Raw genomic sequence first — 57,671 nt, forward strand, 5'->3', positions numbered from 1 at the left:
ACCACCAGCGTGGACACGGTCAGCGCACTGGCGGCGACCGGTTCGATCTTCGTGACCGAAGCCAACGGCGTGACGGTGGATTCTGTGGCAGTAACGGTGCGTGACTTCAACGCTAATGCCAGCACCACGGAAGTGGCCGACGCCCTGCAATCCGATCTGACTACCGGTGACGATGGTGACATCGTGCTGGTGGCCACCCTGGGCGACATCGTGCTCAATGACGGTACCGCGACGAACGCGGGGCAAGCGGTAAGTGCGGACGGCAGCGGCTCTGTCCGTCTTGAGGCTACGGCGGGCAGTCTGACGGCTAATGCCGGTGCGGACATACTCAGCGGCTCTGGTGATATCACGCTGCGCGCAGGTGAGGGGATAAGTCTGGGTGCCAACGTAGATGTAGTCACAGCCAGCTTAGGTACTATTAGCATCAATGCGGTTGGGGGCGCTTTGACGATGGCTGGCAACAGCAACGTGACCGCCAGCGGCAGCAGCGCGCGTTTGGCGGCAGATGGCAATCTGACGGTGGGCAATGTGCAGGCCACCAACGTCAGTCTGGTGTCTGGGAACGGTGCGATCATCAACGCTGCAGGCAGCGAGATGAACGTGACCGCCACGAACCTGCGCCTGCAGGCCGAGGGCGCGATCGGCGCCAGCGACAGTCACCTCACCACCAGCGTGGACACGGTCAGCGCACTGGCGGCGACCGGTTCGATCTTCGTGACCGAAGCCAACGGCGTGACGGTGGATTCTGTGGCAGTAACGGTGCGTGACTTCAACGCTAATGCCAGCACCACGGAAGTGGCCGACGCCCTGCAATCCGATCTGACTACCGGTGACGATGGTGACATCGTGCTGGTGGCCACCCTGGGCGACATCGTGCTCAATGACGGTACCGCGACGAACGCGGGGCAAGCGGTAAGTGCGGACGGCAGCGGCTCTGTCCGTCTTGAGGCTACGGCGGGCAGTCTGACGGCTAATGCCGGTGCGGACATACTCAGCGGCTCTGGTGATATCACGCTGCGCGCAGGTGAGGGGATAAGTCTGGGTGCCAACGTAGATGTAGTCACAGCCAGCTTAGGTACTATTAGCATCAATGCGGTTGGGGGCGCTTTGACGATGGCTGGCAACAGCAACGTGACCGCCAGCGGCAGCAGCGCGCGTTTGGCGGCAGATGGCGATCTCACGGTGGGTAATGTCACGGCTTCTAACGTCAGCTTGGTTTCTGGCGGAGCCATTATTAATGCCGCTGACAGCATCAAGAACGTCACCGCCACGAACCTTCGGCTGCAGGCACAAGATTCCATCGGTGTTGCAGGCCGTCATCTGACCACCAATGCGGACACGATCAGCGCTCTGGCTTCTACCGGTTCGATCTTTGTGACCGAAACCAACGGCGTGACGGTGGATTCTGTGGCAGTAACGGTGCGTGACTTCGACGCTAATGCCAGCACCACGGAAGTGGCCGACGCCCTGCAATCCGATCTGACTACCGGTGACGATGGTGACATCGTGCTGGTGGCCACCCTGGGAGATATTACCCTGAAGGATGGGCACGACGATGACGGTATTGCTGTCAGTGCCAACGGTACCGGCAACGTGCTCATCCGTGCCATGGACGGTTCCATCGAGTCCAACGCGGATATCCTGTCAGACACAGGTCACCTCACGCTAAGGGCCGAAAACAACATTAACCTTAATGAAGAAGTTGATGTGGTGACGGGTGCACCCGGCACGATAAGCTTCAATGCAGTTACGGGCGCTTTGACGATGGCTGGCAACAGCAGCGTGACCGCCAGCGGCAGCAGCGCGCGTTTGGCGGCAGATGGCGATCTCACGGTGGGCAATGTTACCGCTGACGATGTGAGCCTGGTATCTGGTGCGTCGATCATCAACGCTGCGGGCAGCACGATGAACGTGACCGCCACGAACCTGCGCCTGCAGGCCGAGGGCGCGATCGGCGCCAGCGACCGTCACCTCACCACCAGCGTGGACACGATCAGCGCACTGGCGGCGACCAGTTCGCTCTTCATTACAGAGACCAATGGGCTGATCGTAGGAGATGTGGCGGTAACCGTCTCCGAGATGGGAGATTCGGGGCAAGTTTCAACGGTCGATGATTCAGTATTAAGTGGCCTTAAGGCTGAAACTGCCGAAAAGATGATATTCGTGACCTTGGATGGAGGGGATTTAACACAGGCGAATGGTTCGCCAATCTTAGTTGGCCGGTTGCGTTTAGATGTTGATGGCGGCATCGAGCTCAATGATGCTGATAACTCCATTGAAGAAATGGCGGCAACAACGACAAATTCAGGCATCAGCTTTCGAAATCAAGGTGCACTTAAAATAACAACCTTAGACGGCATTTCGGGATTTGATTCGAACTCAAATGATATTCGGGTTTGGGCAGGCGGTGATTTGCGACTTGCCGAAGATATCAATGCCGGTACAGCAAATGTTTATATCGTGTCTGACGGAGGAGGTGTTGAATCTCTTCACAGCGGGCCCTCGGGTGACGGTCCTTTCGCCAAGATTCAGGCTAATCGGCTGGGAGCGAAAGCTCGAGACGCAATTTTATTACTGGGTGACAATGAGATTGATGTGTTTGCCGGCTCAGTGACTGTGTCTGGCGATGGCCTTGAATTTGTCAGCAGCGGATCGTTGACTGTTGGTGACTTAGGCACACTAACCGTGGCTGGCATCGATATTGGTCCCTTGGCGGGTATTACCACCAATGGTGGTGATATTGATCTGGTACTGGAGGCCGCTGGTTCTGATCCCGGCATGCTTTCCTTGATGAATGCGATCAGTACTGGATCGCGCAGCACGGGTAATGTATTGCTCTTTGCTGATGGCGATATCTTGATGAGCGCCAATGGGGCGGGGGTGACTGCTAAGAGACTCACTATCGATGAGGCCTCTGGTGGTGATGTGCGCCTAGCTCATCCGCAGAACCCCGTGAGCTTAAATGCCGCTCGTTTGTTTAGTGAAGGCGCCAATGATGTCGCTGAGTTTGTGGCTCTTGATGTAGGTGGTGTGGTTCAGTTTGCCAACCGCGGGGACTTGTCACTGCCTGTCGGCGTCGTTGGCAACAATATTTGGATTCGCGCTGAGGGTGACCTGACTGTGGGCGGCGGCGTAGTGGCCGGTCCAGGTAACTCACCGCAGAATGTGGTTTTGGCGGCGGGTGGGGCGTTCCGCAATACTTTAGGGGCAAGTGCTATCTCGGCCTCTTCGGGTTGGGTGATTTACGACAACAATCCACTGAATGATCTGTCGCGATTGGGCGGGTTGATTCCTCAGTATCGCTTCTTCTCAACCACCTATGATGATTTGCCCATTCCTCTGATGCCCATTGGTGGCAATGTTTATGTCTCGACCATGCCGCTGCAAATCCCGGAGACCTTCTTCCGCGGCCTGCATGGCTCGGATGCGGCCTTGGGTACCGGGGCTGTGGCGCGCAACTCGGCACCTGAGGGGGCGAGTACGGCATTGATGAGCCAAGGCGCCGATCGCGGCGCTATCATTCCGGGAGGCAATTACTCTATGCCTCTACAGCCTTGGACCGGGGTGTTTGGTGGTCGCCTCGGCAGTATGCCGCGTCCGATAGGCGGTGCCTGGGTGGTGGGATCTGCTGCGGATAATACCGATGGTTTGGCGGCGCCTTTGTCGCTGCAGCTGCGGCCTAATGTGCCATTCCAGGCCTCGTTGGAGAATATTTTGGGTGGGGCCGAGCTGTGGTCCGCCAACCTCTCTGATGGTCAGGCTTTGCCTAGCTGGCTACAGATTGCCGATGTTGATGGCATGCGAATCTTAACGGGTCGGCCGCCAGCAGATTTTAGTGGGTCATTATCTCTGGGACTGTTGGTGCGCGACGTAGGTGATGGCTTCCTAAAACTCATCAATATTGAGATTGATGCCAATCTGGGAATAGCTCAGAATTAACCTGAAATATTGCAGTTAAATAACTGATCTGAGGATGTGAAACCGAATGACTGAAAAAAGCAGTGTGAAAGTAAAACCCGAAGTGGCGACCGCTGAGACGCTGGGCAATCAGCCCAAGATCCATTGGGATGAGAGTGATATGCAGTCGGTGTATGCCAATGTCTGTAATGTCATGGGAACCCGCGAGGAAATCTCCTTGGTGTTTGGCTCCAATCAAACGCTACAGCCCAAGCCCGGTGGTGAGGTGACCATTAAGGTCTCGAATCGGGTGATGCTGACCCCGCATGCCGCCAAACGCTTTGCTTTGTTGCTGAAGATGGGTTTGGATCAATACGAACAGAAGTTTGGTGAAATCAAGTTATAAACCTTTGATGCCATCTCCATGAGCAGCACCGTTCAGCCCCTGAAGGCCTCGCGCCAGCAGGCCTGGTTGCGGCTGCTGCAGGAGGAGTCTGAGGCAGTCTTTTATGCTGCCTGGCTGAGCCTGCTCGCCGACAATATGGACGGCGTGGCGGAGATGGCTTTGGTGCTGGGGCCGGCCAATCAAGGCCCTTTTGCGCCAGTGGCCAGTTGGCCCCACAAAAGCCCCTGTAGCGAGGCCCTGCAGCAAAGCTGTGAACAGGTCTTGGAAATGCGTCGGCCGATTACCCGGTCGGTGGAGGGACGAGCGTTTATGGCCATTCCCGTGCAGCGCGGCTATGACATGCTGGGCGTTTTAGGGATTGGCTTTGAGCAGTCCCAGATCGCCGAATCCGCGCGCACCTGGGCGTATTTGGGTTTAGGTTGGTTATTGGCGCACCCCTCGACACAGCCGCGCCAAGAAGGCGGTGGTGAGCTTAATGAGCGGCTGTTACTCCTATTAGACCTGATGCTCTCGGGGCATGCCGAGGAAAAACCCCGTGAGGCGTTTCAGGCGGTGTTGTCTGAGGCGGCCATTAAGCTGGGGTGTGACCGCATCTCTTTGGGCACGCTTAAAGGCAAAAGAGTGCGCCTGCAGGCCATGTCCTCAGCCGCAGACTTTGCCAAGAAAATCGATTTAACCCTGGCGCTAGAGGCGGCCATGAACGAGGCCACCGATCAAGGCAGCCGTCTCATGGTGCCCGCAGATGCAGAGACTTTGGCCACGGTGCGGGCGCATGAAGCGCTGCTGCGCGATCATGGCAATGAAGCGGCGTTGACTGTGCCGTTTTTTATTGAATCGGGCCATTGTGGGGCACTGTGTTTTGAGTGGGTTGAGGCCCCCAGTACCGATACGGTGGGCTTGGCCGAGGGCTTGGCGGCGGTGGTCGGGCGGGTATTGTTAGAGCGCGAGCTGGCTGATTTATCGACTTGGGGGATGCTGCGGCGGTCGGGTTCGCGGGCTTTACATCGCTTGTTTGGGCCGCGTTACTTGGGGCGCAAGCTCTTGCTCTCGGGTTTTTTGTTGTTGGCGTTGTTTTTTACCTTTGCGCATGGTCAGTTTCGTGTCTCTGCCGAGGCGGGCCTTGAAGGCACCGTGCATCGCACGATCTCTGCGCCGTTTGATGGCTTTGTGGCCGAGTCATTTTATCGCGCCGGGCAGGTGGTTGATGAGGGCACAGTGCTAGCGAGCTTGGATGATCGGGATTTGCGCTTGGAGTATCTGCGCTGGTCGAGTCAACGGGCGCAGTTTGAACGCGAGATGCGCTCCGCTCAGGGAAGGCGCGATTCTGCGGGTGCACAGGTGGCCGAGGCACAGATGCGCCAAGCGGAGGCGCAGATGGACATGGCACGTATCCTGCTCGAGCGCACCGCCATCGTCGCGCCATTTGCGGCGGTGATTACCGCGGGAGATTTATCGCAAGATCTGGGCCGGCCGGTGCAGCGCGGTGCCTCTTTGTTTGAGTTGGCGCCCGTGGCCGATTATCGCGTCGTGGTCGAGGTTGATGAGGGCGATATCGCTGAAGTGCTCGAGGGTCAGCGAGGGAGTCTGGTCCTCAAGGCGTTTCCCGAACAGAAGTTCACCTTTGATGTGAGCTTGGTGACCCCGGTCTCAGAGCCGGGTGATGGCAAGAACCGTTTTCGTGTCGAGGGCCGGCTGTATGAACACAGTGAGGCCATGCGACCGGGGATGCGCGGCGTGGCTAAGATCGATGTGCGCCGTGAGCGATTGATCTGGATTTGGACCCGGGATATGCGTCACTGGCTGCGCCTGCAGCGTTGGCGCTGGTTGGGTTTTTAAGCATGTCGGATCTATTCTCCACTTCCTGGTATCGAGTGGCCGATGCGGTGCCGCGTCTGCGTACCCAGGCGCGCGTCTTTCGCCACGTGTATCGCGGTGAGGTCTGGCACTTAGTCCAGGATCTCGGCAGCGGTAAGTTCCTGAGGCTAAACCCAGCCGCCTACCATGTGGTGGCTCTAATTGATGGGGTACGACCCCTTGAGGAGATTTGGCAGCATGCATGCGAGGCTTTGGGCGAGGAGGCGCCCAGCCAAGATGATGTAATCCACCTGTTAGGGCAGCTGCATCAGGCCAATGTGCTGGTCTCGAATCGCTTGCCGGATATCGAAGAGCTAGAGGAGCGGCGCGAGCGCAACTGGAAGCAGCGCCTCAAGCAATACATCGCTAACCCCATGGCCTTGCGCTTCCCGCTGATCGATCCAGATCGGTTTTTGACGCGGCTGATGCCCTTATTCCCGCGCTGGGCCTTGCCCTGGATGCTCTTGGTTTGGCTGGCCTTGGTGGGCATGGGGCTGTTCCTGACGCTGCGTCATTGGGGGGATATTACCGCCGACATCACGCGCCTTATCTTCACGCCCGAATATGTGTTGATGCTGCTGATTGTTTTTCCGCTGCTCAAAGCCATCCACGAGATCGGTCATGGCATCGCCATCAAGCTTTTTGGAGGGCAATGTCATGAGATGGGCATGATGCTGTTGGTGCTCATGCCGATTCCCTATGTCGATGCCAGTCATGCCACGGCATTTTTGAATAAGTATCAGCGCATCTTGGTGGGCGGAGCCGGGATGATGATTGAGTTGGCGATTGCCTCGGTGGCGCTGTGGCTGTGGACCATGGCGGAGCCGGGATTGATGCGCGTCTTTTTGCATGAGGTGGTTTTGGTGGCGGGGGTGAGTACGCTGTTGTTCAACATCAACCCGCTTTTGCGCCTCGATGGGTATTACATGCTCTCGGATTGGTTGGAGATTCCGAATCTGGGGCAAAAATCCAACCGCTATTTTGGGCATGTGCTGAAAAAGTATGTCCTTAGGGCGAAAAAGCACCTGAATCCCCCGGAAACCGAACATGGCGAGGCGCCATGGCTGTTTTCTTATTCGGTGCTGTCTTTTTTATATCGGATGTTTATTGTCACGGTGATCGTCTTGTTCGTGGCGCAGCAGCTTTTTTTCATTGGCATGTTGCTGGCCGCTTGGGCGATCTACATGATGCTGGTGTTGCCGCTGGGTAAAAGCCTTAAAGCCGCTTGGTTTGATCCGGCTTTGGCTGAAAAGCGGGGCCGCTTGGTCTCGGCCAGCACCGGCTTTGTGTTGGTCATGGCTTATTTGATATTGCTTGTGCCGCTGCCAGCAGCCACCGCTGTGGAGGGGGTGACTTGGATGTCGGAGCGCTCACAACTGCGCGCCCCAGCCAGTTGTTTTGGGTTACAAGTGCTGGCCAATCCGGGACCTGTGATGCGCGGTCAGCCTTTGGTGGTCTGTGAAGATGAATTATTGGATATGGCTTTAGCCGAGCTACAGGCCAAGCGCGATGAGCATTTGGCGGATCTGGCGCGGGCGGATCGCCAAGATCGCGTGCTGGCGATGAACATCCGTGAAGAGCTGGCATACACCGAGGCATCGATTGCTGATTTGCAGCGCCGTTTGGCCAATCTCGAGGTGCTTAGCCCGCATGCCGGTCGCTTTGTTTTGGCTTCGCGTCGGGACTTTGTGGGCCGGTTTTGGCAACGCGGCGACATCATGGGGTATGTAGTGGATCCTGAGCGCTTTACCTTGATGGTGGTGGTCCCGCAGCGCGATGCCAACCGCGTGCGCGAAGATCTGCGCAAGGTGTCCTTACAAGCGGCCGATACACCGGGTCGTCTGCACTCAGCTCGGCTGGTGCGTGAAGTGCCAGCCGCTACCGATGAGCTGCCTAGTATGGCTTTGTCTCTGCAAGGCGGCGGGCGCATTGGTGTCAATCCCCAGCCCGACAGTGAAGGCATGCCGCGGGCACTCCAGCAACTGTTTGTGCTGGAATTAACCCTGGATGACCCCGAACCCATATCGGCGTTTTTGGGTCAGCGCGTGCATGTTCGTTTTGCGCATAGCCCCGAGCCCTTGGGGCGGCAGATCTATCGGGTGGTGCGCGATGTGTTTGCCGAGCGGTTCTTGATCTGATGTTTGCTTTACTGGCTCGCGGCACGCGTTATCCCCAACGTATGGAGTGGGAGGAGCGGCGCTTTTTGGATCGCGTTTGGGACCGCAGCGCCAGTTTCTTGCGCCGCTGGTCAGTAGGCGCTTCATGGCGACAGCGACGTTTTGCGGCAGCGGTGCTCGATGCTGAACAAGAACTCAAGGGTCTAGAGGCCAATGCCCTAGCCGAAGACCTGCAGTCTTTGCGTTACGCCTTGCGCCGTGATGGACCTTTAGATAGCTTGCTGGCGCGGGCGTTTGCGCATGTGCGTCTTAAGTCGGTCGAGATTTTGGGGCTAGCGCATTATCCAGTGCAGCTGCGTGGCGGCTATCTCTTGACGCAAGGCTTATTGGTGGAGATGGACACGGGTGAGGGCAAAACCTTGACCGCGACCCTACCGGCGGCGGTGATGGCGTTATCGGGTTACCAAGTGCAAGTCGTGACCGTGAATAATTACTTGGCTGAGCGCGATTGTGAGCAGATGAGCCCCTTATTTGCGGGGCTGGGTCTGAGCTGTTCGGTGGTGCGCGAGGACAGCGAGCCGCCCGAGCGCCAAGCCGCTTATGCCTGTGACATCACCTACTGCACCGGCAAGACCCTCACCTTTGATTACCTCAAGGACCGCATCGCCATGCAAGCTAGGGTACGACCCCTGCACATGTTTATGGATAGTTTCACGGGACGTTGGCAGCGCAATGTGTTGTTGCCGGGGCTGCAATATGTGGTGGTGGATGAGGCGGATAGCGTGTTGATTGATGAGGCACGCACGCCTTTGATTATCTCCGCGGTGGGCGATAGTGAGAGCGAGGAGGCGTTTTATCGGCAGGCCATGGAGTTGGCGCGCCAGCTCGAGCCCGAGGCGCATTTTTTGCGCGACCCGGACGTGCGCAGCTTTGATTTGACACGCGGTGGGCGGGCTTATCTTGAGGCAGCAGCCACGGACATGAGCGGTTTGTGGCGCAACACCTATCGGCGCGAGGAAGCGGTGCTGCAAGCCTTGTCGGCCTTGTATTTATTCAACCGCGATCAGCATTACATTGTCGCGGATGAAAAAATTGTCATCGTCGATGAACACACGGGACGTAGCATGCCGGATCGTTCTTGGGAGCGCGGCATGCACCAACTCATCGAGATTAAAGAGGACGTGCCGCTGTCACCGCCGCGTCTGACTTTGGCGAAGATCAGTTTCCAGTTATTTTTCCAACGCTATCTGCGCCTGGCGGGGATGTCAGGCACGGTGCGTGAGGTGGGGCGTGAGATGCGCGGTGTCTACAAAGTCTCGGTGGTGCGCGTACCGCCGCATCGCCCCAGTCAGCGTCGATGCCTAGGCCGTTTTGTCTGTGCGGATGCGGAACAGAAGTGGGAGAGGGTGGTGCAACGCATCCAAACGCTATTGACCCAGCAGCGCCCGGTGTTGGTCGGCACTCAGTCGATTGCTAATGCCGACCGCTTATCGGCGTATTTACATGAGGCAGGCGTAGTACATCAGGTATTGCATGCCCGCCAAGATGAGGCTGAAGCCGAGGCCAATATTGTGGCGCGCGCCGGGCAGGAGGGGCAGGTGACCATCGCCACCAATATGGCGGGCCGGGGTACGGACATTAAATTATCCGCCGAGGTCGCCACTGCCGGGGGGCTGCATGTCATACTGACCGAGCGGCATGAGAATCGGCGTATCGACCGACAGCTAATCGGCCGTTGTGGGCGTCAAGGCGAGCCGGGTTCTTGGGAGGAGATCAGTTCGCTGGATGATGAGCTGGTAAAACATTTTTGGGCGCCGGTGCGCGATGTCTTGCGCACGGGTTTGCGTCAGTGGCCTGAACGGGCGGTCGTGCAATGGTCAGCCCGGGTGTATTACCGTTTGGCGCAAATCCGCGTGGAGCGCCAACATCGACGCATCCGAGCACGGCTGTTGCGCGCTGAGTTTAAGCTGCGTCGGTCTTTGTCATTTTCCGGACGAATGGAGTAAGCAAATGCGTTGGTGGTTTTCTGCCTTGGGTATGGTGCTGTGGTTGCCTATCGGTGCCCAGGCCGCGGCTTTGAGCTGTCTATTGGAGCCTTCGGTGGATGTGCATGTGGGTGTGGCCTCGGAGGGATTCTTAACCGATGTACGCGTAGATCGCTCGGATGTCGTGACCCGAGGCCAGGTTCTGGCGCGGCTTAATGATGGTGTCGAGCGCGCTTCGGTGGACTATCAGCGTACCCGTGAGAGTTTTGCCCAGCGCCGGGTGAGCCGCACCGAGGATTTTCGCGAGCGGCGCTTGATGTCCGAGCAGGAATTGGATGAGATTGCCACCGAGCTACAATTGGCTAGAGCTGAACTGCGCGAGCGTCGGGAACGTCTGGCTTTGCGCGAGATCCGCAGTCCCATCGACGGCGTAGTCGTTGAACGCTTAAAAAACACCGGCGATTTGATCAATAACGATCAAGTATTTCGCCTTATGCGCCTGGATCCTTTGTTTATCGAGGTGGTGATGCCACTGGAGAGTTATGGGCAGTTTGCTCTCGGACAAAAACACTCCATCACCGTGCATCACCTCGAAGAAATCCATGAAGTCGAACTCATCAATGTGGACCGGGTGATCGATCCTGGTAGTAACACGTTCCGCTTGCGTTTGAAATTAGACAACCCCGAACAGCGCATTCCATCGGGGCTGCGTTGTGAGTTTCATTTAAATGCATTTTAAGCGATATAGCTAAGGAGTTATTTATGTCGATGTTATTGTTTTATGAGCGCCCCGTTGCCCTCAATCGTGAAACCCACAAGGGTCATAAAGTCAAAGGGCCTAGCGACTACAAGTTCGCCGCCAAAACCAATTCGGTAGTGCTAGCCGGGATGGAATTTTTTGAAGCCTTAAAGAATTACCCTATCGTCTTTACCAGCAGCGAGGATGCGGTGGTGCCGGTGGCTGTGTTAGGTATCCGCGACCAGGAAAACCTGTTCGTTGATAGCGAGGGTAAGTGGGCCGATGCCTATTTGCCGGCATTCGTGCGCCGCTACCCCTTTGTTTTGGCCAACCGCCCGGAAGATGCCGATCAACTGATGATTTGTGTGGAGGAATCGGCTTTGAACAAAAAGCAGGGTGAGGCGCTGTTTACTAAGGAAGGCGAGGAGAGTGATTACTTAAAGCGTGCCACTGAGTTCATGCAGCAGTATCACATCCACTTTCAGAAAACCCGCGAGTTTGGTCAGCGCTTAAAAGATCTGGGACTGCTGCAGCCCATGAGCGCGCGCATCACGCTAGCCGGTAGCAGCGATGAGATGGTCCTGGGTCAGTTCGAGGTGGTGGATGAACAAGCTCTGCGCAAGCTCTCGCCAGAGGATATCCACAGCTTGTTTGATTCGGGTTTTCTCGGCTGGATTTATGCGCACCTAATTTCTTTGAGCAACTTCCAGCAGTTGACCCAGCGGGTGCAAGCCGCGGCCTAAGGGCCGAGGTCTGGCTTGAGGGTGATAGGAAGCCTGTGGAAGGGGGATCGACGGTTTTCGGCCGACCCCCCCCTTCTGTGGCTTAGCGCAATCCGTTACTGGCGGCGGTGAAACCGCGCAGCGATTTCTCGATCACTAAAACCTCGGACTGGCCAAAGCCGCGAAAGCCAATGCGCAGTTCGTTACCGGCGCGCATGCGGTTAAACCAAGTGTCATCCAAAGGGAATAACACCAAACATCCATCGGGCAGACAGGTTTGGTAGGGCAGCTGGATTTCCTCGCCCTCGTCTATGGTTATGGCAATACCGGAGCGCAGGTCAATCCCTAAAGGCATAACGATTTGCAGCAGGCGTTGGCCGTTGGGCGTGATACCGATGTTGGTTTGTACCAAGCGCTGTTCTCGACCGTTGTCCCGTTGGGAAAGGGTTTGCACCATTTCACAGCGCTGTCCATCGGGCGTTTCGGCGCACAGCAAAATCCAGTCGCCATGCTCGGTGGTGGTGACATTGTTCGGTAGGTCGCCGAGTTGCTGCTGAGCCCAGGCGGGCGCGGTTATGATCAGTAAAGCAGCGGCAGCGACAAGACCGGCAAAGCGCGAGATAACTGACATGCGTATGACTCCGTTGAAAGATGGGTTATTTTATCGCGTATGGCGGCGAGAGTGTGAGTACTGAATGAGCGAGCTTGAGGTGAAAACCATTTATGGCCAGGCGATAGGCGCTTGGCTTTCGTCACTGGCTCAGCTGCGCATCACAGTGTTTCGCGAATTCCCTTACCTGTACGAAGGTAACTTGGCTTACGAAGCCCAGTATTTGCAGATCTATGTGGATAGTCCGCGCAGCATCGCCGTACTGTTATTAGACGGTGACACCTTGGTCGGTGCTTCCACAGGTTTACCTTTGGCCGATGAGACGCCCGAGTTCACCAGCCCCTTCCACGCCGCGGGTCTGGCCGCCAAAGATTATTTTTACTGTGCCGAGACGATTATTTTGCCGGCTTACCGGGGTCATGGCCTTTATCGCGGCTGCTTTGAGGCCCGCGAGGCGCGTGCCAAGGAGTTGGGTCTGAAATACAGTTGTTTGGCTTCGGTGCTGCGTCCCGAAAACCACCCGCGGCGGCCAGCGGATTATCAGGCTTTGGATCCGATTTGGCAGCGCTATGGCTATACTGCGCGCCCGGATCTACAGATGTCACTGGCCTGGCAGGATCTGGATGAAGCGGCCGAGTCTCCCAAAGCCCTGCAGTTTTATATCAAGCCTTTAACCTGAGTGGGCGACGCAGCAAATAGGTATCCATAATCCAGCCATGGCGGGCGCGAGCTTGCTGGCGCGTGGTGATAATCTCATCGGCCACCTGCATCACTGGGCCCTGGATCAAGAGCTGATCGGGCGTGCCCAAATAGGCGCCCCAAAAAATCTCCATCTCTGGCTGCATCACGTGGGTGAAGCTGCATTCTCCATCTAGCATCACCACCACGGCATCCAAATCGGCAGGAAAACCTGCTTTTAAGGCTCGGCCTGTGGTGATGTGGATGGGCTCACCGATGCGATTCAGCGGCTCGGCAAATGCGGCAGCTAGGGCTTGGATGCTGCTGATGCCGGGGATGACTTGGGTTTGGATCGCGCACTGGCCGCGCGCCTCGATCTGGCGCATCAGCCGCATCGCGCTGTCATAAATACTGGGCTCGCCCCAAACCAACAGGGCGCCCACGCCGCTCTCCGATAGCGAGGTCATTAGGGCCTCTTCTAAACGCTCGGCGCGCTGTTCATGCCAATGTTGCACATCTTGGTGGTAATTCGGGCTTTGGGCGCGCGGTGGATCATTTAGGACCATCGCTTGCGCATCAGGGCGGGCATGCCGCTGAAAAAGCGCTTGGCGGGCGGCGATTAAATCGTGAGTTTCTTCGCGTTTGTCGAGAAAAAAGAACACATCGACGGCTTGCATGGCTTCTATGGCCTGCAAGGTGAGATGCTGGGGATCACCGGCACCGATGCCGATTAAAAAGATTTGGCGCATGTGGCTTATTATGCCTGTGGGCGAGTCCATGCCAAAAGCCCAATGATAAACGACATGGTTTGTCGCTTGGCTGTGAATAATGTTGGGAACATCGACAACGGGGTTTTTAGATGGGGTCAGTGGAGATTAAATCGGGGATGTTGCTGGTGCACAGCAACCAATCCGAGCGCCTGCGTGATCTGATGATCGATTTGATACGCGCCCAGCCCTTGGCGCCTTTGGAAACCGAAACCGTGCTCTGTCAAAGCAATGGCATCGCCCAGTGGCTGAAAATTGCTTTGGCGCGACGCGATGACGGCAGCGATCGGGCAGGTCTTGGGATTGCTGCGGGGCTTGAGGTGTTGCTGCCCTCACGGTTTATCTGGCAGGTGTATCGAAGCGTGCTGGGTGGCGAGGCCGTGCCAGAAGAATCGCCCATGGATAAGCCGGTGCTGCTGTGGCGCCTGATGCAGCTGTTATCACAATGGGCAGATCAGCCGGCCTTTGCGCCGCTAGCGGCCTATCTCCAAGAAGATCTTGATCAGCGTAAGCGCTTTCAGCTGGCGCAGCAGCTAGCCGATTTATTCGATCAATATCAGGTGTATCGGGCTGATTGGTTGACCGCTTGGGAGCAGGGTGAGGATGTGCTCTTGGATCAACACGGCGCTCGCCAAGCTCTGGGCCCTGAGGATCAATGGCAGGCGCATGTGTGGCGGGCCTTGCAAGCTGAAAACGATTCATCGACGGGGCGCGCAGCGATTCACGCACGGTTTATGGCGCACATGGCCAAGGCTGCTGACAGTGAGCGCCCGCCCAATCTGCCGCGGCGTATCTTGGTATTTGGCTTATCCAGTCTGCCGCTGCAGTCCTTAGAGGTGCTGAGCGCGCTCAGCCGTTGGTGTCAGGTGGTTGTAGGGATTCATAACCCCTGCCGCGCGTATTGGATCGATAGCTTGCCTGAGGCCGATCTCATCCGCCAAGAAGGTGGTCGCGCCCTAAGTGCCGCTGATGGCGAAAATCTCTATCGACAAACTCAGCCTTTGCTGGCCAGCTGGGGCCGCCAAGGGCGCGACTACATTCGCTTGTTGATGGACAAAGAATCTGCTGCCGACCGGGCTCAGGCCGAGTCTTTGATGGCGGGGTTTGGGCATAAGCTGGAATTGTGGGATGAGCCTGAGAAGGCGTCGCTATTGGGACAGATCCAAGCGGATATTTTGGAGTTGCGCCCGCCCGATGAAGCAAAAATGCATTGGCCGCCCTTGGATGCGCACAAGGATCGCTCGATTGTCTTTCACAGCGCCCACAGCGCACTGCGCGAGGTCGAGGTGCTGCATGATCAGCTGCTCGCGGCGTTTAACGAGAATTCGGATCTAAGCCCGCGGGATGTGATCGTGATGGTGCCAGATATCACTGCCTACGCACCGGCGATTCGCGCCGTGTTTGGGCTTTATGACAATAAAGATTCGCGCTATATACCCTTTAGCATCGCCGATCAGTCGCCCAGCCAGAGCCAGCCGATGATCGCGGCATTGGAGTGGCTACTCAGCCTGCCGCAAGCGCGCTTTAGTTTAAGTGAGGTGGCTGCCATCCTCGAGTTGCCTGCCGTTTGTCGGCGCTTTGGCCTTGCGCCCGAAGAGGCGCCGCGGCTTTTACATTGGGCCCAAGCCGCGCATGTGCATTGGGGCCTGCATGCCCTACAGCGAGAATCCTTGGGTGTGCCCATTGCCGGCGACGTTGCCGATATTCATACCTGGGTGTTTGGTTTGCGTCGCTTGTTATTGGGCTATGCGGTTGGCGATGCCCCGGAGGATTGGCAGGGCATTCAGGCTTTTCCGGATATTGGCGGTCTGGAGGCCAGCGTGCTGGGGCCTTTGGCGGAGCTGCTTGAGGCGCTTGATGGGCTTTGGCAGAGCCTGCGTCAGCCGCGTTGTGTCGATGCTTGGGCGGAGACTTTACAAGCCATGCTCTTGGATTTTTTTGCCCCCCTAGGCCAAGACGAAGAGCTCGCGGTATTGCAGCTGCAAAGCGCTATCGAGCGCTGGCAACAACAAGCTCAAGACGCTGAGTTCACCGAGTCATTGAATTTGGATATCGTGCGCGAACATTTACTGATGGCGCTTGAGCCTCAAGGTCTGAGTCAACGCTTTATGGGAGGGGCGGTGAGTTTTGCGACGTTGATGCCGATGCGCGCTATTCCTTTTCGCCGCATGTATTTACTGGGCATGAATGATGCCGATTATCCGCGCAGCCGCGTGCCCTTAGATTTTGATCTGATGGCACGCGAATACCGCCCTGGAGATCGCTCGCGGCGTGAGGATGATCGTTATTTGTTTCTCGAGGCATTGTTGTCGGCGCGCGAGCATCTGCACATTTCTTGGGTGGGCCGAAGCATCACCGATAACACACCCAAGCCGCCCTCGGTGTTAGTGCGCCAGTTACAAGACCACATTAAGTCGGCGCGTCGCTTTGCCGCAGAAACCCATTTTGAGGACTTATGCGTCGAACATCCGCTGCAGGCATTTAGTCCCGCCTATGTGCAAAACCATCCTTACCTGCTTACCTATGCAGCACAGTGGTATCCCGAAAATATGCCGACGCCAAAAGCCGATGTGCCACTGCCCGAGTGGCAGCGCGAGGGGCCTTTGGATCTGGCCGAGCTGCGCGAATTTGCGAAAGCGCCGGTGAAGACATTCTTCCTGCGCCGACTCAAAGCCCGCCTCGATCCGCAAGAGTTGGCGGTAGAGGATGATGAGCCATTTGCGATTCGCTCCCTGCGTCGCTGGCAGCTGCAACAAGAGCTTTTTACTGCGCAGCAAAAGCGCATCGATGGCGATGCGGAAGTAGCTTTGGTCGACAAGGACATATTGGCGCGCTTCGTTCGCAGTGGGGCTTTATCTCCAGGTGGTTTTTCAGCCTTACAAACCGAGGAGCTTTCGACCCAAAGCAGTGCTGTGCTCAGCGTGTATCAGGAGTTGCTGCAACACTGTGGGCCGCTCAGCCCTGATCGTATCGTCATTTCCATTGACGATACGCCGGGCCTGCACGACGAACTTGGCGGCATTCATATTGATGCTTTGGGACAACGCAGCCGAATCGTTCTGCATACCAGTCGGCTATTGAATGATAAACAAAAGCAGCTGCAATCCAGCGTCGTGCCCGACTGGATGACGCACCTGGCGCTGCAGGCCGTGGGTGAGACCATGCCGAGTTACTTGCTGGGCGCTGAGGCAGTGCTTGTTAGCCTGCCTGTACTTGAGCGCAATGTGGCCCTGAGCCATCTCAAGGCCTGGCTCACAGCTTATCAACAGGGCATGACTCAGCCCTTACCTTTGGATGTGCCCACAGCACTGGGGTATTTGTATCAACCACAGATCAAGGACGTCACCAAACAATATGAGGGAAGCGCGGGTATCTATGGCGCGGTGGGGCGCGTTGAGCGCGACGCCTATTTGGCCAGGGCCTACCCCAATATCGAGGCCTTGTTGCATGGGCAACGAATCTTAGAGGGGAGCATGTTTACCCAGCTGGCAGAGCGTTTATTGCGGCCGCTGCTGGATCACGCCACTTGGAGCGCCTCATGAGTCAGTCCGCCGAACAAGCCCGGCCACTCGAGGCCTTGAGTCTGCCGATGCGTGGCAATGTGTTGATTGAAGCCAGTGCCGGCACTGGTAAGACTTTCACCATCGCCAGCCTTTATGTGCGCTTAATCCTTGGTCATGGCGAATTGCCTCAGGCTGGGCGCACCTATCTGCCCGAAGAGATCCTCGTGGTGACGTTTACCGAGGCCGCCACCGAGGAGTTGCGCGATCGCATCCGGGCGCGCTTGGTTGAAGCGGCGCAGTGTTTTGCTGCAGGCGCTCATGATAGCGATGGGTTTGATCAAAGCCTGCTGGATATCCGCGCCGAATATGCCGCCGATCTATGGCCGGCCTGTGCGCAGCGCCTGCAGTGGGCGGCCGACAGTATGGACTTGGCGGCGATATCCACCATCCACTCTTGGTGCTACCGCATGCTGCGGCAGCATGCTTTCGGTAGTAACAGCCTGTTTCAACAAACCCTAGAAGAAGACACCAGCCTATTAATGCGCTCTTTGGTGCGCGATTACTGGCGTATCCATGGTTTTGCCTTGGATCAGACCTTGGCACAGGAGTGGGTCAGCCATTGGAAAGACCCGGATGCCTTAGAAAAAGCCCTCAAGGGCCTTCTCAAGCACGCCGATTTACTGGATGAGGAAGAACAAGAGCCCAGCGCCATGCTGCAAAGCGTTCGTGCCCAGCGACTGGCGGTCCTAGCTGCGATTAAAGCGCCATGGCAGCAGTGGGCCTTGGACCTGCATCGGGCTATCGATGATGCAGCCCAGCGGGGGCTGACCAACGGGGCTCGACTGCGCAGCGGCTCTTATCCCGTGTGGATGGCCGAGCTCAAGGCTTGGGCCCATGACCCCGAACAAATCCTCCCCAATATCAAAGCCGACAGCAGTTTTTGGCGAACGCTGACGCTCGATGGCATCGGCACGGCCTGGAAGAAAAATGCAACCCAAGAGCACCCCTTGCTCACCCATCCCGCCCTTCAAGGCGTGGTGCACCTCCAAGAAGCATTAGATGAGATCGAGCGCGAACAGCAGCAGCTCAATCAGCGCCTGCTGCAGCACGCCGCGCGCTGGGTCCTGACGCGCTTCGAGGAGGTCAAAAGACAGCGCGGCCTTTTAGGATTTGATGACTTCCTCAAGCGCCTGCGCCAAGCCTTGTATGAAAAACGGGGTCAGACCCTAGCGCAACGCATCCGTCAGCAGTTTCCGATTGCCTTGGTGGATGAGTTCCAAGATACCGATCCGCAGCAATACGCCATTTTTGCGGCGATCTATGGCGATTCTAATAGCCCCAGCGGGATGGGTGAGGACGGCCAAAGCAGCATGCTTGAGACGGCACTGTTGCTCATCGGCGATCCCAAACAGGCTATTTATGGGTTTCGCGGCGCCGATATCCATACCTATCTGCAGGCGCGACGCGATTGTGCCGGTCAGATCTATACCTTGGATCGTAACTACCGCTCCAGCGAGGAAATGGTTAAGACCGTCAATGATTTGTTTACCCATGCCGATGAACAGCAAACTCTAGGCGCGTTTTTATTTGGCGGTCGTGGTACCAGTCCCATTCCTTTTCAGCGGGTCGAAGCCCAGGGGCAGGCGCGGCAGTGGATGGTCAAGGGTGCTGCCAGCCCCGCTCTGTCGTTTTGGGCCTTACCCCCCAAGGAGGGCAAAACCTCAGGCTGGAGCAAGGAGGCCTATCAAGATCAGATCGCAGATGTCTGCGCCACGCACATCGTCGAGCTACTAAATCTGGGGCAACAAGGCCAAGCGGGCTTTTTGGGGGAGGCCTTCGCACCGGTGATGCCCGGGGATATCGCCGTCTTGGTCAATAATCGGGATGAGGCCCATGCTATGCGCCGGGCCCTGCGTCGCCGCGGGGTGCGCAGTGTGTATCTATCTGATCGCGAATCCGTCTATGCCACACAAGCGGCGCGCGATATGCAATTGTGGCTGACGGCCTGCGCTGATCCGTTTAATGTGTCGGCCGTTTCTTCGGCCTTGGCCACCAGCACCCTGAAGCTCAGCTGGTCCGAGCTTGATGCCGTGCATCAAGAGGCACAGGTCGGCGAACAACGCCTGTTGCAATTTCAGGGCTATCAGATGCTCTGGCAGCGCCAAGGCGTGCTGCCCTTGCTGCGACATTTTATTCAGGACTTTGCGTTGCCCGCGCGCCTCTTGGCAGAAAAAGATGGCGGCGGCGAGCGCTTGCTGACCGATGTTTTGCATCTGGCGGAATTGCTACAAGAAGCCAGTGCGTTGCTCGAGGGTGAGTGGGCTCTACTGCGCCACTTGGCGGAGGAAATCGCTGCGGCACAAGAGCCGGGGCGCAGCGGTGCCTGGCAAATGCGGCTAGAGAGCGATGAACACCTGCTCAAGGTCGTCACCGTGCATAAATCCAAAGGCCTGCAGTATCCGCTGGTGTTTTTGCCATTTGCCGCCGGAGTTCGTAAGGTCAACGAAAAACGCCCCCCCTGGAGCTATCACGACCATAACGGTCAAACCCAGCTCAGCTTTTCTTGGAATGAAGAATTGGCGCAACGGGTGGAGCGCGAGCGCTTGGCCGAAGACCTGCGCAAACTGTATGTGGCTTTGACGCGCGCGGAATTCGCCACTTGGGTGGGCATGGCGCCGCTCAAGGAGACGGCCACGAGTGCGCTGAACTACCTTTTGGGCTGTAGCGCCGATGCGTCGCTGCAAGGCGAGCGCGTGCAGACCTTGTGCACCGAGTCGACATCGATGAGTCTGTTGCCAGTGACGGTGGATGAGCAAAGCTTTAGCTATCAACAGCAAACTCAAACTCTTGGCGAGCCGCGCCTGTCTCGGCCTGTGTTACGCCAGGATTGGCGTATCACCAGTTATTCGGCGCTGAGTGTGCACGCGCCAAAAACAGCGGTGGATGAGGATTCGCCGCGGGCTGACCGGCTCTGGGAGGAGCTCACCGAGAACATCCCTGATACGCCACAACAAAAGCCGGCTCCGGGCAGTATCCACGCGTTTCACCGCGGCGCCATGGCCGGCAATATGCTGCATGAATTACTGGAATGGATGGCGCATGAGGGGTTTGCGTCGCTGGCCCGCGAGCCTGAGCGTTTGCGCGATACTGTGGCACGGCGCTGTCAACGTCGCGGCTGGAGCCAGTGGATTGATCCGCTGCAGGATTGGTTGATGCGTTTGCTGCGGGCGCCTTGGCCGCTACACGGGCTGACCGGGTGTGGGCCTTGTTTGGCCGAGCTGGGGCAAACCCTGCCAGAGCTGGAGTTTTGGGTAGGCACGACACGAGTGGATGTCGACGCATTGGACCGCTTGGTCCGCGAACATACGCTCAACGGCCTGGCCAGGCCACGACTCAAGCCCCAAGCGCTCAATGGCCGGCTCAAAGGCTTCATCGACTTGGTGTTCGAGCATCAAGGGCGGTATTACATCGCCGACTATAAGTCTAATTATCTGGGCCCTGATCATCGTAGTTATGATCATGAGAGTATGGGCAGGGCGATGGCGAAATCTCGCTATGACCTGCAGTTCGTGCTCTATCTTCTGGCTTTGCATCGCCTGCTGAAGCAGCGCTTACCCGATTATGACTATGCCAAGCATATGGGCGGCGCGGTCTATGTATTTTTGCGCGGCGCGGGAGAGCCGGGCTATGGCATTTATAGCGAGTGTCCACCGCAGATCTTGATCGATACCTTGGATCGTTGGTTTGACGGTCAAGCGGGGGAGGGCGCATGAACACGTCACAAAATACCTTGATCGCCCCGGCACAAGCGTTGCAGAACTCAGATCGGATGCTGAAGCTGTTAATTCAGTGGCGAGAGGCCGGGTGGCTGCGCGCCATTGATGTGGCTTTAGCGCGCTTACTGGCTGATACACTAGAAGATGCCCCGTCACTGGCGCTATTGGCTGCCGCTTTGTGCAGTCATCAAGTTGGGCGAGGCCATGTGTGCTTAGATCTGGCGGCATTGATGGATGACCCGTCTGCGGTTTTGGGGATGCCTAACGATAACCATCACGACGATGAGGGTGTTTGCCGCCCCGAAGCCTTGGTGCAGGCGCTGACTCTCGGCCAGTGGCAACAGGCGTTGCAATATCCTCCATTATTGTCTTTAGGCGCACCCTTGATCTGTCGCGTTCAACGCGTCTATTTACGCCGTTATGATCATGCCGAGGCGTTGTTGGCCGAGCATTTATTGAAACGCTTGGCGCCCTTAGAAGGCGTTGATGCCGCGCTTTTGACAGACACTGCAGCGCGCTTATTCAGTGCTCAAGACGAGGATCTAGGTAAAGCCGACCAAATGCGCGCCTGTGTCACCGCTGCCCAGTCGCGTTTTTGTTTGATTACCGGTGGACCAGGTACTGGCAAAACCAGTACCGTGCTCAAGCTCCTAGCGCTGCTTTTAAGCGTTCATGCCCAGCAACACCCTGAGGACAGCCTACCGCGCATCCGCTTATGTGCCCCCTCAGGCAAGGCCGCAGCCCGACTTACAGACTCTTTGGCACAGCGGCTGGATGAGCTAGACCTCGGGCAAATCCAAGACCCCGAGCGCATTAAAGCCGCTATCCCTCTGCAAGTGGACACATTGCATCGGCTTTTGGGGCGCCGCTTAGGTAAACGTCAACCGCACTACAACGCTGAACGACAGTTGCCCGTTGAGATCCTGATAGTGGATGAAGCCTCAATGGTGGATTTAGAGATGATGGCGGATTTATTGCAGGCGCTGCCTGCGCAGGCGCGCTTAGTCCTGTTGGGGGATAAAGACCAGCTGGCTTCAGTGGAGGCCGGTGCCGTGTTAGCCGAGCTTTATGAGAGCCAGCGGCCGACTCTGTGCGAGCGCGTAGTCACTCTGCGTCATAGCTATCGTTTTACTGCAGACAGCGGCATCAGCCTTCTGGCCAATGCTGTGAATCAGGGTGATGCGCCGGCGGTAGAGGAGATTTTCCAACAGGATCGAGAAGATCTGGATCGGCAACGCCTGGATACCCTGCATGATCAATATTTTTCCCAACAGCTGTGCAGCATCGTTCCATCTGGCGGATATGGCGCCTATTTACTGCAACTCAAAAAGCAAAGGCCTGCCCCGAACAGTGCAGATTCAGAGTACCAGCGCTGGGCGAAAGAGGTCTTACAGACCCACCAACAGTTCCAAATATTAGCAGCTGTGCGTCAGGGAACACGCGGGGTCGAGGGTCTGAATCGACACATCGCCGAGCTGCTTTATGTGGCCAGTTTTATTGACGCCAAAGAGGGCTGGTATGAAGGTCGCCCTATCTTGGTGACTCGAAACGATCATGTGTTGGGCGTGATGAATGGTGATATCGGCGTTGTCTTAATGGTCCCTGAGAAGGACACAGATGAACTCAGACTGCGCGTGGCCTTTTTGCGCCCTGAGCTTGAGGGTGGGGTTTTGTGGGTTTCCCCAGCGCGGCTGCAGTCAGTGGAAAGCGTTTATGCTCTGACAGTGCACAAGGCACAGGGCTCAGAATTCGCGCATACCATGCTGGTTTTACCAGAGCACCCCTCACCGGTATTGACCCGTGAGCTGGTGTACACCGGTATTACTCGCGCCAGTCAACGCTTGAGTTTGGTAGAGCCGGGCAGTAGTGAGGTCCTGCAAAGCGCATTAAAGCGACGCGTGGCGCGTGCCAGCGGTCTGGCTCATCGCTTGGATCAGCAGCCATGATGGGGTCAGACCCCATTAGCCCAAATGGGTCTGACCCCATTCGTCCGCTTGCCCTGGGTTTGGGCTTTCAAGCTGGAGCGAGTGTCGCGGAGTTGCGCGCTGGGCTAGCGCAATTTCAGGGCCAACTGGGCATAGCGCCGGGCGCTGCTGTGGTGCTGGCGGTGGTTGATAAACGCCTGAACTCAGAGGGTCTGCGGGCCTTGGTGGCGCAATCGCAAGTGACCTTGGTGCCGTTTAGTGCCGCGGCTTTGTCCCAAGTGAGCGTTCCGCATCCGGCCACACGGGTGGCACAAAAACTGGGCACACCCTCCGTGGCCGAGGCTGCCGCGCTTTTGGCGGCGGGCTATCCCAATGCTGAGCTGCTCGTGCCCAAAACCCGAATTCAGGGGGCGTTGGGCGCTTGGATGACTTTTGCCGCGGCGCAGCCTCTTATGCCTCGAGCGGCCTGCTAGGTACCACAAAAGGTGTTGAGCACACGTTCTTCAGGCTTGGGTGGTTGCATGTAAGAAGCGTGTTCAGCGGTTTCGGTAAAGGGCTGAGTGATGACCGCCAAGAGTTGCTCAAAGACCGCAAAATCGGCTTCATAAATTGCCGCATTTAACGCTTTTTCGACCTGATGATTACGCGGAATCACCGCAGGATTGATCGCACACAAACGTCGGCTGAGCTCGTCAGGGTCTTGAGTCTCACGTGATAGGCGCGTTTCCCAAAGCGACAACCAATTATCGATGGCCGCTGGGTGTTCACACAAAGCCCGCAACTCTGGGCGCTTGTCCGGCGATACGGGCAAATGACTCAATAGCCGGAAGAACAGGGTGTAATCCACACTTTCACGCGCCATGATCTCCAGTAGTTCCCGGAGTAGGGTTAAATCATTGGCCTCTTCGGTACGCATCCCCAACTTAGCGATCATGCGCTCCAACCAAAGCTGTTCGATTTGTTGCGAGAAGGCCTGCAACAACGCTACAGCTCGCTCCACCGCCTCATCCGACTCCATGCCCCCCAAAGGCAGCACGCATTCGGCAAAGCGGGCTAGATTCCACTGCGCCATCTCCGGCTGATTGGCAAAGGCATAGCGCCCGCGCTGATCGATGGCGCTGAAGACCGTGTTGGGATGGTAGTGATCCATAAAGGCGCAGGGACCGTAATCGATGGTTTGTCCGCTAATCGCCATATTGTCCGTATTCATTACCCCATGGATGAATCCAAGACTCATCCAATGCGCCACCAAACGTGCTTGGCGTTCAATCGCCCAGGACAGCAGGGCCCAGTAGGGCTCTGGTGCCTCAGCCAAATCTGGAGCGTGACGCGCAATCACATGATCGGCCAGCAGCTTTAATGAGTCCTGATCACCGCCCATCGCAAAGTATTGAAAGGTGCCGACGCGGATATGGCTGTGGGCAACGCGCGTTAATACCGCCCCGGGCAAGCGTTCCTCGCGGTAGACCACCTCACCCGTACCGACAGCAGCCAAAGCGCGGCTGGTCGGCACGCCCAGCGCATGCATGGCTTCACTCACCAAGTACTCGCGCAACACCGGGCCCAAGGCGGCGCGGCCATCACCGGCGCGCGAGAAGGGGGTGGGCCCCGAGCCTTTCAGGTGAATATCATAGCGCTGTCCCTCGGCATCCATCGTCTCACCCAAGAGCACCGCACGGCCATCCCCCAAACGCGGCACGAAATGCCCAAACTGATGACCGGCATAGGCCATCGCCAAAGGTTCTGAGCCGGGTAGCAAGACGTTGCCGCCCAACACCTGTGCCCACTGTTCAGTGGTTAAGGCCTCGGCATCAATGCCCAGTTCTTCGCATAAACCGCGGTTTAATCGATGCAATACTGGCTGACTTACCGGTGTCGGCGGGGTGCGGGTATAAAAGGCCTCCGGCAAGCGAGCATAGCTGTTATCAAAGCGGATAACATTGGCAGTATTAGGCAGTTTCGGGAAGCTCATTGGGACCTGGGGGCTATTCCTGAGTATTTTACTAAGGTTAACATTAGTGTGTATCTGTTTCGCAAGCCCCATTTTGGAGAGTTGTCGTTCTATGTTAAGTCCCTGCATTAAAGTCTGTCAGATCGACGCCCATGCCGAGGTATGTATCGGCTGTGGCCGCACGGAAGCAGAGATTGGCGCCTGGTCGATGTACAGTGATGCAGAGCGACTGGAGATCATGGAGCGCGTCATCGAGGAGGGCTTTAGTGACCCAGACTTCCTGGCGCAGAAGGAGGGCGCCACGCAGAGCGAATCCCCCCAAGCCAGTGCCAATGGCAGGCAAGCACCGCCGCCGCCTCAAGCTGTCTATGTCCCGGTTGATGCTCGTGAGATTGAGGTGCGTGAGGCCTGCCGTAAATATCCCGCCAGTGTGCTGATTGATGGGATTCCCTACGGCGAATCCGTGTTGGCCATGGTGTATACCTTGCAGCGTATCGTCGAAGAAGATCTCGATGGACATACTGCTAAGTCGCTAGCACGCCAAGCCCTAACGGGGTCAAAAAATGGGGTCTGACCCCATTTGAAGTTGCTTTCTGTTGGGGTCTGACCCCGTTTGTGTTAGAGTTGCGAGGCTTAATTCATTTAACGCGCACGACCCTTTGTAGCGGCCGGCGCAGGAGAGCTGTTAATGCCCACCATAACCCTTCCCGATGCCAGCCAGCGGCATTTTGACGCCCCTTTGTCGATCGCAGCCATCGCCGCAGACATTGGCGCAGGACTAGCGAAGGCTGCCATTGGCGGCAGAGTTGATGGTCGCTTGGTCGATACCTCTTATGTGGTCGGTGAGGATGCAGAGATCGCTATCGTCACCGATCGTGATGAAGACGGCGTTGCCATGATTCGGCATTCCACCGCGCATTTGATGGCGCAAGCCGTCAAACAGCTGTATCCCGGGGCACAGGTCACCATCGGACCGGTGATCGACAATGGCTTTTACTACGATTTTGCCTATGAGCGGGCCTTTGATCCGGAAGATCTGGAGAAGATCGAGGCGCGCATGCGGGAATTGGCCAAAGCCGACTATCCCCTAGAGCGTTCGGTGATGCCGCGTGCTGAGGCCATTGCCTACTTCCAAAATCTGGGTGAGGACTACAAAGCCGAAATCATCGCCGATATACCCGAGGATCAGGAACTGTCTTTATACACGCAAGGTGATTTCACCGATTTATGTCGGGGGCCGCATGTCCCGAGCACCGGTCGCCTCAAAGCGTTTAAGCTGACCAAAGTTGCCGGGGCGTATTGGCGCGGTGATTCGAATAACGAGATGCTACAGCGCATCTATGGCACCGCCTGGCCTAACAAGCAGCAGCTGGAAGAGTATCTGCACCGTTTAGCGGAAGCCGAGCGCCGTGATCATCGCCGCATCGGTCAGGAACTGAATTTATTCTCCGTGCAAGAAGATGCCGGTGGCGGCCTGGTGTTTTGGCATCCCAATGGTGCGCGTATTCGCCGCGCTATTGAATCGTATTGGTTTGAGATGCACGAGAAAGCGGGTTATGAGTTTTTGGTGACGCCGCACATCGCCAATTTGGATTTATGGAAAACCTCAGGCCATGCCGACTTTTACGCCGAGTCCATGTATGAGCCCATGCAGGATGACCATCAGTCCTTTCAGCTCAAACCTATGAATTGCCCGTTCCACGTGCTGATCTACAAGGATCGGTTGCGCTCTTATCGCGATCTACCGCTGCGTTGGGCCGAAATGGGGACGGTCTATCGCCGCGAGATGTCCGGCGCTTTGCATGGCTTAATGCGGGTGCGTGGCTTTACCCAAGATGATGCCCATATCTTCTGTCGCGAGGACCAAATTGAGGATGAGATTCTGCGCATTCTTGATCTCACACTGGATGTGTTAAAAGCATTTGATTTCAAAGAGTTCGATATCAATCTTTCTACACGGCCTGAAAAAGCCGTGGGCTCCGATGCGATTTGGGAGCAGTCGACCGCTGCGTTGCGAGCGGCTTTGGCACGTAAGGGCCTGGACTATGAGGTCGATGAGGGCGGCGGTGCTTTTTACGGCCCCAAGATTGATATTAAGATTCGTGATGCGATTGGTCGGCAGTGGCAGTGCTCCACGGTGCAGCTGGATTTCAATCTGCCTGAGCGCTTTGATATGGAATATGTGGGTGATGACAACAGCCGGCGCCGGCCTATCATGATCCATCGCGCTTTGCTGGGCTCGGTAGAACGATTCTTCGGTGTGTTGATCGAGCATTACGCGGGTTACTTCCCGCTTTGGCTGGCGCCTACCCAAGCAATGGTGCTGACCATTACCGATCGACAGGACGATTACGCTCAAGAAATTGAAAAAAGCCTGAAAAATCGCGGTTTTCGTGTGGCAAGCGACTTGAGAAACGAGAAGATCGGCTTTAAAATCCGCGAGCATACTTTGCAGCGCGTACCGTATCTATTGGTGGTCGGTGATCGAGAGATGGAATCCGGGGCCGTGGCGGTGCGTACGCGAGAAGGCAAGGACTTGGGTAGCATGCCGTTAGAGGCGCTGGCTGAGGTGCTTGCGAAAGAGGTCGCGTCACGCGGTCAAACTATTTTGGAGGATTGAAGTATCAGCGCTGGAAAAGAAACCCGCCTTAATGAGCAGATCCTGGTTCCCAAGGTTCGCTTAATCGGTGCCGATGGCGAAAACCTCGGTGTAGTCAGCACTCCGGACGCTTTGAAAGTGGCTGAGGAGGCGGAACTGGATTTGGTGGAAATCGTGCCAACCGCGGAGCCGCCGGTTTGTCGGGTGATGGACTTTGGTAAGTTCCGCTTTGAGCAGAGTAAGAAATCTCAAGCGGCGCGCAAAAATCAGAAACAAGTGCAGGTTAAAGAGGTTAAGTTTCGACCGGGTACGGACATTGGCGATTACAACGTCAAACTTCGCAATCTGCAGAAATTTTTGGAAAACGGTGACAAATGCAAGGTCACGATTCGTTTTCGCGGTCGTGAAATGGCTCACCAAGAGCTGGGAATGCAACTCTTGGATCGTATCGAGGCCGACTTAGAAGAATTGGCGGCTGTTGAACAAAGGCCCAAGTTGGAAGGGCGGCAAATGGTGATGGTGCTAGGAGCCAAGAAAAAATAAGCAGTTTATTTCGGACGTGCGGGTAAACGGTACACCTTCATGTCTTTCATAATAGGAGTCCAAAGATGCCGAAGCTGAAGACCAATCGAGGCGCTGCTAAGCGCTTCACCAAGACCGGCTCGGGAGCGTTTAAGCGCAACCAGTCGCATCGTCGTCATATCCTGACGAAGAAGAGCACCAAGCGTAAGCGCCATTTGCGCGGCGCCAGCCACGTCCATGATTCGGACGTCGCAGCCGTACGCCAGATGCTGCCCAATAGCTAAGCCATTCTCAGGAGATTACGACCATGCCAAGAGTTAAAAGAGGCGTCACCGCGCACGCCCGTCACAAGAAGGTGCTGAAAAAAGCCAAAGGCTATTACGGCGCCCGTAAAAATGTTTATCGCGTTGCCACTCAGGCCGTCACTAAGGCTGGCCAGTACGCATACCGCGACCGTCGTCAGCGCAAGCGCCAGTTCCGCGCCCTGTGGATTGCCCGTATCAATGCTGCGGCGCGTCAATTTGAGCTGTCCTACAGTCGCCTCATCGACGGTTTGAATAAAGCCGGCGTGGAGATTGATCGCAAAGTGCTGGCTGATCTGGCGGTACATGATATCGCTGCCTTCGGCCGCATTGCGGAAAAGGCAAAAGCCGCGCTCTGAGGTCTGCCGACAGGTAGATTATGGTGAAAAAGGGGACGGTTTTTGCCTTCCCCTTTTTTATTGTCAGGCTTGAAAATAAAAAGGCGCTTTGTGGAATCCCTCTCAAAAATTACTGAAGCCGCTTTGGCGGCGGTCAAACAAGCCGATAATCTGGTTCGTCTGGACGAGCTACGCGTGCATTTCCTCGGCAAGAAAGGCCTGATCACTGAACAGCTTAAGACCTTGGGCCAATTGCCCGCCGAGCATCGGCGTCAAGCTGGGCAAACCATTAATGAAGCCAAAAATCTGATTGTCCAGGCACTCGATACTAAGCGCGATTCGCTCCAAGCGGTCGAGCAGGCTGCACGCCTGAGTGCCGAAAAAGTCGATATTACTTTGCCGGGTCGACGCCAATCACCGGGCGGCCTGCATCCAGTGACACGCACCATCGATCGTATTGTGCAACTCCTTGAGCCTTTGGGGTTTGTGGTGGCCGAAGGCCCGGAAGTTGAAGACGATTACCATAACTTTGAGGCGTTAAATATTCCTGCGCATCATCCGGCACGCGCCATGCATGACACCTTTTATTTCGACGCCCATCGACTGTTGCGCACACATACCTCGCCGGTGCAGGTGAGGGTGATGCAATCTCAGCAACCGCCACTGCGCATTATCGCCCCGGGACGGGTTTATCGCTGTGATTCGGATTTAACCCACAGCCCGATGTTTCATCAAGTGGAGGGTTTGATGGTCGATGAAGGCGTGAACTTTGCGCATTTGCGCGGCGTACTCGACCAATTTCTGCGCGCCTTTTTTGAACAAGACAATCTCAAAACCCGCTTCCGGCCCTCGTATTTCCCATTCACTGAGCCCAGTGCTGAGGTAGATATCCAATGCGTGCATTGTTCCGGGGAGGGCTGCCGCGTTTGTAAGCACACCGGCTGGCTGGAAGTCATGGGCTGCGGCATGGTGCATCCCAAAGTGTTCGAACACGTTGGTATCGATACTGAGCGCTACACCGGCTTTGCCTTTGGTTTGGGCGTGGAGCGCATGGCCATGCTGCGCTATGGCGTGAATGATCTGCGCCTGTTTTTTGATAATGATGTGCGCTTTTTGCGCCAGTTCGCTTAATTTCGGCGCAAAGGAAATCATCGCATGAAAATCAGTATGGCCTGGCTGAATGAGTGGGTGGATCACGGTTTAGATGCTGTCACTCTGGGGCATAAACTGACCATGGCGGGTTTGGAGCTGGATGCCATTGAACCCGTTGCCGGTGGCTTTAGCGGCATCGTTGTGGGAGAAGTTTTATCGGTTCAAGCCCATCCCAATGCCGATAAATTGCGCATTTGTTTGGTCAATGACGGAACCGCCGAGCCTAAGGCTGTGGTTTGTGGTGCGCCCAATGTGCATGAGGGGATGCGCGCACCTTTTGCTCCGGTGGGCTCGGTGTTGCCCAATGACTTTAAAATTAAACCCATTAAACTGCGCGGTGCGCCTTCTAATGGCATGTTGTGCTCCGCTCGTGAGTTGGGTCTGTCTGAAGATCATATCGGTCTGATGGCCCTGCCAGCCGATGCGCCGGTGGGCAAGGACTTGCGCGCCTATTTATCGCTCGATGATCAGGTATTAGAAATCGACCTGACGCCTAATCGTGCCGATTGTTTGTCGATAGCGGGTATCGCAAGAGAAGTGGCGACTCTGACGGGTAAAGATCTGCATCCGGTATCCTGTGAGCCGGTGACTGCCGCCAGTGACGCAACTTTTCCCGTAAGCCTGGAAGCAGCGTCTGCCTGTCCCGTGTATGTGGGTCGGGTGATCAAGGGTGTCAATGGCCAAACGGCTACCCCGCTTTGGATGCAGGAGCGTCTGCGGCGCGCAGGCATTCGTAGCCTGGGGCCTTTGGTGGATGTCACCAATTATGTGATGCTGGAGCTGGGGCAACCGATGCATGCTTTTGATCTGGCGCGGCTTTCTGGTCAAATCCACGTGCGTCAGGCCAAAGCCGGGGAAAAACTCACCCTGTTGGACGAATCCGAGGCCGAACTCAGCCCTGAGGATTTGGTGATTGCCGATGATCAACAGGTGCTGGCATTGGCGGGTGTCATGGGCGGACAGATCAGCGGCGTTGATACCCAAACCCAAGACATTTTCTTGGAGTCCGCGCATTTTTCTCCCATGGCCATTGCCGGTCGCGCCCGCGTCCATGGCCTGCATACGGAATCCTCGCATCGCTTCGAGCGTGGTGTTGATCTCGAGCTGCCCATGCGCGCTCTAGAGCGTGCTACAGCTTTATTCTTAGAGATTGTTGGCGGTGTACCGGGCCCAACTCAGTGTCATCAACTCGATGACGTGCCCGGCGCCGGCAACACGATTCATTTCCGGCCAGCGCAGGTGAAGCGCCTGCTGGGCATCGACCTCAGCGCAGAGCGCATGCAAGACATCCTGCAGCGCCTCGGCTGCCAAATAAAAATGGGGGCAGACCCCAAATTGGGGTCTGACCCCATTTGGCAGGTCGCTGTCCCCAGCTATCGCTTTGATCTGGCCATTGAGGTGGATCTTATTGAGGAGCTGGGTCGGGTAGAGGGCTATGAGCAACTGCCCTCGATCATGCCGCAACAGTCTGTACAGATGCCACGGCCTGAAGAGCAGCGCTTGAGTCTCAGCCGACTGAGACATGCCTTAGCGGATAGGGGTTATCTCGAAGCCATTTGTTTTAGCTTTGTAGATGCCGAACTGCAGAATCAACTTGAGCCTGGCGCCAATGCCTTAGCGCTGGCCAATCCCATCTCCGCTGACTTGGGGGTGATGCGCCTGAGTCTTTGGCCGGGTCTGATTCAGGCAGCGCGACACAACCTCAACCGCCAACAAGAGCGCATCCGTTTATTTGAAACTGGCCTTAGTTTTGTGCCACAAGGTGATGAATTAAAACAGGAGATGCGCATTGCTGGTTTGATTTACGGACCGCTTTATCCGCTGCATTGGGACTCGGCCCCGCGAGCTGCTGACTTCTTCGATATCAAGGGCGATGTGGAAACCCTATTGGCATTATCGGGCCTAGATGAGCGTGCGGAGTGGCGGGCTTCTGAGCATCCAGCTTTGCATCCGGCTCAAAGTGCGGCCATTTTTCTTAATGGGGCATGCGTCGGCCATTGCGGCAGCTTAAATCCGCTACTGGAGCGTGAGCTAGATCTGCCCTCAGGCGTGTTATTGTTTGAGTTGGACTTAGAAGCCATTCGGCTAGGAAGCTTGCCGGCTTATTCAGTGTTAAGTCGTTTTCCTGCGATCCGGCGCGACTTAGCACTATTAGTAGATGCTGAAGTGCCGGTGGCGAAAATGTTGGAATGTATACACAAAAATGAGCATACCCTTTTAAAGCAGGTGCATATTTTTGACCTTTACACTGGGAAAGGCGTACCCGATGGTCGAAAAAGTGTCGCTTTGGGCTTGATTTTACAGGACTTATCATCCACCCTTACGGACGAAGAAGTGGACGCCATGATCCATACGATTGTGTCAAATTTGCAACAAGACTTGGGTGTGACCCTTAGGGTTTAATGTTATGGCATTGACCAAGGCCGAAATGGCTGAACACCTCTATGAGGAGTTGGGCCTGAACAAGCGCGAAGCCAAAGAGCTCGTTGAGCTATTCTTTGAAGAAGTGCGCACCGCCCTCGAGGATGGTGAGTGGGTCAAACTCTCGGGCTTTGGCAATTTCACGCTGCGTGACAAAAACCAGCGGCCCGGCCGCAATCCCAAAACCGGCGAAGAAATCCCCATCACGGCTCGCCGTGTGGTGACCTTCCGACCTGGGCAAAAGCTCAAGGCAAGAGTGGAAACCTATGCTGGAAATGGCAAATAACAGTGAACTCCCGGTCATTCCGGGAAAGCGCTACTTCACCATTGGCGAGGTCAGCGAGCTGTGCGCGGTCAAGCCGCATGTCTTGCGTTACTGGGAGCAGGAATTTCCGACACTGAAGCCCGTTAAGCGACGGGGCAACCGTCGCTATTATCAGCGCCATGACGTCTTATTAATCCGCCAAATCCGCAGTCTGCTCTATGAGCAGGGTTACACCATCGGTGGCGCCCGCCAGAAGCTTTCCGGCGATGAGGCCAAAGAAGACGTCACCCAAAGCCTGCAAATCATCCGGCAAATGCGCCTCGAGCTGGAAGAAATCCTCCACACCCTCAAGCGCTAAAACAAAGACCTCGAAGCGGAAGTATGCGTCCGCTTGAGGCTGGAGTGATGTTGGCTGGGAGGTTGTTTGGTCGGGGCGAGAGGATTTGAACCTCCGACCACCTGCACCCCATGCAGGTGCGCTACCAGGCTGCGCTACGCCCCGAAAGCTCGGCATTATAGGCAATGAGGCTGGCTAAGGGAAGGGCGCTGCTCACCGCGCCAAGCGCGCCAGATGGCTTTGATAGCGGCGCATGACCCATAGGTGGGCAATGGCTTGGGTCCAAATATAAACATACCAGGGCAACCGAGGCGCAAAATCGTGGATAGCGGCCATGGTATAGCGGCCCTCAAGCACGCAATGAAATTCAAAGCGAGGCAATCCCGAACCTTTGCCAGCCAAGAGCCCCCCTTTGACTCGGTAAATCTGCCGCTCGGCTGTGCTGAGCTGAGTATCCAAACACAGTTTTAGCAGCGTGAGTTGTGGAAAGCGAAGACCAATCTCCACGCAATGATCGCTGTCCCATTGGGTTTTAACCAGTCCGCCGCAACAACTGCCCAACCAATCCCAGTAATTACGCGCCACCCAAGCAGAATCCATGCCCGGCGGCAAAATGATCCGTTGAATAGAGCGCACAAGGCTCGCCTGACGCAGGCCTGATTTTAATTGCGGCTCAAACGCTTGGCGCGGCCCGGGTTTGACGCGTCGCGTTGTGCCATCCAGCGCTTCTTCCAATGCGGCATCAAACCCCAACAGGCCCTCTGCAATTCGATCTTGCAACGCATTGGGCTGTAAATCCGCGTCAGCAGGAAGGCTGCCAATCACTTGGCCGGCCAGCGCGATGGGTGCGCCGGTTATCCAGCGAATACTCCAAGCCATAAAACGCTCGGGCAGCCATGGAACCCGCACAAACCGGCGTTTCAGGCCCAAACGCGTCGCGGTAATCCTGAGTAACTGCTCAAAACTCAGTTTATCGGGCCCCGTCAGATCATAGCTGCCGCGCCAGTGCTGAGGCTGTTGCAGCACCACACGTAAAGCGCGAATGAGATCGCGTAAAGCAATGGGATAGGTGACAGAACGCGCGCTGGGCGGCAGGTACAAATACCCTAAACGGCGCACCAGCTCGACCATCAGGCGTGTAGCGGTGCCACCCGGTCCAACCACGAGCCCGGCACGCAAAACCGTCAGCGGTGTGCCTTGAGATTGCAGCGCCAACTCCACCTCTCGATGACTCCACAATAAGGAAGAAATACGAAAGCTGCGGGGCATCAGGCTACTGAGGTAGACGATCTGGCCTAGCCCACTGGCCTTGGCCGCGCGCGCAAAATTATCAGCCAGCACCAGATCCATATCCCGCGGCTCTGCCTGGGTGAGGCGCGAAGAGGGGCGCAAGGAGTGCACCAAATAGACGGCCGTATCAAAGCCGCTTAAGGCCTGAGTGAGCGCTTCTAGATCATAGAGATCACAATGCTGCCACTGCACCTTATCGCCCAAAGGCGCCGCTGCCGCCAAAGCCGGCGAACGCGTTAGCGCGACCACATCGAACTCATCGCCCAATGCTTGCGCTAAGGCTTGACCTATAAACCCGCTGGCGCCGACCAAGACCACGCGCCGACCCGAATACTGTGAGACCCCTTCAGACATGCGGCACAGTGTAATCCATCATGCGAGCCTCAGTGGCGATTGCATCTAAAGCCATTTACCATGCGCGCCATGTCATTCAATGATGAGAAACCAATCCATACGTTTTGTGTGGCGCCGATGATGGACTGGACCGATCGGCACTACCGCTATTTGGCCCGTCTGCTGAGTCGGCATGCCTATCTGTATACGGAAATGGTGACCACGGGGGCTATCTTGCACGGTGACAAAGACCGCTTTTTGCGGTTCAACCCCGAAGAGACGCCAGTGGCCTTGCAATTGGGTGGTTCAGATGCGGCTGATTTGGCGCAATGTGCGCGCCTGGGCGAGCAGTGGGGTTATGACGAAATCAATCTCAATGTGGGCTGTCCTTCGGATCGGGTCAGCAGCGGGCGCTTTGGTGCCTGTTTGATGGCCGAACCTGAGACTGTCGCGCAGGCGGTGGCGGCGATGAAGGCGGCGGTGGATTTACCGGTGACGGTGAAATGCCGCATTGGTATCGATGCGCACGACAGTTATGCGTATTTACGCGACTTTGTTGGGCGCGTGGTGCAAGCCGGGATGGATACTTTAATCGTGCATGCGCGCAAAGCTTGGCTGTCAGGGCTAAGCCCAAAAGAAAACCGCAAGGTGCCGCCCTTGGATTACCCGCGCGTTCACCGTTTGGCGACGGAATTCCCGGATTTATCGGTGATCATCAATGGCGGTTTTACTGATCTTGAATCAGCTATGGCACAGCTTGAATATGTGGATGGTGTGATGCTTGGCCGCGCCGCCTATCAGCAGCCTGGGCTTTTGGCCCGTGTCGATCGCCTGTTCTATGGATCAACAGAGGCTGATACCGATATTCGGGCCTGCGTGCTGCATTATTGTGATTACGTGGAGAGCCAATTGTCACACGGGGTTCGGCTGCCCACGCTGATCAAGCCATTGCTGGGCCTTTTTGCTGGCCAACCGGGCGCTCGGCAGTGGCGACGTCACTTAAGCGAACAAGGGCACCAGCCAGGAGCCGGCACCGAAGTCATTCATCACGCACTGACCCATACTCGCTAGATGCGGCGGGCTTGGGCGGCAGCGTTGCCCAGATAGTTTGCTGGGGTGAGGCGCTTGAGTTCGGCCTTGGCAGTCTCGGGGATCTCCAAAGTGTCGATAAAGGCCTCGAGCCGCTGCTGATCAATGCACTGGCCGCGCGTTAAGTCCTTGAGCTTCTCGTAGGGCTTTTCCACGCCATAGCGGCGCATCACGGTTTGGATGGGTTCAGCCAAGACTTCCCAGTTGGCATCTAAATCCGCGAGCAGGCGCGCACTGTCGACCTCTAGCTTGCCAATGCCCTTGTCTAACGCTTGGTAGGCGATCACAGACCAGGCAAAGCCCATGCCGATGTTACGCAGCACGGTGGAGTCGGTCAGATCACGCTGCCAACGCGAGATGGGCAGTTTTTCGGCCAGATGCGTGAGCACGGCGTTGGCCAGACCCAAATTTCCCTCAGCATTCTCAAAATCAATGGGATTGACTTTATGCGGCATGGTCGAGGAGCCGACTTCGCCGGCCACAACCTTTTGTTTGAAGTAACCCAGTGAGATATAGCCCCAGATGTCGCGCGATAAATCGATGAGGATGGTGTTAAACCGCGCCAGTGCATGAAATAACGAGGCCATATAGTCATGTGGCTCGATTTGGATGGTGTAGGGGTTCATCGACAGCCCCAGACCCTCGATAAACTCTTTCGCATGGGCTTCCCAGTCGATATCTGGATAAGCGCTAAGGTGGGCGTTGTAATTGCCGACAGCGCCGTTGATCTTGCCCAAAAGCACCACATCCGCCACTTCGTTGCGCACCGCGCGCAGGCGATGCACCACATTGGCCATTTCTTTGCCCAGCGTCGTGGGTGAGGCGGGTTGGCCATGGGTGCGCGAGAGCATGGGCTGATCGGCTTGCGCATGCGCCAGGGAGCGCAATTGTTCGATCAGGGCATCCAACATCGGCAGCAGCACCTGACTGCGCGCCTCCCGCAGCATCAGTGCGTAAGACAGGTTATTGATGTCCTCTGAGGTACAGGCGAAATGCAAAAACTCACTGGCGGCGGCTAGCTGGGGGTGTTGTTCCACACGCTCCTTGAGGAAATACTCCACCGCTTTGACATCGTGATTGGTGGTGCGCTCAATGTTTTTCACGCGCCGCGCGTCTGCTTCGGAAAAGCTGGTGATGATCTCATCCAAGACGGTGAGGGTGGCGGCATCAAAGGCCGGCACTTCGGTCACCTTGGGTTCGGCGGCCAAAGATTTCAGCCAAGCGATTTCCACCTGAACGCGATGGCGAATCAGCCCGTACTCGCTAAAAATCGGCCGCAGCGCCGCGGTCTTGTCGGCATAACGTCCATCCACCGGCGAGACCGCCGTGAGCGTCGATAAATCCATGAGCCAGCCCTTTATGCTTGCAACAGCCGCTCATTGTACCTGAAGAGCGTCGATCTCAGGCAGCCGCCAGTTGCCTCAGCACATAGTGCAAGATGCCGCCATGACGGTAGTACTCCCATTCCTTGGGCGTATCGATGCGCACCCGGGCTTCGAATGGGGTCTGACCCCCTTGGTTATTGTGGGCGGTGACCACCACGGTGTGGGGCTCGTCATCGAGGCTGCTGATGTCGAAGGCTTCGTAGCCATCTAGGCCGAGCTCTTGCGCGTTTTGGCCGGGCAGAAATTGCAGTGGCAAGACGCCAAATCCAACCAAGTTGGAGCGATGGATGCGCTCAAAGCTCTCGGCGATGACAGCCCTAATGCCTAGCAAGCGCGTGCCTTTAGCGGCCCAGTCGCGCGAGGAGCCCGTGCCATATTCTTTACCGGCCAGCACGATGAGCGGCACATCCTCATTGCGATAGCGCATGGCCGCGTCATAAATGCTTATACGCTCGCCGCTGGGGATGTGCGTGGTCCAGCCGCCCTCAGTGCCTGGCGCCATCTGATTGCGCAGACGCACATTAGCAAATGTGCCGCGCATCATGACCTCGTGATTGCCGCGGCGTGAGCCATAAGAATTAAACTCTTTGGGTTCGATGCCATGCTCTTGTAGATAACGGCCAGCAGGGCTATCCGGATGAATACTGCCGGCCGGGGAGATGTGGTCGGTGGTAATTGAATCTCCAACTTTGACCAAGCAACGCGCACCACTCATTTCTTGGATAGCCTCGGGATCCATCCTCATATGCTCGAAGTAGGGCGGGTTTTTCACATAGGTCGAGTCCGTCCAGTCATAACGCTCGGAGGTTGCCGTGGCGATTTTCTGCCAGTTGGAATCGCCCTGAAACACATCGGCATACTGGTCGCGATACATGGCCGAGGAAATATTAGCACCCAGCAGCTCCGCAATCTCCGCTTGGGTGGGCCAGATGTCCTTGAGCATCACCGGCTGGCCATCTTTACCTATGCCCAGAGGTTCGCTGTAGGGGTCAATGTTCATGGTGCCGGCCAAGGCGTAGGCCACCACCAGTGGCGGTGAGGCCAAGTAGTTGGCGCGCACATCGGCATGAATACGCCCCTCAAAATTGCGATTGCCGGAGAGTACGGCGGTAGCCAACAGCTTGCCTTGATGAATGGCCTGACTGATGGGCTCAGACAGAGGTCCGGAATTGCCAATACAGGTGGTACAACCAAAGCCCACCACATTAAAGCCCAGATCCGCCAACGGCTTAAGCAGCCCGGCTTTCTCTAAGTAGGCGGGTACCACTTGAGAGCCCGGCGCCAAGGAGGTTTTCACCCAAGGTTTGGGTTTGAGGCCCAAGGCTTGGGCTTTTTTCGCCACCAGCCCGGCGGCCAACAAAACCGCCGGATTGGAGGTGTTGGTGCATGAGGTAATGGCGGCAATCACCACGGCGCCATGCGGCAGTTCATATGTTGTGTCCTCAACGGTGTAGCTGACCGTGGCATCAGCCGCCACCGCATCGGGGGTGTCCGCCAAATGACTTTTTAAAGTCTGCTCATAGCTGCTTTTCGCTTGGGTCAGGGCGATCCGGTCCTGAGGACGACGCGGACCAGCTAAGCTGGGCACGACTGAGCCCAGGTCCAGCTCCAGGCGCGCGCTGTAATCGGCCTCACGAGCGCCGGTTTCACGCCACAGGCCCTGCGCTTTGGCGTAGGCCTCGACCAGCTGTACCTGCTCAGTATCGCGACCCGAGAGGCTGAGATAATTCAGGGTTTCTTGGTCGATGGGGAAGATGCCGCAGGTGGCGCCATATTCCGGGGCCATATTGGCAATCGTGGCGCGGTCCGCCAGAGGCAGATGATCCAAGCCATCGCCGAAAAACTCGACAAACTTACCCACCACGCCTTGTGCGCGCAGCATCTCGGTGACTGTCAGTACCAAATCGGTGGCGGTAGCGCCCTCAGGCAGGCGGCCGGTCAGTTTAAAGCCCACCACTTGTGGAATTAGCATGGAAATCGGCTGCCCCAGCATGGCGGCTTCGGCTTCGATACCGCCCACACCCCAGCCCAAAACACCGAGGCCATTGATCATGGTGGTATGCGAGTCAGTGCCCACCAAAGTGTCGGGATAGGCCTGCAGGCTGCCGTTATCCTCACGCACGAACACGGTCTGCGCCAGATATTCAAGATTGACCTGATGCACGATGCCAGTGCCTGGGGGTACGACCCTAAAATTATCGAAGGCTTGTTGGCCCCAGCGCAGGAACTGATAACGCTCGCGGTTGCGGTGGTATTCCAGCTTAATGTTGAGGTCCAAGGAGTCGGCACCCCCAAAATGATCGACCATCACCGAGTGATCGATGACCAAGTCGACGGGGGTCAAAGGGTTGATACGCGCTGGGTCTTTACCCAAAGACTGCATCGCATCGCGCATCGCCGCCAGATCGACCACCGCCGGCACGCCGGTAAAATCCTGCAGCACCACGCGCGCTGGCGTGAAGGCAATTTCCTTGCTGGGCTCGGCTTGAGCATCCCAATCCAACAATGCCTGGATATGCTCTTTCGTGACATTGACGCCATCCTCCGTGCGCAGCAGATTCTCTAACAAAACCTTCAGCGAAAAGGGCAGACGGTCAATGTCATGAGTGGCCCGTAAGGCGCTGAGAGAGCGGATGTGAAAGGTCTTACCACCTACCGGCAATGTGGTCTGGGTTTGGAAGCTATCTGACATGGTGAGTCTCCTGGCGGTCTGGCCTACCCAGTGGCAGGCAAAGACTTAGTTGTTTTTAGCTTGCGCGCTGTCAGTGGTCGCCATCGGCGCCTTAGGCTAGAATGCTGCTCTGCAAAAACCAATGGTGTCAAAAAGCCACACCCACAGCAGTCATATTCCACACAACCGGAATCGCCGGTTACTTCGGAGGGGGATCCGCCATGCTAGAAGCCTATCGCCAACACGTTGCTGAACGCGCCCAAGAAGGGATTGTACCTAAGCCTCTAGATGCCGACATGACGGCTCAGCTGGTGGATCTGCTGAAAAACCCGCCCGCCGGCGAGGAAGAGTTTTTATTGGATTTAATCACCCACCGCGTGCCCCCGGGTGTGGATGAAGCCGCCTACGTGAAAGCTGGTTTTCTCTCGGCCATTGCGAAAGGCGAGGCCAGCTCGCCGCTGATTGATGCCCGCCACGCCATCCGGTTGTTGGGCACCATGCAAGGCGGCTATAACATCGCCACTTTGGTCGAACTGTTGGATGACGCCCAGCTGGCTGAAGCGGCTGCCGAAGAGCTCAAACACACATTGCTGATGTTTGACGCCTTTCATGACGTGCAAGAGCGCGCGGAGAGTGGCAATGCTCACGCGAAAAACCTGGTTCAGTCCTGGGCCGATGCCGAATGGTTCCTCAATAAGCCGGAAGTCCCTGAAAAACTGACGGTCACCATTTTCAAGGTGCCGGGTGAGACCAATACCGATGATTTGTCGCCGGCGCCTGATGCTTGGAGCCGCCCCGACATTCCGCTGCATGCCAAAGCCATGTACAAGATGCCCCGGGAAGGCATCACCAATGCGCAAGAGCAGATCGAAGCGCTGAAACAAAAAGGTCACCCCGTCGCCCTCGTGGGCGATGTCATGGGCACCGGATCTTCGCGCAAATCCGCCACCAACTCGGTGCTGTGGTACATCGGTGATGATCTCCCCTATGTCCCGAATAAGCGCTTTGGCGGGGTGTGTTTGGGCGGCAAAATCGCGCCGATTTTCTTTAACACCATGGAAGATGCGGGAGCTCTGCCCATTGAGTTGGATGTCGATGGCTTGAACATGGGCGATGTGGTGGATATTTACCCACATGCCGGCAAGGTTTGCCGTCATGACACGGACGAAGTCATTACCACCTTCGAACTGCGCACACCGGTGATTCTGGATGAAGTGCGTGCTGGGGGTCGTATCCCGCTGATTATTGGCCGCGGCCTGACCGATCGTGCGCGTGAGGCACTGAGCCTTGAGCCCTCCACCGTGTTTAAGCGCCCACAAGCCCCGGCCGACAGCGGCAAAGGCTTCACGCTGGCGCAGAAAATGGTGGGCAAAGCTTGCGGTGTTGCTGGCGTTCGCCCGGGTACTTATTGTGAGCCGCGCATGACCACCGTGGGATCTCAGGACACCACCGGCCCCATGACCCGTGATGAGCTCAAAGACCTGGCCTGTTTGGGCTTCCAAGCCGACTTGGTGATGCAGTCATTCTGTCATACGGCGGCATACCCCAAACCGGTGGATGTGAGTACCCACCATACGCTGCCGGATTTCATCATGAACCGCGGCGGTGTCTCGCTGCGCCCGGGTGATGGCGTGATCCATTCCTGGTTGAATCGCATGCTGCTGCCCGACACCGTCGGTACCGGCGGCGACTCGCATACGCGTTTCCCCACGGGGATTTCCTTCCCGGCGGGATCTGGCTTGGTGGCTTTTGCCGCGGCCACGGGCGTCATGCCTTTGGACATGCCCGAATCGGTGTTGGTGCACTTTAAAGGTCAAATGCAGCCGGGCATTACTCTGCGCGATTTGGTGCATGCCATCCCCTATACCGCGATTCAGCAGGGCCTTCTTACCGTTGAGAAAAAAGGTAAGAAAAACATATTTTCAGGACGTGTTCTTGAGATTGAAGGTTTAGAAGATTTAACGGTGGAACAAGCCTTTGAACTCTCCGATGCCTCAGCTGAGCGCTCGGCTGGCGGTTGTACCATCACCTTATCGGAAGAACGGGTGGCGGAGTATTTGCGCTCTAATATCACCATGCTGCGCTGGATGATTGCCAGTGGCTATGGCGATGCCCGTTCCCTAGAGCGCCGTGCCAAAGCCATGGAAGACTGGCTGGCCAATCCTAGCCTGATGCGTGCGGATGCGGATGCCGAATATTCGGCGGTCATTGAGATCAATCTGAATGAGATCAAAGAGCCGATTTTGTGTGCCCCGAATGATCCCGATGATGCGCGTTTGTTATCCGATGTCACCGGCGATTCCATCGATGAAGTGTTTATCGGCTCATGCATGACCAACATTGGTCATTTCCGCGCTGCCGGTAAACTGTTGGAAAAATTTGGCGGCACCTTGCCAACCCGGCTTTGGGTGGCCCCGCCAACCCGCATGGATCAGCAGCAACTCACTGAAGAGGGCTACTACAGCATCTTTGGGAAGGCGGGCGCGCGAACGGAGATGCCCGGCTGCTCGCTGTGCATGGGCAATCAGGCGCGCGTTGCCGCGAAATCCACGGTGGTCTCGACCTCCACCCGAAACTTCCCCAATCGCCTCGGCGATGCCGCCAATGTGTATCTGGCTTCGGCGGAATTGGCCGCAGTGGCGGCAGTGCTGGGTCGCCTGCCAACGGTGGAGGAGTATCTGGGCTATGCGGCCGATCTCAACACCATGGCCGGTGAGGTCTATCGCTACCTGAACTTTGATCAGATCGCCGAATACCAAGATGCGGCGAAAACCGTGATCCCGGTGGTAGCGGCTTAAGCGTTGATCTGATGCAACAGGGCACGGCCCTCACGGACGAGGGCTTTGCGGCCGAATATGAGGCGCCAGCGAGCGCCTCCAGCTTGCTGCCATAATGTCGCGGCACGAATGGCGGTCAGCAGTAGCGTGCGGATGGTGGCGGCCAGTTTTGGGTCCTTAAGATAGGTGTTATCACCTTGCACCATAATGCGCGGTCCGAGGGTGCTGATACTCTCGCGGTAGGTGCTACCCAAGCGCTCGATAATATTCTCATGCAGCAGTCCAAAGCTCTCACTTTGGGCTTGAGCGACTTCAATACCACGGCGCAGGGCTTCAATGGCCTCGGGATTGCGCATCAACAAGCGCTGCAAATTCAACACACTCAGCACATAAGTGGCGGTTTCACGTTCAAGGCTTGCGTCCTTGGAGGAAAACTGTTCAACCATAATGCGCAGGCCCGGCTCGAGCGCGGCAACACCGCCGTAGACTTCCTCAATAGAGTCAGCGCTGAACTGAAATAGGCTGGTGACTAGCGGTGTCATCACCGCTTCATCGTATTCGCCTTTCCAAGCGATGCTGCGCACCAAGCTCACCGCTTGGCACAATGCGGATATGGCTAAAGCACGGTTGGTGTCATTGGCTTGCATGGGGAGTGTGTCAGCCGATTGGCAATAAATGAGGGCTTACTATAACCGAGATCAGCTGCGTTCCTGAATGACCCCACCGCCCAAACAGATTTCGCCTTGGTAAAGCACCACGGATTGGCCTGGCGCGATCGCACGTTGCGGCGCGGTAAACTCGATGCGGTATTGTTGCGGACGGTTCTCAAGAGCGCGTAAACGGCAGGCCTGAGGTTTCTGACGATAGCGGATCATCGCCTCATAAGCTTGTCCGTCAGCCAGGTCCTCAGCGGGAGGGGCGCCGGATACCCAATGCATGTCTTGAGCGATTAGAGCGCTGCCCAACAGAGCAGGGTGATCATGGCCTTGAGCGACGATCAAGCGATTCTTGGCTAAATCCTTATCCACCACATACCAAGGCGCTTCATCTTGGCCCGCCACGCCGCCAATTCCCAGGCCCTGGCGCTGACCCGGGGTGTAGAGCATCAGGCCTTGATGCTCACCCAAGATATCGCCATCGATACTGATGATCTCGCCGGGCTGGGCGGGCAGATAACGCTTTAAGAAATCCGCAAAACGCCGCTCGCCGATAAAACAAATGCCCGTGCTGTCTTTTTTGGCGTGGTTAGGAAAGCCCGCAGCCGCGGCGATGGCGCGCACTTCGGGCTTTGCTAAATCGCCCAGCGGGAAGTGGCTGACACATAACTGCTCTTGCCCGAGGGTATAAAGAAAATAGGATTGATCTTTGTTACGATCCCGGCCCCGCAGCAGCTGAAACCGGCCATGATCCTCAGCCACACGAGCATAGTGTCCTGTGGCAATGCCCGCGGCACCTAGCTTTCTGGCGTAATCCAAAAAGGCGCGGAATTTGATTTCGCGATTACATAGAATATCGGGATTGGGTGTGCGACCAGCGCGATATTCCTGAAGAAAATGCGCAAACACTCGATCCCAGTACTCGCTCGCGAAATTCACCTTATGCAGGGTGATCTCCAGCATCCGGCAAATGGCTTTGGCATCTTCTAAGTCCTCAGCCGCCGCACAATAGCCTGGCTCATCGTCATCCTCCCAGTTCTTCATGAACAGGCCTTCGACGCGGTAACCGGCTTCCAACAGGCGCAGCGCCGCCACAGCGGAATCCACACCGCCGGACAGGCCGACGATAATGCGCTCAGCGTTGGCGTTCATAGGGCCCTAAAGATCAATGAGTAGATCCAAAGGATAACGCTGTCCTTTGAGATAATCCTCGATACAGGTCAAGACCAGGGGACTGCGTAATTGCGTTGGATCAGCCCGCAGTTCCTCAACACCCACCCAGCGCCATCCGATAATGTCGTCATCGATGGTTCTGCCTGGCAATGGCTCAGATACCTGGCCACACACTGCCAGGCGCAAAAAGGTGAGGTTTTTCTCAGCCCAAGCCCAGCGGTAGAGGCCGGTAATGGCCACCGGTTGCAGATCGCGGCCAGTCTCTTCTAGGGTCTCGCGCACCACCGCCTGCAACAGGCTTTCGCCTTCCTCAAGATGCCCAGCCGGTTGGTTAAGCACCTTTCGCCCAGCTTCAAGCTCCTCAACCAAGAGGAATTTTTGCTGCTGCTCAATGACAGCGGCTACCGTCACTCTGGGGGTCCATACACTGTGCAAAAGTCTCTCCCGCATGGCTTCACGAAAAGGCTGGGGCGGTGCACACTACCGTAAACCACAGACTGTGTATAATCCAAACAGGTTTGTGACATGCCAATTCACGTCAGGCAAAGGAAACGCTATGGGCTTCGAACATATCAAAATCCCGGAACAAGGGACCCGCATCACAGCCAACGCTGACTTCTCCTTAAACGTCCCCGATAACCCCATTATCCCCTACATCGAAGGGGACGGCATCGGCGTCGATATTAGTCCGGTGATGATTAAGGTGGTGGATGCCGCGGTGGAAAAAGCTTACGGCGGGAAAAAACGTATCGCGTGGATGGAGGTTTACGCCGGCGAGAAAGCCACGCATGTCTACGGCGGCGATCATTGGTTGCCGACTGAAACCATGGAGGCGATTCGTGACTATGTGGTCTCGATTAAAGGTCCCCTGACCACGCCGGTGGGGGGTGGCATTCGCTCCCTCAATGTGGCGCTGCGTCAGGAACTGGATTTGTATGTCTGCCAGCGCCCCATTCGTTATTTCACGGGCGTGCCCAGCCCGCTGAAAACTCCCGAGCGCACCGATATGGTGATCTTCCGGGAAAACTCGGAAGACATTTATGCTGGGATCGAGTGGGCTGCCGAGTCGCCCGAAGCCAAGCAGGTGATTGATTTTCTCTTGAACACGATGGGTGTGACCAAGATTCGCTTCCCAGAGAGCAGCGGCATCGGCGTTAAACCGGTATCCCGAGATGGCACCCAGCGCTTGGTGCGCAAGGCCATTCAGTACGCGATCGACAACGACCGCGACTCGGTCACTTTGGTACACAAAGGCAACATCATGAAGTTCACCGAAGGCGCCTTTAAAAACTGGGGCTACGAACTGGCCATAGAAGAGTTTGGTGCCACGGAGCTGGATGGCGGGCCTTGGTGCACGCTGAAAAACCCCAAGACCGGTCGCGACATGATCATCAAAGACGTGATTGCTGATAATTTCTTACAACAAATCCTGCTGCGTCCACAGGACTACAGCGTCATTGCCACGCTCAATCTCAATGGCGATTACATCTCTGATGCTCTGGCGGCTCAGGTGGGCGGTATCGGTATTGCCCCAGGCGCCAATCTTTCGGATACCGTGGCCATGTTCGAAGCCACGCACGGCACGGCCCCCAAATATGCGGGTCTGGATCGGGTGAACCCGGGCTCGATTATTCTGTCTGCTGAAATGATGTTGCGTCACATGGGCTGGACTGAAGCGGCAGACCTAATCATAACCGGGCTTAGCGGTGCGATTAGCTCAGGTCGGGTTACCTATGATTTTGCCCGCGCGGTTGAAGGCACCACAGAGCTGAGCTGTTCAGATTTTGGTGACAATATTATTGACCACATGGCTTGAGGTGTTGAATTGCGCACAAAAGGCCGCACAATGGAACTATGAGTAAGGGAGACGATCACAAACCAGATCAAGATCAGGGCCAAGGCTTGGCATTGGACGAAGCCCGTCCTGAACTCAAGCCGCCACCGCGATTTAAAGTGTTGTTATTGAACGACGACTACACGCCCATGGAGTTTGTGGTCGAAGTATTGGAAGTGTTTTTCGCCATGGACCGGGAAAAAGCGACCCGGGTTATGTTGCATGTGCATACCCGAGGTAAGGGCGTTTGCGGGATCTACAGCCGCGATATCGCCGAAACCAAGGTGGCACAGGTCAATGACTACTCACGAGAGCACCAGCACCCCCTGCTGTGTGCGATGGAAGAGGCCTAGAGCAAACTATGCTAAACAAAGAACTCGAGTTTTCCCTGAACATGGCTTTCAAAGCCGCACGTGAAAAACGCCATGAGTTCATGACCGTTGAGCACCTGCTGCTGGCCCTCACTGATAATCCCACTGCAGTGAATGTGTTTCGTGCCTGCGGCATTAAGGTCGAAGCCCTGCGCGATGAACTCGTGGAGTTCATCGAAACCAATACTCCCAAGCTGCCTTTGCGCGACCCGCGCGATACTCAGCCCACTTTAGGGTTTCAGCGAGTTTTGCAGCGCGCCGTGTTTCATGTGCAATCCTCCGGCCGCAAAGAAGTCTCCGGCGCCAATGTGCTGGTCGCCATCTTCGGTGAGCAGGAATCGCACGCGGTGTTTTTATTGGGCCAGCATGATTTGGCGCGACTGGATGTGGTGAATTATATCTCCCACGGCATCTCGAAAAGTGGCGATGCAATGGATGAAGAGGCTGCTGCCAGCGGGCCCGAGGTGCAAGAAGGCGAGGAGGGTAAGGCCAAGAATGCCCTCGAAACCTACGCCACTAACCTCAATGAAATGGCGCTTCAGGGTCGTATTGACCCACTGATCGGTCGTGCTGAAGAATTAGAGCGCACCGTGCAAATCCTGTGTCGCCGTCGTAAGAATAATCCACTGTTTGTCGGCGAAGCGGGCGTCGGCAAGACGGCTATCGCTGAAGGACTGGCCAAGAAAATTGTCGATGGCGAAGTGCCGGAGGTATTGGCTGAGAGCACCATTTATTCGCTGGATCTGGGTGGTTTGGTGGCCGGAACCAAGTATCGCGGCGATTTCGAAAAGCGCTTAAAAGGCGTTTTGGCGCAGCTGAAAAAGGAGCCGGGTGCAGTGCTGTTCATCGATGAGATTCATACGATCATCGGTGCAGGCTCGGCCTCTGGCGGAGTCATGGATGCCTCTAATTTGATTAAGCCGATGCTGGCTACGGGTGAGTTAAAGTGCATCGGATCAACCACTTATCAGGAATATCGAGGTATTTTCGAGAAAGACCGCGCGCTAGCCCGACGCTTCCAAAAAATTGATGTGAACGAGCCTAGCGTGGAGGAAACCATCGAAATTCTTAAGGGGCTGAAAAGCCGCTTTGAAGAACACCATGACGTGCGCTACACCGTTAAGGCTCTGCGCTGCGCTGCTGAACTGGCGAGTCGCTACATCACCGATCGGCATCTGCCCGATAAAGCTATCGACGTGATTGATGAGGCGGGGGCCAACCGGCGTTTGCAGCCCGCCAGTGGCCGCAAGAAAACCATCTCGGTGCATGATATCGAGTCGATCGTGGCGCGCATTGCCCGCATACCGCCTAAAAGCGTGTCCGCCTCGGATATGGATGTGCTGAAAAACCTCGAGCGCAATCTGAAAATGGTGGTGTTCGGGCAAGATGAAGCCATCGAGACTCTGTCTGCTGCCATCAAAATGGCACGCTCGGGCTTGGGTGATGGCGATAAGCCCATTGGCTCATTCTTGTTTGCTGGCCCCACGGGCGTGGGTAAGACTGAGGTAACCCGTCAATTGGCCAATGTGTTGGGCATTGAGCTGGTGCGTTTTGATATGTCCGAATACATAGAGCGCCACACGGTATCTCGCTTGATTGGCGCACCTCCGGGTTATGTGGGCTATGACGAGGGCGGGCTACTGACTGATGCGGTTCTCAAACACCCGCATGCTGTGTTGCTGCTCGATGAAGTCGAAAAAGCGCATCCCGATGTCTTTAACCTGCTGCTGCAGGTCATGGATCATGGCACTTTGACCGACACCAACGGGCGTAAGGTCGACTTCCGTAATGTCATCCTAGTGATGACCAGCAACATTGGCGCTGAGCTGTCGAGCCGCAGCACTATGGGCTTTACCCAACAGGATCACTCCACCGATGCCATGGAGGCCCTAAAACGCGCCTTCAGTCCGGAGTTTCGCAATCGTTTGGACAGCATCATCCAGTTCAAGGCGCTGGACCCGGCCACCATCGTCAATGTGGTGGACAAGTTTCTCACGCAACTGCAAGCACAGCTGGATGAGAAGAAAGTGCTCTTGGTCGTGGAGGATGAGGCTCGGGCCTGGCTGGCCGAGCATGGCTATGATCCGAAAATGGGCGCGCGTCCCATGGCCCGCGTGATTCAGGAGCACATCAAAAAGCCGCTGGCCGAGGAAGTGCTGTTTGGGCGGCTATCTGAGGGCGGTGAGGTGCATGTCATTGTCGACAATGACAAACTGGCCCTGAATTATGAAACGGAAGCCGTGCCTTCTTAAGGGCACGGTTTTTACTTGTTTCGGTAAACGATCCGGCCTTTGGTCAAATCATAAGGCGTCATTTGCACCATGACCCGGTCACCGCGAAGGATGCGGATATAATGCTTGCGCATGCGGCCGGAGATGTGGGCGGTAACAACGTGACCATTGTCCAACTCAACGCGAAACACGGTGTTAGGCAGGTTCTCGAGAACCGTGCCTTCCATTTCTATATGATCTTCTTTGGGCATAGGCCCCTGGGGGTTGTGGAACGAAGCGCCTCATTATCAACACTGGCGCACATAAAACAAGCCCTAGGCGTGTTTGCACCTTTTCCGTCGATGCGCCTAAACTACGCGTTTTTCCCGTAGAGAGAGTAAGGAAACCCCATGCAGATTGCCTATGTATTTCCGGGTCAGGGCTCGCAGTCATTGGGCATGCTGGGCGCATTGGCACAGCGTTTCCCCGAGGTTGAACAGACTTTTGCCCAGGCCAGTGAGGTCTTGGAACTTGATCTCTGGAAACTGGCTTGCGAGGGTCCCGTCGAGGCGATCAACCGCACCGAAAATACTCAACCTTTGATGCTGGCTGCGGGCGTCGCGGTAGCGCGCGTCTGGGCGGCGCAAGGCGGGGCACCGGCGGCCATGATGGCCGGCCACAGTTTGGGTGAATATTCTGCTTTGGTGTGCGCGGGCAGTTTGGATTATGCACAAGCGGTGCGCATGGTGGCTGAGCGCGCTCGGCTGATGCAAAACGCCGTCCCTGAGGGTGAGGGAGCGATGGCGGCCATTATTGGTCTGGATGATGATGCGGTTCAGGCCGCCTGCAAAAGCGTGGCAGATGCGGGCGTGGTCGAAGCCGTGAATTTCAATGCGCCAGGCCAAGTAGTCATCGCTGGTGAAAAAGTCGCGGTGGAGGCGGCCATGCAAGCCGCCAAGGCAGCGGGTGCCAAGCGCGCTTTGCCGCTACCAGTCAGCGTTCCCTCGCACTGCCGCCTGATGAACAACGCCAGCCAGCAGCTGCATCAAAAACTCGAAGGCATCTCCGTGCAAACCCCAAAGGTTCCGGTACTGCATAATGTGGATGTTGCCAGCCACGAAGAGCCGGTTATTATTCGCTCGGCTTTGGCGGCGCAAGTGAAACAACCGGTGCGCTGGGTGGAAACCATTCAAGCCATGTCGGCTCAGGGAATAACCCGCATTATCGAAATGGGTCCCGGCAAAGTGCTTACTGGCCTCAATAAACGCATTGATTCGTCGCTAGAACTGCATTGCGTTTCGGATCCCGAAAGTCTTGAGGCGGCCATGCAACTGGGTCGCGCCGCCTGAATCAATAAAGGAATTTTCCGGACATGTTACTCACAGATGAAATCGCCTTGGTCACTGGCGCTAGCCGTGGCATCGGTAAAGCCATCGCCCTGCAACTAGCACAGCAGGGCGCCACCGTGATCGGCACTGCCACCAAAGAAGAAGGTGCTCAGGCCATTACCCATTGGATGCAGGCTGAAGGCGTGAAGGGCGAAGGCATGGCCTTGAATGTCAATGACGCCGATGCCATCACCCAAATCATCGATCAGATCAATGAGCGTCATGGCAGCGTCACCATTTTGGTGAACAATGCCGGCATCACGCGCGATAACCTGATGATGCGAATGAAAGACGAAGAGTGGGATGACATCATCCAAACCAATCTGACTGCGGTTTTTCGCGTTACTCGGGCCGTTTTGCGCGGCATGATGAAAGCGCGTAAAGGCCGCATTATCCATGTCGGCTCGGTGGTGGGATCAGCCGGCAATGCCGGCCAGACGAATTATGCCGCAGCTAAAGCTGGGCTGCTGGGATTGGCCAAATCCCTGGCGCGTGAAGTAGGTTCTCGAGGCATTACCGTGAACACGGTTGCCCCTGGATTTATTGATACGGATATGACCCGAAACCTACCGGAAGCCCATCGTGAAGCACTTTTGGGACAGATTCCGTTGGCACGATTGGGCCAACCAGAAGAGATCGCAGCGACTGTGGCATTTCTGGCTTCGCCTGCTGCGGCTTACATTACCGGCGAGACCCTGCATGTCAACGGCGGGATGTTTATGCCATAAGCAATACGGTAAAGTGGATCCACTGGATCGATTTCACTACAATAGCGGCGTTTTCATGCTGCATTTTTTATCCACAAGGGGATTGGCAAACAATGAGTAATATCGAAGAACGTGTCCGCAAGATTGTTGTGGAACAGTTGGGCGTTAAGGAAGAAGATGTCACCAACAGCGCATCTTTCGTCGACGATCTGGGCGCAGACTCGCTGGACACGGTCGAACTGGTGATGGCACTGGAAGAGGAGTTTGAAACCGAAATTCCTGATGAAGAAGCCGAAAAGATCACCACGGTGCAGCAAGCCATCGACTACATCAATGAGCATCTGCCCAGCGCCTAAGCTTGGGTGGGGTGATTGATGCAACCAATGCGGCCCGGCCCATGTACAAAGGGACGGGTTCGCATTTTGGTTGCTAAAGAAGACCAAGTAAGAGGGTTAGCATTTGTCTAAACGGCGCGTCGTCATCACCGGTCTGGGCATTGTCTCTCCGGTGGGATCCACCATCGAAACCGCATGGGCGAACATCACTGCGGGTAAAAGCGGTATCTCGGCCATCGATGTATTCGATGCCTCTGAGATGCCCGTACGCATCTCCGGAGCGGTGCGTGATTTCAATGCCGATGATTACATCACCCCCAAAGAGCAGCGCAAGATGGATACCTTCATCCATTACGGTGTGGCGGCCGGCGTTCAGGCCTTACGTGATTCCGGCCTCGAAGTCACCGAAGCTAATGCTGAGCGTATCGGTGTGTCTATCGGCTCAGGCATTGGTGGCCTGCCTTATATCGAAAAAAGTTACGACGCCTACCTCAAAGGCGGCGCTCGCAAGATTTCCCCGTTTTTTGTGCCCAGCTCCATCATTAACATGGTGTCGGGCAATCTCTCGATCATGCATGGCCTCAAAGGCCCAAATATCTCCCTAGTTTCTGCCTGTGCTACCGGCACCCATAGCATTGGTGATGCTGCGCGCATGATCATGTATGGCGATGTCGATGCCATGGTGACCGGCGGTGCCGAAATGGCGACCACGCCATTGGGTATCGGCGGTTTTGCCGCAGCTCGTGCGCTCTCGACCCGCAACGACGCTCCAGAACAGGCCAGTCGTCCCTGGGACCGCGATCGCGATGGCTTTGTGCTGGGTGACGGCGCTGGCGTGGTAGTGCTGGAAGAATACGAACACGCCAAGGCCCGCGGCGCGCGGATTTACTGCGAACTGGCGGGTATTGGTTGGAACTCTGATGCTTTTCACATGACGCAGCCCTCTGAAGGGGGTGAAGGTGCAGCGGCCTGCATGCAGATGGCGCTGAAAAGCGCAGGGCTGAATGCCGACCAAATCGACTATGTGAATGCTCACGGCACATCGACCCCGGCGGGTGATAAAGCCGAAACTATGGGTGTTAAGCGCGCCTTGGGCGATCATGCTAAGAAAATAGCGGTGAGTTCGACCAAATCCATGACCGGGCATCTTTTGGGTGCGGCCGGCGGCGTGGAGGCGGTGTTCAGTATCTTGGCCTTGCACCATGGCGTGATCCCCCCGACCATCAATTTGGACAACCCAGATCCGGAATGTGATCTGGACTATGTGCCGCATACAGCGCGGCAACAGGCAGTCAATGTCGCTGTGTCTAATTCTTTTGGTTTTGGCGGCACCAACGGCACGCTGATCTTCCGTAAGCTCTAAGGCCCGCAGCCATCCCATGACGCCTTCGCATGGGCCTAATGACCTGACTCTGATTCCCGGTGATGATCGCGGGATTAACTACGGCGATGGTGTCTTTGAGACCCTACGCGTGGCTGACGGAGCAGTCCTGCACTGGCCTTTGCATCGCCGGCGCTTACAGTGGGGCCTAGAGCGGCTTAAAATAGCCCTGACTGATTGGTCGACTTTGGAATCAGACCTGGCCCAAGCCGCCGGCGAGCACGAAGCAGCAGTATTAAAGCTGATTGTCACACGAGGCAGTGGCCCGCGCGGCTATCGCCCTCCCCAAATGACACACCCACGCTGGTTTCTACAGGTGGGGCCCATGCCCGATTATGACCCCGCCTGGGCCGAGCAGGGCGTTTTGCTGCGTTTATGCGAGACGCGCCTGGCACATCAGCCCTTATTGGCCGGCATTAAGCACTTAAACCGGTTGGAACAAGTACTGGCCAGGTCAGAATGGCAAGATGAGTTTCAAGAGGGCCTGATGTTGGATCAGGAAGGGCGGGTGATTTGTGGCACCATGAGCAATATATTTATGGTGCTGGGAAATCAATTGCTTACGCCCCAACTGGATCACTGTGGTATCGCTGGGATTACCCGTCAACGGTTAATGGCGGCGGCTGGCTTGTTGGGCTTTGCCTGCGAGGAGAGACCCCTATCCTTGGCGGATTTAGCAGACGCTGAGGGCTTATTCCTGACCAATACGGTTTTTGGGCTGTGGCCCGTGCGGCAATTTCAGGACCAGCAATTTGTTATCAGTGATGGGGTGCGGCGCCTGCAGCGTCTGTTGCAGCGTAAGCCGGCGAAGAGGCGCTGATGAGACGCTCATGGGTGCTAGCGCTGGTGTTGCCTTTTCTGCTGGGTTTGGCCTTAGTGGTGGATTATCAGCGCAGCTTGAACCGACCGCTGGGACTGGCAGAGCCCATGGTCTACCAAGTAGCCCCTGGAACCTCTTTGCGCCGCCTGGCCGCCGAGCTCAGTCAACAGGATTTATTACAAAGGCCGCGCTACTGGGAGTTTCATGCGCGTCGCTCGGATCTGGCAGCTCGCATTCGTGCCGGTGAATTCGAACTGCTTCCTGAGATGACGGCCAGGGATTTATTGACGCTATTGACCAGCGGGCAGATGGTGCAATACAGCCTCACCGTCCCCGAGGGCTGGACATTTCGCCAGTTATTAGTCGCCTTGCACACCCACCCTTACATCACGGTGACTTTGGAAGACGAAGAGGTAGCGGGGATTATGAACCTTCTGGGCATGCCGGATGCGCATCCCGAGGGTTGGTTCTTCCCCGATACCTATGCTTTTCCGCGCGGCACAACGGATCTAGAGTTTCTCAGGCGTGCCCATCAGCGTATGCAGCGCGCCTTGCATGAGGTTTGGGAAGAACGTCAGCCCAACTTACCGCTGCAATCGGCTTATGAGGCTTTGATTTTGGCGTCGATTATTGAGCGCGAGACGGGGCGAGCCGATGAACGTGAACGTGTCTCTGCGGTGTTCACAGAGCGCCTGCGCAGGGGTATGCGTCTGCAAACGGATCCGACGGTGATCTATGGGATGGAGCAATTTGACGGCCGCATTCGCCGCAGTGATCTGCGCCGCGATACACCTTATAACACTTATCTACATGCGGGCTTACCACCAACACCTATTGGCTTGCCGGGCTTAGCCTCGTTGCGCGCAGCGGTGAATCCCGCCGATGAAGAGGTCTTGTTTTTTGTATCGCGCGGTGATGGCTCACATCATTTCTCCAAAACTTATGAAGAGCATCGGCGCGCTGTGATTGATTATCTACTCGGAGGCGATGCCAGTCGTTATGGACGCTGATAAGCCGCTTAAGGGACGATTTATCACCCTGGAAGGCACGGAAGGGGTGGGTAAATCCAGCCATCTCGAGGCCTTGGCTGAGCATGTGCGCGCGCAAGGTCATGAGGTGGTCACGACGCGTGAGCCGGGGGGCACGGAAATGGCCGAGGCCATACGTGGCCTGTTGTTGTCGCCGGAGCTGCCGGCCATGCATGAACACACAGAGTTATTGCTGATGTTTGCTGCCCGCGCTGAGCATCTGCAACGGCTGATTCTGCCGGCTTTGGCGCGCGGCGCCTGGGTGCTGAGCGATCGCTTCACCGATGCCACTTATGCCTATCAAGGCGGGGGCCGCGGTATCGATGCTCAGCGTATTGCATCGCTAGAAAACTGGGTACAAGGCGATCTGCGGCCTGATCGCATCGTCGTGTTGGATGCCCCGGTGCAGATTGGTTTGGCACGGGCCGGTAAGCGTGGCGCTGCAGATCGTTTTGAACAGGAGACCGTGGACTTTTTTGAGCGTGTGAGAACCTGTTATCTGGCGCGTGCCGCTCAAGATCCGTATCGCTATCGAGTTGTGGATGCCAGTCAAGATCTTGAGACGGTCCGCGCTGCGGTGATTGCTGCTGTGGCGGATTCCTTATGACATCCACGGCGCCTGAATCAGGTCTGGATTTGGGTTTATTGCCTTGGCAACAAGATGCCTGGCGCGCTTGGCAGGAACGCATCTCAAGCGAGCAAACCCCACATGCGGTGCTTATTCACGGTCCTGAGGGCATCGGTAAAAGCCAATTTGCTCACGAGATGATTCGCGCACAGGTCTGCACCCAGCCCACCGCTGAAGGTTTGGCCTGTGGGCAATGCCATGGCTGTCGCATGTTGGCCGCGGGTGCTCATACCGATGTCACCACGCTTCGCCCGGAAGAGGGCAAGAAAAATATCCGCATTGAGCCAATTCGGCAATTAACCGAGTTCATGAGCTTATCGACGAGTCATGCGCCGCGCCGTATCGCCATGATCTGGCCTGCCGATGCGATGAATTTGAATGCCGCCAATGCCTTATTAAAGACTTTGGAGGAACCGCCGGGACCTGCTTTGATGGTGCTGGTGACCGCGCATCCTGCTCGGCTTCCGGCAACGATTCGCAGTCGTTGTCAGATGCTGCGTTTGCCTCGACCCGAGCGCGCTCAGGCCAAACAATGGCTGCTAGAGCAGGGGAGCACTCATGACTCAGATCTACTCTTGGCGTTGGCACAGGGCTCGCCTCTGCGGGCTTTGCAGTACGAGGGCGGAGACGAGCTGAAACACTGGCACCAGCAAAAGCAGGCTTTATTGGCCTTTCTGAGCGGCAAAAAGGGCTTGAGCGGCATGGCTTCGACGTACCCCATCGCCGCTGCCGGTGTTTGGTTATCGGCGATTCAGCTGTTTTTCTTGGACGCTTTGCGCTTGGCGATGAGCGACGACAGCGGGGCGCTATCGGGTATTGCCACGCAGGCGGAGACAGTTCAGCTGCTGGGTTTGTTTGATATCGAGGCGCTCAGCGAGCTACAAATCAAAATTATGGAGTTTCGGCGTTTGTTGGGGGGCAATCTGAATCCCGACTTATTTGTCGAGGACTTGCTGTTGAACCTACGAGATTGCACCATGGCGGCTTTGGCCAAGGCGAGTGCTTGATGTTTATCGATTCCCACTGTCATTTAGATAGAGTTGATCTTGAGGCCTTTGGCGGGGAAGTGCAGGGTGTCTTGAATGCGGCCAACGAGGCTGGTGTCGAGCACATGCTATGCATTTCAATTGACATGAATAATTACCCACAAGTGCTTGCTTTAGCTGAGAAATACGCCCAGGTTAATTGCACAGTGGGCATGCATCCCAACGCCCGCGAGGGGCATGAGCCCAGCATCGCCGAATTGGTGGAAATGGCGGCTCATCCGCGCGTGGTTGGCATCGGTGAGACAGGTTTGGATTATCACTACAACGAGGGTGATCTGACTTGGCAGCATGAGCGCTTTGAGCGCCACCTTGAGGCGGCCCGTCAGGCCCGGTTGCCGGTGGTGATCCACAGCCGCGCAGCGCCACGTGAGACCATTGAGGTACTTCGCCAAGCCCATGCTGAGGACTTTGGCGGCGTATTGCACTGCTTCTCGGAGGACTGGAACATGGCCAAGGCCGGCCTTGATCTCGGCTTTTACGTCTCTTTTTCCGGCATCCTCACCTTCAAGAGCGCTCAAGAACTCCGTGAAGTGGCTCGCAAAGTTCCCGCCGACCGCCTCCTGATCGAGACCGATTCGCCTTATTTGGCACCCGTACCTCATCGCGGCAAGCCCAACCATCCCGCCTGGGTGCGCCACGTCGCCGAGTGCCTCGCTGAAGTCCGCGGCGAGCCCCTCGAAGCCATCGCCGAGCACACCACCACTAACTACCACCGCCTCTTCAAGAAGGGGTACGACCCCACTAACGGGGTCTGACCCCATTAGTGGGGTCGTACCCCATTGTTGCTAATTCTACCGCGCGCTCTAAATGCGCGGCAGGCGTGTAGAAATGGGGTGAAAAGCGAATGGCGCCGCCACGCAAAGCGCATAGAACTCCCTGATCCATCAGCGACCGATACAAAGCGGGCAGGTCTATATCGGCATGGTTAAAGCTGACGATGCCCGCCCGGCGCAGCGGATCTCGCGGAGACACCACCTCGAACGAAGTCTGGTCCAACAGGTCGATGAGATATTCCACATTACGTTTTAAAGCGTCACCGACAAAGCCCATGCCCAGCTCCTCCAAGAGCGAAACACTGGCCTCTAGTGCATGGATACCCAGCAAATTACTGCTGCCACACTCGAAGCGACGCGCATCGGCGGCCACCGCCCAATCGCTGCGGTCGTAGTCACCTGCGGCTTCTAACATATGCCAGCCAAATTGGTTAAGCTTCAGGGCATCGCGCAACTCAGCCCGGCAATAAAACACCGCCAAACCCTCCGGGCCCAGCAACCACTTATGGCCATCGGCTGCCAGGAAGTCGATGTGACAGGCCTGAACATCCAAGGGCAGGGCGCCCAATTGTTGGATGGCATCGACACAAAACAATACGCCCCGACTTCTACAGGCTTCGCCCAAGCGCGGCAAATCCAAACGCAGACCCCGCGCATACTGCACCGCGCTGACACTCAGCAGGCGCGTTCGAGGATTTATAGCGGCTAATAAAGCGGCCTCAGGATCATCCGCGGAAATATCCACCTGCCGCACTTCCACCCCAAAGCGATACTGCAAGGACTCCCAGACCACGCGGTTAGACGGAAACTCATGCGTGGGCAAAACGATATTGTCACCTTCGGCCCAGTTCAGGCCGTAAGCCACCACCGACAAACCCTCAGAGGTGCTCTTGAGTAATGCGACATCCTC

General features: G+C 56.4%; 46 protein-coding genes and 1 tRNA gene (1 of these 47 running past the window's edge). 35 read left to right on the forward strand and 12 right to left on the reverse strand.

From position 1 onward, the window contains the following. The 7 genes from CKX93_RS00025 to CKX93_RS00055 form a co-directional block, all read left to right on the forward strand. On the forward strand, positions 1-3,939 hold a 3,939-nt coding region (locus CKX93_RS00025; protein WP_240076660.1), incomplete at its 5' end, for a beta strand repeat-containing protein. Between the two features lie 46 nt (positions 3,940-3,985). After that, entirely contained in the window at positions 3,986-4,303 is a 318-nt protein-coding gene (locus CKX93_RS00030; RefSeq protein ID WP_084178572.1) for a DUF3467 domain-containing protein, read from the forward strand. Positions 4,304-4,321: 18 nt separating this feature from the next. Next, a complete protein-coding gene (locus CKX93_RS00035) occupies positions 4,322-6,139 on the forward strand; it encodes an efflux RND transporter periplasmic adaptor subunit (RefSeq protein WP_076754159.1) in 1,818 nt (605 codons plus the stop codon). Positions 6,140-6,141: 2 nt separating this feature from the next. Beyond that, a complete protein-coding gene (locus CKX93_RS00040; RefSeq protein ID WP_076754161.1) occupies positions 6,142-8,295 on the forward strand; it encodes a PqqD family peptide modification chaperone in 2,154 nt (717 codons plus the stop codon). Then, positions 8,295-10,280, forward strand: a complete 1,986-nt coding sequence (locus CKX93_RS00045; protein ID WP_076754163.1) for a preprotein translocase subunit SecA — start codon at positions 8,295-8,297, stop codon at positions 10,278-10,280. The genes CKX93_RS00040 and CKX93_RS00045 overlap by 1 nt, the downstream gene beginning before the upstream one ends. Positions 10,281-10,284: 4 nt before the next feature. After that, positions 10,285-10,998, forward strand: coding sequence for an efflux RND transporter periplasmic adaptor subunit (locus CKX93_RS00050; protein ID WP_084178573.1), 714 nt, complete (start codon positions 10,285-10,287; stop codon positions 10,996-10,998). A 23-nt stretch (positions 10,999-11,021) separates the two neighbouring features. Continuing rightward, the gene (locus tag CKX93_RS00055) at positions 11,022-11,741 is read left to right on the forward strand and encodes a SapC family protein (RefSeq protein ID WP_076754165.1); all 720 of its coding nucleotides are present in this window, start codon (positions 11,022-11,024) and stop codon (positions 11,739-11,741) included. A gap of 82 nt (positions 11,742-11,823) precedes the next feature. Here CKX93_RS00055 and CKX93_RS00060 read toward each other — a convergent pair whose 3' ends face one another. After that, positions 11,824-12,351, reverse strand: coding sequence for an invasion associated locus B family protein (locus CKX93_RS00060; protein WP_076754166.1), 528 nt, complete (start codon positions 12,349-12,351; stop codon positions 11,824-11,826). A 64-nt stretch (positions 12,352-12,415) separates the two neighbouring features. On the opposite strand from CKX93_RS00060, the gene CKX93_RS00065 reads away from it, so the two are divergent. Then, positions 12,416-13,009, forward strand: a complete 594-nt coding sequence (locus CKX93_RS00065) for a GNAT family N-acetyltransferase (RefSeq protein WP_076754168.1) — start codon at positions 12,416-12,418, stop codon at positions 13,007-13,009. On the opposite strand, the gene cobF is transcribed toward CKX93_RS00065, so the two are convergent. Next, a complete protein-coding gene (gene cobF, locus CKX93_RS00070) occupies positions 12,993-13,757 on the reverse strand; it encodes a precorrin-6A synthase (deacetylating) (protein WP_076754169.1) in 765 nt (254 codons plus the stop codon). The genes CKX93_RS00065 and cobF overlap by 17 nt on opposite strands. A gap of 110 nt (positions 13,758-13,867) precedes the next feature. On the opposite strand from cobF, the gene recC reads away from it, so the two are divergent. From recC to CKX93_RS00090, 4 genes are read left to right on the forward strand one after another with little or no spacing between them, the layout of a single operon-like run. Then, a complete protein-coding gene (recC, locus tag CKX93_RS00075; RefSeq protein WP_076754171.1) occupies positions 13,868-17,317 on the forward strand; it encodes an exodeoxyribonuclease V subunit gamma in 3,450 nt (1,149 codons plus the stop codon). After that, positions 17,314-21,051 (forward strand): exodeoxyribonuclease V subunit beta, encoded by a 3,738-nt coding sequence (gene recB / locus CKX93_RS00080; protein ID WP_076754173.1) that lies wholly within the window; start codon positions 17,314-17,316, stop codon positions 21,049-21,051. The genes recC and recB overlap by 4 nt, the downstream gene beginning before the upstream one ends. After that, positions 21,048-23,000, forward strand: coding sequence for an exodeoxyribonuclease V subunit alpha (gene recD / locus CKX93_RS00085; RefSeq protein ID WP_076754175.1), 1,953 nt, complete (start codon positions 21,048-21,050; stop codon positions 22,998-23,000). Before recB ends, recD begins: the two co-directional genes overlap by 4 nt. Then, complete coding sequence (locus CKX93_RS00090) at positions 22,997-23,452, forward strand: cobalamin biosynthesis protein (protein ID WP_084178574.1); 456 nt, start codon at positions 22,997-22,999, stop codon at positions 23,450-23,452. Before recD ends, CKX93_RS00090 begins: the two co-directional genes overlap by 4 nt. On the opposite strand, the gene CKX93_RS00095 is transcribed toward CKX93_RS00090, so the two are convergent. Beyond that, positions 23,449-24,951 (reverse strand): protein adenylyltransferase SelO, encoded by a 1,503-nt coding sequence (locus CKX93_RS00095; RefSeq protein WP_076754176.1) that lies wholly within the window; start codon positions 24,949-24,951, stop codon positions 23,449-23,451. The two genes, CKX93_RS00090 and CKX93_RS00095, sit on opposite strands and share 4 nt — an antisense overlap. A 91-nt stretch (positions 24,952-25,042) precedes the next feature. Between CKX93_RS00095 and CKX93_RS00100 the strand changes: the two genes are divergently transcribed. The 9 genes from CKX93_RS00100 to CKX93_RS00140 all read left to right on the forward strand — a co-directional run bounded on the left by CKX93_RS00100 (position 25,043) and on the right by CKX93_RS00140 (position 32,887). Continuing rightward, entirely contained in the window at positions 25,043-25,504 is a 462-nt protein-coding gene (locus CKX93_RS00100; RefSeq protein WP_076754178.1) for a DUF1289 domain-containing protein, read from the forward strand. 114 nt (positions 25,505-25,618) lie between these two features. Then, entirely contained in the window at positions 25,619-27,550 is a 1,932-nt protein-coding gene (thrS, locus tag CKX93_RS00105) for a threonine--tRNA ligase (RefSeq protein WP_076754179.1), read from the forward strand. Positions 27,551-27,553: 3 nt separating this feature from the next. Continuing rightward, positions 27,554-28,072, forward strand: coding sequence for a translation initiation factor IF-3 (gene infC, locus CKX93_RS00110; protein WP_076754181.1), 519 nt, complete (start codon positions 27,554-27,556; stop codon positions 28,070-28,072). A gap of 65 nt (positions 28,073-28,137) precedes the next feature. Further along, positions 28,138-28,335, forward strand: a complete 198-nt coding sequence (rpmI, locus tag CKX93_RS00115; protein WP_076754183.1) for a 50S ribosomal protein L35 — start codon at positions 28,138-28,140, stop codon at positions 28,333-28,335. 23 nt (positions 28,336-28,358) lie between these two features. Beyond that, the gene (rplT, locus tag CKX93_RS00120; RefSeq protein WP_076754185.1) at positions 28,359-28,712 is read left to right on the forward strand and encodes a 50S ribosomal protein L20; all 354 of its coding nucleotides are present in this window, start codon (positions 28,359-28,361) and stop codon (positions 28,710-28,712) included. Between the two features lie 108 nt (positions 28,713-28,820). Then, positions 28,821-29,822: a phenylalanine--tRNA ligase subunit alpha gene (gene pheS, locus CKX93_RS00125; RefSeq protein ID WP_234982788.1), complete on the forward strand. Its 1,002-nt coding sequence runs from the start codon at positions 28,821-28,823 to the stop codon at positions 29,820-29,822. 24 nt (positions 29,823-29,846) lie between these two features. Further along, positions 29,847-32,246: a phenylalanine--tRNA ligase subunit beta gene (pheT, locus tag CKX93_RS00130; RefSeq protein ID WP_076754186.1), complete on the forward strand. Its 2,400-nt coding sequence runs from the start codon at positions 29,847-29,849 to the stop codon at positions 32,244-32,246. 4 nt (positions 32,247-32,250) lie between these two features. Next, complete coding sequence (ihfA, locus tag CKX93_RS00135) at positions 32,251-32,550, forward strand: integration host factor subunit alpha (protein WP_076754188.1); 300 nt, start codon at positions 32,251-32,253, stop codon at positions 32,548-32,550. After that, positions 32,531-32,887, forward strand: a complete 357-nt coding sequence (locus tag CKX93_RS00140) for a MerR family transcriptional regulator (RefSeq protein ID WP_076754190.1) — start codon at positions 32,531-32,533, stop codon at positions 32,885-32,887. The genes ihfA and CKX93_RS00140 overlap by 20 nt, the downstream gene beginning before the upstream one ends. 67 nt (positions 32,888-32,954) lie before the next feature. Here the strand turns inward: CKX93_RS00140 and CKX93_RS00145 are convergent. Together CKX93_RS00145 and CKX93_RS00150 are read right to left on the reverse strand one after the other, a co-directional pair. After that, a tRNA-Pro gene (locus CKX93_RS00145) sits at positions 32,955-33,031 on the reverse strand. Positions 33,032-33,079: 48 nt separating this feature from the next. Further along, entirely contained in the window at positions 33,080-34,510 is a 1,431-nt protein-coding gene (locus tag CKX93_RS00150) for an NAD(P)H-binding protein (protein ID WP_076754191.1), read from the reverse strand. Positions 34,511-34,579: 69 nt separating this feature from the next. Here CKX93_RS00150 and dusA point away from each other — a divergent pair, with 69 nt between their 5' ends. After that, on the forward strand, positions 34,580-35,560 hold the full coding sequence (gene dusA, locus CKX93_RS00155; protein WP_200799798.1) for a tRNA dihydrouridine(20/20a) synthase DusA: 981 nt from the start codon (positions 34,580-34,582) through the stop codon (positions 35,558-35,560). Here the strand turns inward: dusA and purB are convergent. Next, complete coding sequence (gene purB, locus CKX93_RS00160; protein ID WP_076754195.1) at positions 35,557-36,924, reverse strand: adenylosuccinate lyase; 1,368 nt, start codon at positions 36,922-36,924, stop codon at positions 35,557-35,559. The genes dusA and purB overlap by 4 nt on opposite strands. Positions 36,925-36,979: 55 nt before the next feature. Further along, the gene (gene acnA, locus CKX93_RS00165) at positions 36,980-39,655 is read right to left on the reverse strand and encodes an aconitate hydratase AcnA (RefSeq protein ID WP_076754196.1); all 2,676 of its coding nucleotides are present in this window, start codon (positions 39,653-39,655) and stop codon (positions 36,980-36,982) included. Between the two features lie 200 nt (positions 39,656-39,855). On the opposite strand from acnA, the gene acnB reads away from it, so the two are divergent. After that, positions 39,856-42,432 carry a bifunctional aconitate hydratase 2/2-methylisocitrate dehydratase gene (acnB, locus tag CKX93_RS00170; protein ID WP_076754198.1) on the forward strand — a complete coding sequence of 859 codons (2,577 nt, stop codon included), beginning with the start codon at positions 39,856-39,858 and terminating at the stop codon, positions 42,430-42,432. Here acnB and hflD read toward each other — a convergent pair. Genes hflD through CKX93_RS00185 form a run of 3 tightly spaced genes read right to left on the reverse strand, consistent with a single transcriptional unit; the run spans position 42,429 to position 44,675 of the window. Next, positions 42,429-43,058, reverse strand: coding sequence for a high frequency lysogenization protein HflD (hflD, locus tag CKX93_RS00175; RefSeq protein ID WP_076754199.1), 630 nt, complete (start codon positions 43,056-43,058; stop codon positions 42,429-42,431). The two genes, acnB and hflD, sit on opposite strands and share 4 nt — an antisense overlap. Before the next feature lie 51 nt (positions 43,059-43,109). After that, positions 43,110-44,219 carry a tRNA 2-thiouridine(34) synthase MnmA gene (gene mnmA / locus CKX93_RS00180; RefSeq protein WP_076754201.1) on the reverse strand — a complete coding sequence of 370 codons (1,110 nt, stop codon included), beginning with the start codon at positions 44,217-44,219 and terminating at the stop codon, positions 43,110-43,112. Between the two features lie 6 nt (positions 44,220-44,225). Then, a complete protein-coding gene (locus tag CKX93_RS00185; protein WP_234982757.1) occupies positions 44,226-44,675 on the reverse strand; it encodes an NUDIX hydrolase in 450 nt (149 codons plus the stop codon). Positions 44,676-44,796: 121 nt separating this feature from the next. Between CKX93_RS00185 and icd the strand changes: the two genes are divergently transcribed. The 3 genes from icd to clpA are packed head-to-tail and all read left to right on the forward strand — an operon-like array spanning position 44,797 to position 48,697. Further along, the gene (gene icd / locus CKX93_RS00190; protein WP_076754205.1) at positions 44,797-46,056 is read left to right on the forward strand and encodes an NADP-dependent isocitrate dehydrogenase; all 1,260 of its coding nucleotides are present in this window, start codon (positions 44,797-44,799) and stop codon (positions 46,054-46,056) included. A gap of 38 nt (positions 46,057-46,094) precedes the next feature. Next, the gene (gene clpS / locus CKX93_RS00195; protein WP_076754207.1) at positions 46,095-46,427 is read left to right on the forward strand and encodes an ATP-dependent Clp protease adapter ClpS; all 333 of its coding nucleotides are present in this window, start codon (positions 46,095-46,097) and stop codon (positions 46,425-46,427) included. An 8-nt stretch (positions 46,428-46,435) separates the two neighbouring features. Beyond that, complete coding sequence (gene clpA / locus CKX93_RS00200; RefSeq protein ID WP_076754208.1) at positions 46,436-48,697, forward strand: ATP-dependent Clp protease ATP-binding subunit ClpA; 2,262 nt, start codon at positions 46,436-46,438, stop codon at positions 48,695-48,697. Positions 48,698-48,708: 11 nt separating this feature from the next. Here clpA and infA read toward each other — a convergent pair whose 3' ends face one another. Then, complete coding sequence (infA, locus tag CKX93_RS00205) at positions 48,709-48,927, reverse strand: translation initiation factor IF-1 (RefSeq protein ID WP_076754210.1); 219 nt, start codon at positions 48,925-48,927, stop codon at positions 48,709-48,711. Between the two features lie 138 nt (positions 48,928-49,065). Here infA and fabD point away from each other — a divergent pair, with 138 nt between their 5' ends. The 9 genes from fabD (at position 49,066) to CKX93_RS00250 (ending at position 56,743) form a co-directional block, all read left to right on the forward strand. After that, positions 49,066-50,004, forward strand: a complete 939-nt coding sequence (gene fabD, locus CKX93_RS00210; RefSeq protein WP_076754212.1) for an ACP S-malonyltransferase — start codon at positions 49,066-49,068, stop codon at positions 50,002-50,004. A gap of 23 nt (positions 50,005-50,027) precedes the next feature. Beyond that, entirely contained in the window at positions 50,028-50,771 is a 744-nt protein-coding gene (fabG, locus tag CKX93_RS00215; RefSeq protein ID WP_076754214.1) for a 3-oxoacyl-ACP reductase FabG, read from the forward strand. A 92-nt stretch (positions 50,772-50,863) separates the two neighbouring features. Then, the gene (gene acpP / locus CKX93_RS00220; protein WP_076754215.1) at positions 50,864-51,106 is read left to right on the forward strand and encodes an acyl carrier protein; all 243 of its coding nucleotides are present in this window, start codon (positions 50,864-50,866) and stop codon (positions 51,104-51,106) included. Positions 51,107-51,209: 103 nt separating this feature from the next. Further along, positions 51,210-52,448: a beta-ketoacyl-ACP synthase II gene (gene fabF, locus CKX93_RS00225; RefSeq protein WP_076754217.1), complete on the forward strand. Its 1,239-nt coding sequence runs from the start codon at positions 51,210-51,212 to the stop codon at positions 52,446-52,448. Between the two features lie 16 nt (positions 52,449-52,464). Continuing rightward, positions 52,465-53,286: an aminodeoxychorismate lyase gene (pabC, locus tag CKX93_RS00230; RefSeq protein WP_076754219.1), complete on the forward strand. Its 822-nt coding sequence runs from the start codon at positions 52,465-52,467 to the stop codon at positions 53,284-53,286. Continuing rightward, on the forward strand, positions 53,286-54,296 hold the full coding sequence (gene mltG, locus CKX93_RS00235) for an endolytic transglycosylase MltG (RefSeq protein WP_076754221.1): 1,011 nt from the start codon (positions 53,286-53,288) through the stop codon (positions 54,294-54,296). Before pabC ends, mltG begins: the two co-directional genes overlap by 1 nt. Continuing rightward, positions 54,274-54,921: a dTMP kinase gene (gene tmk / locus CKX93_RS00240; RefSeq protein WP_420828605.1), complete on the forward strand. Its 648-nt coding sequence runs from the start codon at positions 54,274-54,276 to the stop codon at positions 54,919-54,921. Before mltG ends, tmk begins: the two co-directional genes overlap by 23 nt. Continuing rightward, positions 54,918-55,949, forward strand: coding sequence for a DNA polymerase III subunit delta' (gene holB, locus CKX93_RS00245; protein WP_076754225.1), 1,032 nt, complete (start codon positions 54,918-54,920; stop codon positions 55,947-55,949). The genes tmk and holB overlap by 4 nt, the downstream gene beginning before the upstream one ends. Beyond that, positions 55,949-56,743: a TatD family hydrolase gene (locus CKX93_RS00250; protein ID WP_076754227.1), complete on the forward strand. Its 795-nt coding sequence runs from the start codon at positions 55,949-55,951 to the stop codon at positions 56,741-56,743. Before holB ends, CKX93_RS00250 begins: the two co-directional genes overlap by 1 nt. Here CKX93_RS00250 and CKX93_RS00255 read toward each other — a convergent pair. Continuing rightward, positions 56,730-57,671, reverse strand: the 3' portion of a protein-coding gene (locus CKX93_RS00255; protein WP_076754228.1) for an aminotransferase class V-fold PLP-dependent enzyme. Its footprint extends 204 nt past the window's final position; 942 of the gene's 1,146 nt are visible here — the last part of the coding sequence; the start codon falls outside the window, past its right edge; its stop codon occupies positions 56,730-56,732. The genes CKX93_RS00250 and CKX93_RS00255 overlap by 14 nt on opposite strands.

This window comes from Ectothiorhodosinus mongolicus, assembly GCF_022406875.1.
GTDB classification, from domain to species: Bacteria; Pseudomonadota; Gammaproteobacteria; order Ectothiorhodospirales; family Ectothiorhodospiraceae; genus Ectothiorhodospira; species Ectothiorhodospira mongolica.

Excerpts from the sequence above, each read along its gene's own strand:
- CKX93_RS00030 (WP_084178572.1), top strand. The coding sequence starts at position 3,986 with ATGACTGAAAAAAGCAGTGTGAAAGTAAAACCCGAAGTGGCGACCGCT.
- CKX93_RS00035 (WP_076754159.1), top strand. The coding sequence starts at position 4,322 with ATGAGCAGCACCGTTCAGCCCCTGAAGGCCTCGCGCCAGCAGGCCTGG.
- CKX93_RS00040 (WP_076754161.1), top strand. The coding sequence starts at position 6,142 with ATGTCGGATCTATTCTCCACTTCCTGGTATCGAGTGGCCGATGCGGTG.
- CKX93_RS00045 (WP_076754163.1), top strand. The coding sequence starts at position 8,295 with ATGTTTGCTTTACTGGCTCGCGGCACGCGTTATCCCCAACGTATGGAG.
- CKX93_RS00050 (WP_084178573.1), top strand. The coding sequence starts at position 10,285 with ATGCGTTGGTGGTTTTCTGCCTTGGGTATGGTGCTGTGGTTGCCTATC.
- CKX93_RS00055 (WP_076754165.1), top strand. The coding sequence starts at position 11,022 with ATGTCGATGTTATTGTTTTATGAGCGCCCCGTTGCCCTCAATCGTGAA.
- CKX93_RS00060 (WP_076754166.1), bottom strand. The coding sequence starts at position 12,351 with ATGTCAGTTATCTCGCGCTTTGCCGGTCTTGTCGCTGCCGCTGCTTTA.
- CKX93_RS00065 (WP_076754168.1), top strand. The coding sequence starts at position 12,416 with ATGAGCGAGCTTGAGGTGAAAACCATTTATGGCCAGGCGATAGGCGCT.
- cobF (WP_076754169.1), bottom strand. The coding sequence starts at position 13,757 with ATGCGCCAAATCTTTTTAATCGGCATCGGTGCCGGTGATCCCCAGCAT.
- recC (WP_076754171.1), top strand. The coding sequence starts at position 13,868 with ATGGGGTCAGTGGAGATTAAATCGGGGATGTTGCTGGTGCACAGCAAC.
- recB (WP_076754173.1), top strand. The coding sequence starts at position 17,314 with ATGAGTCAGTCCGCCGAACAAGCCCGGCCACTCGAGGCCTTGAGTCTG.
- recD (WP_076754175.1), top strand. The coding sequence starts at position 21,048 with ATGAACACGTCACAAAATACCTTGATCGCCCCGGCACAAGCGTTGCAG.
- CKX93_RS00090 (WP_084178574.1), top strand. The coding sequence starts at position 22,997 with ATGATGGGGTCAGACCCCATTAGCCCAAATGGGTCTGACCCCATTCGT.
- CKX93_RS00095 (WP_076754176.1), bottom strand. The coding sequence starts at position 24,951 with ATGAGCTTCCCGAAACTGCCTAATACTGCCAATGTTATCCGCTTTGAT.
- CKX93_RS00100 (WP_076754178.1), top strand. The coding sequence starts at position 25,043 with ATGTTAAGTCCCTGCATTAAAGTCTGTCAGATCGACGCCCATGCCGAG.
- thrS (WP_076754179.1), top strand. The coding sequence starts at position 25,619 with ATGCCCACCATAACCCTTCCCGATGCCAGCCAGCGGCATTTTGACGCC.
- rpmI (WP_076754183.1), top strand. The coding sequence starts at position 28,138 with ATGCCGAAGCTGAAGACCAATCGAGGCGCTGCTAAGCGCTTCACCAAG.
- rplT (WP_076754185.1), top strand. The coding sequence starts at position 28,359 with ATGCCAAGAGTTAAAAGAGGCGTCACCGCGCACGCCCGTCACAAGAAG.
- pheT (WP_076754186.1), top strand. The coding sequence starts at position 29,847 with ATGAAAATCAGTATGGCCTGGCTGAATGAGTGGGTGGATCACGGTTTA.
- ihfA (WP_076754188.1), top strand. The coding sequence starts at position 32,251 with ATGGCATTGACCAAGGCCGAAATGGCTGAACACCTCTATGAGGAGTTG.
- CKX93_RS00140 (WP_076754190.1), top strand. The coding sequence starts at position 32,531 with ATGCTGGAAATGGCAAATAACAGTGAACTCCCGGTCATTCCGGGAAAG.
- CKX93_RS00150 (WP_076754191.1), bottom strand. The coding sequence starts at position 34,510 with ATGTCTGAAGGGGTCTCACAGTATTCGGGTCGGCGCGTGGTCTTGGTC.
- dusA (WP_200799798.1), top strand. The coding sequence starts at position 34,580 with ATGTCATTCAATGATGAGAAACCAATCCATACGTTTTGTGTGGCGCCG.
- purB (WP_076754195.1), bottom strand. The coding sequence starts at position 36,924 with ATGGATTTATCGACGCTCACGGCGGTCTCGCCGGTGGATGGACGTTAT.
- acnA (WP_076754196.1), bottom strand. The coding sequence starts at position 39,655 with ATGTCAGATAGCTTCCAAACCCAGACCACATTGCCGGTAGGTGGTAAG.
- acnB (WP_076754198.1), top strand. The coding sequence starts at position 39,856 with ATGCTAGAAGCCTATCGCCAACACGTTGCTGAACGCGCCCAAGAAGGG.
- hflD (WP_076754199.1), bottom strand. The coding sequence starts at position 43,058 with ATGCAAGCCAATGACACCAACCGTGCTTTAGCCATATCCGCATTGTGC.
- mnmA (WP_076754201.1), bottom strand. The coding sequence starts at position 44,219 with ATGAACGCCAACGCTGAGCGCATTATCGTCGGCCTGTCCGGCGGTGTG.
- icd (WP_076754205.1), top strand. The coding sequence starts at position 44,797 with ATGGGCTTCGAACATATCAAAATCCCGGAACAAGGGACCCGCATCACA.
- clpS (WP_076754207.1), top strand. The coding sequence starts at position 46,095 with ATGAGTAAGGGAGACGATCACAAACCAGATCAAGATCAGGGCCAAGGC.
- clpA (WP_076754208.1), top strand. The coding sequence starts at position 46,436 with ATGCTAAACAAAGAACTCGAGTTTTCCCTGAACATGGCTTTCAAAGCC.
- infA (WP_076754210.1), bottom strand. The coding sequence starts at position 48,927 with ATGCCCAAAGAAGATCATATAGAAATGGAAGGCACGGTTCTCGAGAAC.
- fabD (WP_076754212.1), top strand. The coding sequence starts at position 49,066 with ATGCAGATTGCCTATGTATTTCCGGGTCAGGGCTCGCAGTCATTGGGC.
- fabG (WP_076754214.1), top strand. The coding sequence starts at position 50,028 with ATGTTACTCACAGATGAAATCGCCTTGGTCACTGGCGCTAGCCGTGGC.
- acpP (WP_076754215.1), top strand. The coding sequence starts at position 50,864 with ATGAGTAATATCGAAGAACGTGTCCGCAAGATTGTTGTGGAACAGTTG.
- pabC (WP_076754219.1), top strand. The coding sequence starts at position 52,465 with ATGACGCCTTCGCATGGGCCTAATGACCTGACTCTGATTCCCGGTGAT.
- mltG (WP_076754221.1), top strand. The coding sequence starts at position 53,286 with ATGAGACGCTCATGGGTGCTAGCGCTGGTGTTGCCTTTTCTGCTGGGT.
- tmk (WP_420828605.1), top strand. The coding sequence starts at position 54,274 with ATGCCAGTCGTTATGGACGCTGATAAGCCGCTTAAGGGACGATTTATC.
- holB (WP_076754225.1), top strand. The coding sequence starts at position 54,918 with ATGACATCCACGGCGCCTGAATCAGGTCTGGATTTGGGTTTATTGCCT.
- CKX93_RS00250 (WP_076754227.1), top strand. The coding sequence starts at position 55,949 with ATGTTTATCGATTCCCACTGTCATTTAGATAGAGTTGATCTTGAGGCC.